We start from the raw sequence: 55,593 nt of genomic DNA, 5'->3' as shown, positions 1-55,593 counted from the left end.
TAAACTAAAGAGGTGCTACGCAAGCTCCGCGCCCTGCTGGCCGCCTGGTATGCCTACTTCATGGAATACCGGGCCGAGGTGCTCTTATGGGCCCTCTCGGCCATGCTACCGCTGATTTTGATGGGGGTCTGGACTCAGGCTGCTGCAGGGGGCAATTTCGCGCTTTCGGCCCCGGAGTTTGCCCGCTACTTTTTGTGCGTGTTCCTGGTGCGCCAGCTCACCATCATCTGGGTGATCTGGGAGTTCCAGGAGGACGTAGTGCAGGGGCGCCTTTCGTTCAAGCTTTTAAAGCCCATTGATCCGGTCTGGGATCACCTGATGCAGCACCTGGCCGAGCGCCTGACCCGCCTACCCTTTGGCCTGTTGATTGTGGCGATTTTTCTGCTGGTTTACCCGCAGGCCCGCTTTGTACCGGAGCTCGAGGGCGCCGTGCTGGGGTTGGTGGCTTCGGTGGCGGCCTTTCTGCTCCGCTTTCTGATGCAGTACACCTTTGCCATGCTGTGCTTCTGGACGGAGCGTGGGGCCGCGGTGGAAGAGCTGTGGTTTGTGGCCTACCTATTTCTTTCGGGCCTGATTGCGCCCCTCACGGTTTTTCCCGAAGCGGTGCGCAACTTTGCCCTGCTCACCCCCTTTCCTTATCTGGTCTACTTCCCGGCGGCCTTGTTTGCCGGGCTGCCCCTGCCCGGTAGCGTGGGCCAGGGCTTTTTGGTGTTGGGGATCTGGTTCGGAGTCTTCTGGTTGATCAACCGCTGGCTATGGCGCAAGGGGCTCAAGCAGTTCTCCGGCATGGGGGCCTAGCCTTTTGACCATAACGGCTTCATAACGCAGTTTGGGCTATCCTCGAGCTATCTCCGGGGTGGGCCTGCGTTTGCTGGGGGTGCCTGAGGTAGAACAGGCCGGGAAGCTGTTGCTGCGGCGGGGCAAGTACGGCCACAGGATGTGCGGGTGAGCCTGTGAACAGATGCCTATAACAAACATCTGGAAGCAAGAATCCTCTGCAAGCGCAGAGGATTGTTTTTGGGTGGGATAACGCCAATATAACGCGGGCTTCGCTAGCCTGGCATCTGGGTCATGGTTAGACTGGAGACTACGGATGCCCAGGTGGAGCTGACTGCCTTATTACGCCCGCGCCTCAAGAATGTCGTGCTCAAGCGGGCCGGGCTGGCCCTGGCCCTGTGGGGCGAGCCGGGTGTTGGCAAGAGCCACCTGGCCCAACAGCTTTTGCGGGAGACCCCTTGTCGCAGTTTTGGCTTTCATGCCCTGACACCGCTGGGTGCACTGGTACACGGCCTGCCCCACCTGGATAGGCTTCCTGCCTGGGCCGAACCCCTGCTGCTCCGGCTGCAAAAAGGTGAAGCGCCGGATGCGCAAAAAACGGCAGAAGCGCTGGGTGCCTTGCTGGTTGCCCTGGCTCCGGTGGTGTTGCACCTGGAAGACATCCACGAAGCCAGCCCGGAGGGCCTCGAGTGGATTCGGGCCCTGGCTGCCATTGTCTCGCGAACCCGGGGTGTGGCCTTGCTGGTTACCAGCCGTAGCACACCCCCCGAGCCCTTTGAAGCGCACCACCTGACGCCCCTCTCCCCCCAAGCTGCGCAGGCCATGCTCGAGGCCGAGATGGGAAGCCACCTGCCCAGGGAAGCCCTGGCCTGGATTTATGAACACGCCCAGGGCAACCCCCTCTTTAGCCTGGAGTATCTGCGCTATCTGGCCCGGCAGGGCTTTTTGTGGAGCGATGGGCGGCAGTGGCACTGGCGGCCTCCCCAGGCCGACACCCTGCCCCTAACCGTGGAGGCACTCCTGGAGCAGTGGCTGTACCAGGCTGCGCACGCTCCCACCCTGCGCCAGACCCTGGAAAGCAAGGCCCTCCTGGGGCTGGGAGCCGACCCCGCCGTGTGGGCCAGGGTAGCCGGGCTTTCGCCCGAAGAATTGCACGCCGCCCAGACGGCTTTAAGGCGGCAGGGCATATTTCGGGGTGAGGAATTGGCCCACCCGCTCTACCAGGAAGTTACCCTGCGCGGCCTCTTGCCCCCGCAACGCAGGGCCTATGCCCAAAGGGCGCTCGAGGCCCTGGCCCACCAACCACTGGCTGCTGCGCGCTACCTCGAGGAGGCCGGACTACAAACCGAAGAAATTCTGGCCCGCCTGCAAGGCGCTGCCGAGGCGGCTCAGCAGCAAGGCGATGAACTGCAGGCTGCGCGGCTGTGGGCCAAGGCGGCCCTCTATGCACCCGCTCCAGAGCGCACCGAGCTGGCGCTTGCGGCGGCCCAGGTTCTGGAAAGCGCCGACCGCCCGGAGGCCATGCGGCTGCTGCGGTGGGTGCTGGAAGAACAGCCCAGCCACCCGGAGGCCCTTTTCTTGTTGGCGGGCTGTTATGCCGACCAGGGCAATTCACGCGAGGTGGAGCGGCTGTTAGAACGCTTCCCGGACCGCGAGAAAACCTCGCTGGATTGGGTCAGGCGGCGGATTGCCCTGCAATTTGCCCTGGGGGACTACAAAGGTGTGCTACAGCAATGGGAAGCTCACTCGGAACTGCATACCGACCCCGACCCCAAGCTGGCCTACAACATTGGCTTTGCCCGCACCCTCCAGGGCGACCACACCGGGGCCGAAGCTATCGCCAGAGCAGCCTTGAATTCCCAAAGCACCCCGCTGAATCGGGCGCGGCTGCTCACGGTTTGCGGGCTGGCGCGCTTCTATCAAGACGACCTCGAGGCCGCCCTTTCGATTTTCAACCAGGCGGTAGAGGCCGCCCGCAGCGCCGGCAAACCGGCCTATACGGCCTCCACCTTGCACAACCGGGCCATGGTGCTGGAGGAACTCAGCCGTGAAGCCGAGATGCTGGCCGATACCGAAGAGGCCCTGCGCCTGTATGCCCAGGCGGGAATCAGCCGCCATTACGCCAGCACCCTCACTAAAAAAGCCCGCATTCTGCACGAGATGGGCCAGTACGAGCAGGCCGAGGAAGCCTTTCGCGAGAGCCGCAATATCCTGCTACAAAGCGATGCCTCGAGCTTCCTGATTACCTGTGAGGTCCAGCTCAGCAACCTCTACCTGGACTGGCAGCCCGCCTACGGCAACGCCCTGGCCCTCAAACACGCCGAACACGCCGTGCAGCTTGCCAGGCCCTTTGGCGGCAGCAAGCTGTTTATGGCACTGTGTCAGCTTTCCAAAGTAGAGACCCGCTTGGGACGGGCTGCGGGGGGGCTGGAAACAGCCGAGGAATGCCTGAGGATGGCCCAGGGGTTCGGAATTAAGCAACCACAGTACCAGGCCCTGACGGCCAAAGGACTGGCCCTGGCCGAACTGGGCCAGAGCGAAGCCGCCCTAAGCTGCCTGCAGGAGGCCTATCAACTGGCCTCGGGTTCGGATTGGCAGGTGTATGCCAAACGCATCGGCCTCGAGCTCGACCGCATCACCGCCAACCTCGAGAGCGCCCGTGCCCGTTTGGCCTGGTTCGAGGCCCGTGGCCTGCAGAACGGAGCCTACCTGGCCCGCCGCTACTTCCCCCAGCTCGAAGGGCAGCCCCCGGCCAGTCCAACCCCGACCCTGCTCCGCCTGGAGGTGCTGGGCCCCATGCAGTGGCGGCTGGAGGGCAGAAGCGAGGCAGTGCGGGGCCAGAAACGCAGGGAGCTGCTGGCGGCCTTGCTCGAGGCGCGGGTGGCTGGGCGGGGCGAGATGGGTAAGCTCGAGCTGTTGGACAGCCTCTACCCGGGCGAGGATGAAGAGAAGGCGGCTTCCTCACTTAAGGAGCTCATTCATACGGTGCGCTCAAGCCTGGGAGCCTGGGTTGTGGCGACCACCTCTTCGGGCTATGCCCTGGGCGCGGCGGTTGACTCCGACCTGGAGGAGTTTTTGCGCACCCAGGATACCGGCCTGTGGCGGGGGGTTTACCTGGGGGGGCTTCCCTCCTTGTACGAAACTGTGCGTGAGTCGGTCTATCTGGCTCTGCATAATAGCGCCCAGACTTTGCTCGAGGCGGAGCCCCGGGAGGCCGCCCGGCTGGGCAGAATCCTGCTGGAAGCCGACCCCTACGACCTCGAGGCTTTGCGCCTGACCCTACAGGCCCTGCGGCGGTGTGGGAACCACAAGAGCCTGGATCGGCTCTATCAGGAGGTTCGGGGATGGATGCTCGAGGTGGGCGAGACCCTGCCGGTGCGCTGGCAGAGCTTCCTCACGACCTGATATCCAGGTGCAGTGTGTGCTTTGCGGGCAGGCGGGGGCTGTGGCGTGCGCCCGGACGATGCCCCCCTGCGGCGGTGAGGGCCGTTGGCTTTTCGGCAAAACCCCGACTAATTCTGACCGAAATCTAACCAACCTTAAAGCACCCTGAGGGTCGAAAGGAGCAACCATGTTCGACTCCAGATTGCACAACCTGGCGCTGCTATGGCTGGTCGGCCTTGGCTGGGCTGCGGGTACTACCTACAGCATTGTGGTGAACGGCAAGACCTACCTGCCCCTCTCGGCGCGCAAGGAGCCGAGGGTTGGCTGCAGCCTCAGGGGAACCATGCCCACCCTGGGCATGGCCGCCGCCAACCAGCCCCCCGGTGGGGCCAAAGAAGGGAAGTGAGTATGTGGAAGAGGAACCTGCTGTCTTTTACCGTATTTGCCCGTACTGCAACCGCGCCGTGCCGCTTGGCGCGCCGGAGCGCTACTGCCTCAACGACGGGGAGCGGCTGCTCGAGGCCTGTCCCCGCTGCGGGGCCCGCTTCACCTCGCCATATGCGCGATTTTGTGGAACCTGCGGGCTTGAGCTCGCCAGCGTTTTAGTACAGAGGAGGAATTCATGAAAGCATATAAGTGGTTTGGCGTACTAGTTATCCTGATGGCTGCATTGGGAGCCTGTTCACCTGGGGGAAGCAAGCCCGATCCCAATCTGTTCAGCGAGGCCAACGCCTGGAAGGAAGGCCTTCCTGCCGATGCCCAGGTGGTAAGCCCGGAGGAGTTCCAGAAGGGCATTGCCTCAGGCGAACTGGTGCTCTCCAGTACGGCTTCTATTGCTGCGGCCAGGCAGGCTCGAGAAATCCAGTACCAAAACGACAAGCGCTTCCTGAGCGGCATCTCTAACCCGGACCCCAACACCGCCGCCCTGCTTGCCGAGGCCGCGGGTAGCCCTAGCTTCGAGGGTGACCGCCCGGTAAGCGGGCCGGGGGGAGAGTCGGTGGTGCTGTTTGGCCTCGGAACCCAGCTGCACAACGCTGCCGAAACCTACCAGCGCTCGCAGAGCGTGGACAACGCCCTGGACGACTACGCCTTGAGCTACGCGCTCCTGCCCGAAGACCTCAAACCCCGCGCCCCCACCCCCGATAGCCTAAAGGGGAAGCCGTTGGCCGAGATTAAAGCGGCCCTCCATCAGCTCAACGAGCTGCTCGGAAGCCAGCCGGCCAGCCTGCGTATGGCCCGGCTCGAGCCCATGGGAGGCATTCAACCCCAGGCCATCAACCCAGGCAACGGCACCGACAACAACGGCCCCTGCAATTCCACCAACCTGGTTAAGCGCTTCTGGTTTCCCCTGAAAAACTTTATCAGCCCGGTTAAGAACCAGGCCAGACGCGGCACCTGCTGGGCCTTTACCGCCATTGGGGCAGTGGAAAGCCGCGAGCGGGTGCAAAACAACAACCCAGCCGACCTTTCCGAGCAGTTTTTGGTCAACAAGGTCAAGCAGGACTGGGACTCCAGCGACTACACCGACGGCTACTGGTCGGAAAAGGCCCTCGAGACCGCGGTCAATAAAGGCCAGAGCTTCCCCAGCGAGGGGGGCTGGACCTACAACGGGGCCACCTCACGCCCCAGCGTCAAAGACGGCGACAGCGACTCGTATGCCAACAGCTGCAACGGCTACACCGGCACCTGCTCGGATACGGCCCACCAAAGCCGCCGGGTCTGCACCACCTTTATATTTACCTTTTGTGGCTACGCCAAGGCTACCTTTGGCGGGCCGGGGGTGGCTTCCTCACGCACCATCCAGGTCTGGAAAAATGGCGACACCTTCGACCTCAACCGCTTGCGCAACTACCTTTCGCAGGGCTACGTGCTGCTGGCCTCGTTCCCAGTCTACAAAGGCTTCATGGACGATGTGAAGAGCGACGGTGTGGTGAGCAACTACAGCAGGACCATGCTTGACAAGGGTAAAGAGGTCAGTGGTTCTTATGGCGGCCACGCCGTGCAGATTGTGGGCTTTTTGTCCAACGAGGAGATGAGCGAGTTCGGCCAAACCCCCAACATTGGCGGGGGTGGGTATTTTATCGTCAAGAACTCCTGGGGCTGTGGCGCAGGCGATGGTGGTTTTTACTACGTCCCTGCCGATTACGTAAGCAGCATCTTCAACTCCCTGAGCGTGCTGAACTTCGATGGTCGCCGCAGCGAGGCCTGGAAGCGAGAGCAAGCCGCCCCGGGTGGCTCCGAAGCACCTAAAATCACCATCAAGACCAACCCTGCTACAGTGCAGCTGCGCGTCGAGACCAACCTGGCCCAGTTCTTTAGCGTGACCCACCCTGTTGCCAAGAGCGTTAACCTAACCGTGACCTCAAACCTGGACGGCACCCTCTTTAATGGCAGCTGGAGCACCGACCGCAACAGCCTGTTCGGCCCTGAGCTCAAGCGCACCTTCACCACGGTGGGCAGCAGGACGCTGACACTCCTGGCCCGGTACGGCAGCAGCCAGGCCAGCAGCAGTTTTGTGGTTAACGTGACCAATACCCCGCCCACCCTGACCCTTCAATACGGCGGCACCCCCCGCCAGGGCGAGGCCTACCCCATCACGGCCCTCATTACCGACCCCAACGAAGCCGATACCAACCAGCTATGCAGCAAAACCAACTGGTCGGTAGACGCCCCCGACACGCTTTCGACCAGTACAGGCTGCTCGGTTTCGGTTACCTTTGGTGCTACCGGCACCCGCCAGGTTCGTGTCACTACCCAGGATAGCGAGGGAGCTACTGCCGCGCAAACCCTCAACCTGAATGTCCTGGAGCCGCCTGTCAACCCCTATCCCAAAATTACCGACTACGGGGTGTACTCGAGGGAGTACTCAGGTGGGCAGTTCCGCATCTGCACGAGTGTAAAGGTAGCGGGCGGCAGCACCATTGTCTTGAGCGATATAGGTTGTACCCTCCGCATTGGGCCTACCCCTACCCGCTACTACGGCGGGATTACCGTGGAAAACCCCAGCAACGAAGCCCTGACCTACGACTGGAAGCTCTACGTGAGTGGCCCAGGGTTTGACAAAGTGCTCCGCGCCGATAACGCTTCTACGAGCAACGTTTTCGACTTATACAACGTCTACAATGCTGGGCTGGGCACCGACAATTGCCGTGTAACCGTAAAGGTCAACGCCCCCGACCCCAGCCGCAGCAAGGGGCCCATCACGGTGTGGACGGGCCGGTGCACCTACTACTCGTTCAGGCTCAACTAGAACGTGATTCCGGTAAACACAACCAGAATACGGCGCACCGTGCGCCGTATTCTCCTGAAGTAGCATGCAGAAATGCGAAAGATTATTGGTGCGGTGTTTGTATCGTTGGACGGTGTGATGCAAGCCCCTGGAGGGCCAGAGGAGGATTGCAGCGGGGGGTTTGAACTCGGCGGCTGGATCTGGGCGTATTCCGACGACGTCACGCGTGAGGCCGTGCGGGGCTATCTGCTGGGTGCGCCCTATGCGCTGCTGCTGGGGCGCAAGACCTACGAGATTTTTGCCCCATACTGGCCCCAGATGCCCCCGGAGAACCCCATTGCAGCCCGGTTCAACCCTACGGCCAAGTATGTGCTCTCGAGCCGCGACCTGACCCCCACGTGGCACAACAGCCACCGCTTGCCCAACCTGGATGCCCTTCGAAAACTCAAGGCCACCGAAGGCCCCGACCTGCTGGTGCAGGGAAGCTCGACGCTCTACCCCCAGCTGCTGAAAGCGGGCCTTTTGGATCGGCTCATCGTCCAGACCTATCCGGTGGTGTTGGGCCAGGGCAAGCGGCTTTTTGGCGAGGGTACGCCGCCCGTTGGCCTGAAGCTGGTGGGTAGCGTGGTTTCGACTACGGGTGTGGTGATTGCTACCTATGAGCCCACAGGTCATAAACCCCAGACCTCCACCGTGCCCTGAGCAAAAGTCTCCTCCGGGGTACTTGTCGGCCAAAGACAAGGGCGCCATAAGCGGCGACACCGGGGCCAGTAAATGGTATTTTGAGCAGCAACCATGAACACCATCGCGGCAGACCTAGAAGGCACCCTAACCACCGGCGAGACCTGGCGGGGCATGGCCGCCTGGATGCAGGCGCACGGGCGGGCGGGGGAGTATCAGAGGTTTTTCTATCGCAACCTGCCGGGCGCTGTGGCCGCGCGGCTGGGCCTGGCAGATAAGCGGGCCTTTCAGGATCGCTTTATGGAAAGGGCCGCAGGGCTTTTGGCGGGGTTGGGGCAGGCCGAGCTAACCGCCGTGAGCGAGTGGGTGGTTACCAACGAGCTCTGGCCCAAGCGACGGCTCGAGGTGCTGGACGAATTGCTCAGGCTGCGGCAGGAAGGGCGGCGGCTGGTGCTGTGCTCGGCCACCTTCCAGCCCATTCTGGAAGCCTTTGCGCGGCGGCTGGGGGAGGGGGTGGAGGCCCTGGGCACACCCCTCGAGGTCGAAGGTGGTGTTTTTACCGGTCGGCTGCGGGGGCCAGTGCGCTCGGGGGCTCATAAAGCCGAACACCTTGGCAAGTTTTTGCAGGGAGAGGCGCTCTTCGCGGCTTATGGCGACAGCTTGCCCGACCTGCCGATGCTCGAGCTGGCCGAGCAGCCGGTGGTGGTGTACCCCGAACCCAGGCTGCGCCAACTGGCGATGGCGCGTAACTGGAGGATTATCGGATGAAACATTTTCCTCTGGGACGACCCGCCCGCATTGCCGTCATGGCCTCGGGGCGCGGCAGCAATCTGGAAGCCTTGCTCAAAGCCTTTCCCCACGACAACCCACTGGGCCACATCGTGCTGGTCATCTCCGACCGGCGTGAAGCTTTGGCCCTGCAAAAAGCGGTTGAGGCCCAGGTAGAAGCCGAATACGTGCCCTGGCCCAGGAACCGTACACAAGGTGCAGCCGGCACTACCGGGCGCTTTCAGTTCGAGCAGGTAGCGGGCCAACTCCTGCGCGACCACCACATAGACCTGATTCTGCTGGCGGGCTTTATGCGCCTATTGTCGCCGGAGTTTGTGCAAGCCTGGGAGGGGCGCATCCTCAACATTCACCCCTCGCTTTTGCCGCAGTTTCCCGGCCTCTTCGCCCAGCGCCAGGCCCTCGAGGCGGGGGTGAGCGAGACGGGCTGCACCGTGCACTTTGTGGATGCCGGTATGGACACCGGCCCCATCGTGTTGCAGCGCCGGGTTCCGGTACTGCCAGGCGATACCGTGGAAACCTTGTCGGCCCGCATTCTGGAACAAGAACACCTGGCCTACCCAGAGGCGGTGCGGATGGTGCTGAGGGGGGAGGTATGATGCCAACCCCAACTGAAGTGTTGTGCAGCACAAACCCGAAGCTGCCCCACCGCTGCCTCAGGTGGGGCCCTCAGCAAAAAGAGCGAGCTTCGGGTGGGTTCGCAGGCCCCTATTCGCTGTTCACTGCCCCCTGTTATTCTTAGCTCCGTGAAAGTATTGGTCGTTGGTTCGGGCGGGCGGGAACATGCGATGTGTTGGAAGGTGGCGCAGTCGCCGCTGGTGAGCGAGCTGTACGCTGCACCAGGCAACCCTGGTATGGCCGAGCTGGCCGAGTGCATTCCCTGGGATGGTGACGTGCAGGGGTTGGCCGAGTGGGCCGACCAGGAAGGCATCGAGCTAACCCTGGTGGGGCCGGAAGCGCCGTTGGTGGAGGGAATCGCCGATGCGTTTCTGGCCAGGGGCCTGAAAATTTTTGGGCCCACCCAGCAGGCTGCCATGATCGAGGGCTCCAAGGCCTTTGCTAAGGGGCTGATGGAGCGCTTTGGCATTCCCACGGCCCGGCACAGGAGTTTTAGTGACGTACTGGACGCCCTGGCCTACCTCGAGGGGGTGGGGGCGCCCATCGTGGTCAAAGACTCGGGTCTGGCCGCGGGCAAAGGGGTAACGGTGGCAACCAGCCTGCAACAGGCCAAGCAGGCCGTAGCCAACATTCTTTCGGGGCCAGAGCGCACCGAAATCGTAATCGAGGAGTTTTTGAGCGGCTCCGAGGTCACTGTGCTGGCCGTAACCGACGGCATCACCATCAAGCCCCTGCTGCCCTCCCAGGATCACAAGCGCTTGCTCGACGGCGATACCGGCCCCATGACCGGGGGCATGGGGGCTATCTGCCCCTACCCTTTGGCGCCGGGCCTGCTGACCGAGATTATCGAGCGGGTGCTCAAACCCCTGGTGGATGGGCTGCGGGCTGAAGGGATCGTCTACAAGGGGGTCATTTACGCTGGCCTGATGCTCACCGACGATGGGCCCAAGGTTCTGGAGTTTAACGCCCGTTTTGGCGACCCCGAGTGCCAGGCCATTCTGCCCCTGCTCAAGACCGACCTGGTGGAGCTGGCCCTGGCGGTGGTGGAGGGCCGCCTGCACGAGCTGACCCTGGACTGGCATCCGCTGGCTTCGGCCTGTGTGGTGATGGCTGCGCCGGGCTACCCCGACGACCCCCATAAAGGCCTGCCGCTGTCGCTGCCCCAGCGGCCCCCCGAGCAGGTGCTTTACTTTCAGGCTGGAACCCGCAGAGGCCCGCAAGGCCTGCTCACCAACGGGGGCCGGGTGCTGAGTGTGGTGGGGCTTGGTGAGGATCTGCGCCAAGCCATTGAGCGGGCCTATGTGGGGGTGGGTGCGGTCAGATTCGAGCACGCCATTTACCGGCGGGATATCGGGCGCAAGGTTATTTGATGGCTGCCCTCGAATGTTGCACTCTTCTTGTGAAGAGCGCTCTATCCAGCCCTATCGCCCGTGTATGGTGTCCAGCAGAGGCTGGTGAATCAGGCCGTTGGAGGCTACCAGGTAGCGGTTGCCCAGCCGGTAGGCCTCCCCCTCCATGCCCGTAACCGTACCCCCGGCCTCGCGGATGATGAGCCAGCCTGCGGCCACATCCCAGGGGTTGAGCTTCACCTCCCAGAAACCATCCAGACGCCCGGCGGCCACGTAGGCCAGGTCGAGGGCGGCAGCGCCGGGACGCCGCACCATAAGCCCTCTGGTCAGGGCCCGCTGGAAGTAGACCAGGTTTTCGGTGTCTTTGCTAACGTCATAGGGGAAGCCGGTGGCCAGCAGGCTTCCCACCAGGGTGGCTCGAGGGGAAACCCGGATGGGGCGGCCATTCATGAAGGCCCCGCCCCCCTTGGTAGCGGTGAATAGGTCGCCCCGGGCGGTATCGAGAATCACTCCCAGCACCACCTCGCCGTGGGCCTCGAGGCCGATACTCACCGCATAAAAGGGAAAACCGTGGGCGTAGTTTACGGTGCCATCCAGGGGGTCTACAATCCAGCGAAAAGCCCCTTCTCTGTCCTGGCCCTGCTCCTCTCCCAGCACCACGTGGTCGGGGTGGCGCGCGGCAATGAGTTCTCGGATGGCCGCTTCCGACTCGTGGTCGGCCTGAGTAACCAGGTCTGTGGGGGTGGACTTGCTGCTTAGGGTAAAACCCTTCTCCTGGTAGTACTGGTGAATGCCTTTGGCCAGATAGGCTGCATCGAGGGCGGTCTGCAGGTATACACGCAAGTCCATATTTCAGATTCTATCGCGGTTTTTAGTGATTCTGCTGGGCCTCTTGCTTTAGGCATCCGCAAAGTTCTGGGATTCGATGGGCTTCTGGCCTACCAGATAGCGGGGCCGCTGGGTCAGGTCAGGTAGCACCCGGGCCTCGAGCCAGCCCTGGGCGGTGGCTTCGGCCAGCAGCGTGTAGACGTTTTCGGGGGCCAGTTCCAGCCACAGCCAGCCCCCAGGTTTGAGGGTCTTCCAGGCCTGGGGTAGCAGTTCGCGGGCCACCTCCAGGCCATCCGGGCCGGCGTAGAGGGCGGTGGAATCTTCGTAGGCCAGCTCGGGCGGGGCTTCTTCGCGGTAGCTGTCGGGCAGGTAGGGGGGGTTGGAGACAATCAGATCCAGCCCCTGCAGGTTGGCGGTAAAGGGGGCTTCCAGGAAGGTGACCTCGAGCCCCAGTTGCAGCGCGTTTCTGCGGGCCAGCTCGAGGGCTTTGGGGTTGATATCGCTGGCCCAGACGGTGGCCTGGGGCCGCATGGCCTTGAGGGCCAGCGCGATGGCCCCGCTGCCGGTGCCAACATCCAGCACACGAGCCGGTTTGTCCAGCGGCAGGTGGGCCAGGGCGTGTTCGACCAGCCCTTCGGTCTCGGGCCGGGGAATCAGAACCCCGCGCTCTACCCTGAGCTTGAGCCCATAAAACTCGGCTTCGCCCAGCAGCAGCTGCAAGGGATAGCCCGAAAGCCGCAGGCGCAACATGGCCCAGGCGGCTTCTTCTACGTCCGGCGGCACGGATTCTGTAAGCCGTAAGGCCAGCTCATGGTCGCTTAGCTGGGCTGCGTGGGCCACCAGCCAGCGCGCCTCGACGGCGGGTTTCCCGGCAGCCAGCAGCTCCTGTTGCAAAGCCTGCAGAAGCTCTAAAAAGCGCTTAGGCCTGGGGGTCATTTTCGGGTGTGCTGGCCTCCCGCGGTAAGACCACCACATGGCGTTCTTCCCCTTCGCCCACCGAGGTGGTGGTTACTTTGGGGTGCTGTTTGAGCATCACGTGAATCAGGCGGCGTTCGCTGGGGCGCATGGGGGGCAGTTCGATGGGCTGACCGCTCACCTCCACCTGCAACACCGCGTCGGAGGCCATCCGCCGGATGCGCTCTTCGTTGCGGCGACGGTAACCTGCCGCATCCAGCACCACCCGGTAAGCCGGGCCGAAGTGCTTGGCCATGGCCACATTTACAATGAACTCGAGGCTTTGCAGGGTTTTGCCCTCGCGCCCAATCACCCGCCCCGAGTCGCCTCCCAGAATCTCGACCCGGAACAGCTCGCCATCCTGGGCTATTTCCACCGAATAGGCTGGGTCTAAGCGCAAGAGCAATCCCACCATAAAGTGCTCGAGCACGCTTTTGGGGTCTTGTGCCTGGTTGGGCTGGGTCACGAGTGGGGCGGCCTCTTCCTCCTTCAGTACGACCTCGGGGGCGCTTTCGTTTTCCCCAATCCCCAGGTCGGATAACAGATCATCGAGTCCACGCTTTTTGTCATCCATAGCTAATCGTCCGATTATAGCTTACCAAGCATAGACAAAAAACGCCCCCAGTTGGGGGCGAATAAATATATACTGACTAGCAGCCGTTACCAAAGGAAATTGCTAAGAAAAGTGTTGTAAATCCCTAGAAGTTCCATCAGGATTTCCATTTTTTTCACCTCCTCACACAGAATTATTTCAAACCAACCGCACGATTGACATCGTGCGGTTGGTTTTTCTATTGCTGGATGTAAAAAATCTAAACTACTAGCTGGCTACGAAAGGCTTTCCAATCCCAAGTTGCTTATTTATCAAGTACTGCTGGCCTACTCCCAGGATGGTGAACAAGGTGTAATATAAGTTCACGCCCGCAGGAAAACTAAAAAGGATAAAAGCAAAAACGAGATTGATTATTATCCCTTGCCGAATGGCATCCCTGTTTCCTGCCGCGGTCATAAGCGTAGACAAAAAAATGACCAGTATGTAAATGATAGGAAGAATGTAGAGCGGATCCGGCAAGGCCAGGTCTGGAACCCAAAGAAAACCCTGACCAAACTCATAGCCCGACATTAGTTTGAACATCAAGAATAGGATAGGCATCTGCAAAAGTAAGGGAAAGCAGCCGCCCAGGGGGTTGATCTTGTGCTCCTGGTAAAGCTTCATCATCTCTTCTTGCTGCTTTTCCTTGTTGTCTTTGTACTTCTCCTGAATTTTTTTCATCAGGGGCTGGATTTTTTGCATCTCGGCCATGCTCTTATACTGCTGGTGCATCAAGGGCCAAAACAATATCCGAATCAAGATTGTGACCAGCACAATTGCCAATACCCAGCTACCCCCGGCCAGTTTGTGGGCTTCTTCTAACAGCCACAGCAGGCCAAGCGAAATCTGGCCCCAGATGTTGGGCTGGAAAACCCCCGGCAGCTCATAGAAGTTCTCCACGTTCAGACGCACCAGCTCGTTGGCGCCGCCATATACCTTGAGATTAAAGTTGCCCGCCGGGACGCTAATCTCTGCGATGCCTGCGCCGTTGAGCTGGGTGAGGGTGATGGGGGTGGGGGTTTGGGGGCGGATAAACATGGCAAAACCCGCGCTCTTTTGGGTCTGCCAGCCCACGTACACTGCCGGGCCTTGCCCTGCGTTAAGGGGTTCTTTATTGCCCTGCCCCAGCCACTTGGTGATGGGGGTGTCGGTTCCGCCAATGCCGGCCCAGACCAGCTTGCGAGGGGTGGGGCTTTGCACATCTACGTCGATGGTCAGGAAGCGGGGGTGGACGGTGTAGGTAAGAGTGGTGCTACCGTCGCTAAAGCGGGCGATGAAGTCGGCATCGGGGTTGCCTGCTTCCCGACGGATAAACTCGCGGCTGCTTGGGGTGAAGCCCTCGAGGGTTCCGGGTAGGGTCTGGCTCGAGTGAACCAGGTTTGGAGCGCGGTCGTAGTTGCCCTTGAAGTCGGTGGCGCGCACAGTTTTGATGTACCAACCCACAATCTGACCCTGTTCATTGAAGGCGATGTCGGCCAGGTTGGTGACGGCCACTTTTTCGGGCTTGCCGTCTTTGTTGACATCTACCTCGCGCCACTCAGGGGTGAGGGCGAAGGCGGGGGCCAGGGCGATCAAAGCCAAACTTATCCAGAACCAGCGTTTCATCCAGTTGCTCCTTTTACTTCAGCGAGTCCAGGGGATTCCAGCGGACTCGAGGCCTTTCCTCAGGTACATAATCCAACCCACCCGGGTGCAGGGGGTGGCACTTAAGAATACGCTTGAGGCTCAGGTACAGGCCCCAAACAGGCCCGTGGCGCTCCAGCGCTTCCAGCGCATAGTGGCTGCAGGTTGGGTAGAAGCGGCAGGTGGGCGGCTTCAATGGCGATATAAAGCGCCGGTAAAAGCGCACGCTGCCCTTTAGAAACTGGTTCAACATCTCAGACCGACGCTCCGGGTTTCCACAATAGAGCAAACCAACCTGTGTCATTGTACCAGCCCGCTCTTTTTTAGGGCATGGGTTAGATCCTTTAGTAAATCCCAGTAGGACGCGCCCACCGCCTCGGGCTGGGCCACCACCACCATCTCGCACGGCGGAAGGTGCATTTTTCGCAAAATTTCCCGTAGGCGACGGCGAATCTTGTTACGCACGGTAGCTTTTTTGGACACCTTATTGGAGACCACTATGCCCACCCGCACCGGATTGAAGGCGTTGGGTCGTAGCGGGAACCAGCGCACCATCAGGTACTTTCCACGCCCCATGCGCCCCCCACGAAGGCGCTGGAAGGCTCTTTCACCTTTGAGGGAAGAGAATGGCATGGATGTGTGGCCAGGTCTTATGGCTAATTGTGTGTAGTTGTGTATAGGGAAAAAAACTCCCCAGCATCGGGGAGCCGGGAAAACGCCCTGGGTCTAGCGGCGCAATTGAGGCTCGCTGCTGACAGTCAGCTTTGCGCGGCCTTTAGCGCGGCGGCGGGCTAGTACTTTGCGGCCTTCGGCGGTCTTCATCCGGGCGCGAAAACCGTGGGTTTTGGCCCGTTTACGCTTGTTGGGTTGCCAAGTGCGTTTCATCGCTTCCTCCAAAAAACTGGCCGGGTTAGAGCCAGAAAAGTAATCCTGCCGGGCCGAGCCAGGCAACCCTAAAAGTGTAGCACATTGGCCCCAAAGCGGGAAGCGGGGGAAGACATCGGGGCACCTAGATGCTTCAAGCCTCTTCTGGCTGGGCTCGAGGCTCTGGGTTAAAAGCAACGCAGGGCCAGGACTAAAGGAGGGGGTGGGCTTCGCATAACAAAAAAACTTCATTTTGTGCAATGCCTGCAATATAACGTTTTTTTGCATACAAGGCCACAAAACGTTGACATAATATAGGGCCCATCGGTATACTCTAGCCCAACCAAACGCTTGTTTGTTAGTCGAGTAGGCAATGCGGGGTATGAGCCTTTAAAGGGATGTTTCATAGTTTCAGGAGGCCTGGTGCAGCTTAAGGTAGAACGTGTATCACTAAACTTTGGCGGGGTGAGGGCGCTTAGCGAGGTCTCCCTCGAGGTTGCCAACGGCGAGCTGGTCTCGGTGATTGGGCCCAACGGTGCGGGCAAGACCAGCCTGCTCAACTGCATCTCGGGTTTCTACCACCCCACTTCGGGCAAAATCATTTTTGAAGGCCACGACCTGACCCACGCCTCACCCCACCAGGTTACCAAGTATGGTATCGCGCGGGCTTTTCAGAACATCGAGCTATTCACCGGCATGTCGGTGCTGGAAAACCTCCTGATGGCCCGCCACACCTTTGGGCACTACAACCTACTGGATAACATCCTGATTTATGGCCGGGCCATGCGGGTCGGTGTGGAAAACCGACGCTTCTGCGAAGAGATCATAGATTTCATGGAGCTCGAGCCCTACCGCAAAGCCCTGGTGGGCGACCTGCCCTACGGGGTGCGCAAGCGGGTCGAGGTGGCCCGGGCCCTGGCCCTCTCGCCCAAGCTCTTGCTGCTGGACGAGCCCATGGCCGGCATGACCCTGGAAGAAAAAGAAGATATGGTGCGCTTTATCCTGGACATCCGGGCCGAGCGCGGTACCACCATCATCCTCATCGAACACGACCTGGGCGTGGTGATGGACATCTCCGAGCGGGTCTACGTGCTGGATTTTGGTCAGGTGATTGCCTCGGGGCTGCCCGAGGAAGTCAGCCAGAACCCGCGCGTGCAGGAGGCCTATGTGGGGGTGGATCATGTGGCATAAAGCGAGAGGCGTGGAAAGTGGAAAGAGAAAGGAGAAAAGGGACTTCAAAAGCCTTTACTTTTCTCTTTCCCCTTTTCCCTTTTCTCGCCTTTACCCATTGCGTGGAGGTTGCCCATGATGCCCTCCGGCTACGAGCTCAAAAAATACACCCTCCCGCAAGTCCTCCAGATGCGGGCCAAAGCGATGCCCAAGCAGGTGGCCATCCGCGAGAAGGACTTTGGCATCTGGAACGAGATCACCTTTGCCGACTACTACCGGCACGTAACCCGTTTTGCCGCGGGTCTTTTGGCGCTGGGCTTCGAGAAGGGGGAGCGGCTGGCGGTGATTGCCGACAACATCCCCGAGTGGCTCTATGCCGAACTTGCCACCCAGTCGCTGGGCGGGATCTCGGTGGGTGTGTACCAGTCTTCGCTGCCCCCCGAGATTGCCTATGTGCTCTCCTATACCGGGGCGGCCTTTGTGGTGGCCGAGAACCAGGAGCAAGTGGACAAGCTCCTGGAAATCCGCAGCGAAATTCCCAGCGTGCGCAAGGTCATCTACGAAGACCCCAAGGGGATGCGCGCCTACCAGGACGACCCCTGGATCATCGGCTTCGAAGAGGTGGAGCGGCTGGGCGAAGCATACCTGGAGAAGCACCCCCAGGCCGTGGAGGAACGCATTGCCCAGGGCCGGCCCGAGGACGTCTGCCACCTCTCCCTCACCTCCGGTACCACCGGCAGGCCCAAGGCCGCCATGCTAATGCACCGCAACCTGCTGCACATGGGGGTGGCTTTGCAGGAGATTGACCCCCTGAAGCCTACCGACGACTATTTGTCTTTCTTGCCCTTTGCCTGGATTGGCGAGCAGATGATGTCGGTGGGCATGGCGCTGGCCGGTGGGTTTGCCGTCAACATGCCCGAGTCGGTAGAGACCGCCATGAGCGACCTCAAGGAGATTGGGCCGCACGTGATGTTCAGCCCGCCCCGGGTCTGGGAGGGCACCCAGAGCCAGATCTGGGTTCGTATCTCCGAGACCTACGCCTTCAACCGCTGGGTCTACCAACAGATGCTCAAAATCGGCTACCGCGCCGCCGACTACCGCATGAGTGGTAAACCCATGCCCCTGGGGCTGCGCCTGGCCTACTGGCTGGCCGACCAGGTCATGTTCAAACCCCTGCGCGACCAGCTTGGTTTTTTGCGGCTGCGCCGGGCCTACACCGGCGGGGCTGCACTCGGCCCGGATGTCTTCCGCTTTTACCACGCCATTGGGGTTAACCTCAAGCAAATCTACGGCCAGACCGAGATCATCGGGATTGCCTTTGTGCACCGCGACGGCGACGTGCGGGCCGATACGGTGGGGGTGCCGATTCCGGGGGGCGAGGTCAAAATTAGCGAGCGCGGCGAAATTCTGTGCAGATCCGACGCGGTGGTGGCGGGTTACTGGCAGAACCCCGAGGCCACCGCCGAAACCTTTGCCGATGGCTGGCTGCACACCGGCGATGCCGGCTACCTCACGCCCGAGGGCCACCTGGTGGTGATTGACCGGGTATCGGACGTGATGCACACCAGCACCCAGCAGATGTTCAGCCCGCAGTTTATCGAGAACAAGCTCAAATTCAGCCCCTACATCAAAGAAGCGGTGGTCTTTGGCGACCAGAAGCCCTACCTTACCGCCTTTATTAACGTAGACCCCCAGACCGTGGGCAAATGGGCCGAGGACAACCGGATTGCCTACACCACCTATATAGACCTCTCGCAAAAGCCGCAGGTGGCCGAGCTCATTCGCAAGGAGGTGAGGGCGGTCAACGCAGGGCTACCCGAGCACTTGCGCATCCGACGCTTTGTGTTGCTTTATAAGCTGCTCGATGCCGACGATGACGAGCTGACCCGTACCGGTAAGGTGCGCCGGAAGTTCATCATGCAGCGCTATCAACCCCTTGTGGATGCGCTTTACGGCCATGCCGACACGGTGCAGGTGGACACTGAGTTCAAGTACCAGGACGGTACGGTGCAAAAAGTCTCGGTAGAGGTAAGGGTGCTCGAGGCCAATGGCAAGACCGAACTGGTGGGTGCATAGGAGGCGTAGTCTGTGATCGACTTTGTGCAAAACCTCATCTCCGGTGTGGCCGTAGGCTGCATATACGCCCTGGCTGCACTGGGATTTGTGCTGATTTACAAGTCCAGCCGGGTTATTAACTTTGCCAACGGCCAGTTTATTGCCATTGGGGCTTTTATGGCCTATGCCCTGGCGGTGTGGGTCAAGCTGCCCATATGGCTGGCGGCGTTGGTGTCCATGCTGCTAACGGCCGGACTGGGGTTTCTGGTAGAGCGGGTGTTTTTGCGCCGGATGGTGGGGCAGCCGATTATCTCGGTAATTATGGTCACCATTGGTCTGGCCAGTGTGCTGGACGGCCTGATGTACCTGACCCCCTTTGGTTCGGGCAATTTCACCTTCCCGGCATTTTTGCCGGCGGGAGGGCTCAACCTGGGGGCCATTAACATCTCGTACCCACAGCTTTTGGCGATTGGTTTTACCGTAGTGTTCTTGCTGCTTTTTGGCTGGTTTTTCCAGCGTTCGGTGCTGGGGGTCTCGATGCGGGCGGTGGCCGACGATCAGATGGCCTCCATGAGTGTGGGGGTCTCGGTGCAGCGGGTTTTTGCACTGGCCTGGGCGGTGGCAGGCCTTACGGCTGCTGCTGCTGGCATTGTGGTCGGAACGGTGTCGGGCCTGAACCAGGACGGCCTGATTGCTATCGGACTGGCGGTATTCCCGGCAGTGATCCTGGGGGGTTTGGACTCGGTTCCGGGAGCCGTGGTGGGGGGTATCGTCATAGGCATCCTGCAGTCCTTTTCTACCGCCTACCTGGATGGGTTCTTTAGCCAGATTGGACTGGTAGGGGGTGGCTCGCAGTATGTAATGCCCTTTGTGGTGCTGCTGGTCATGCTGTGGTTCAAGCCCCATGGGCTGTTTGGCACCGAGGAGATTGAGAGGGTGTGATGAGGAACGAACAGCGAGCAAAGAGAAAAGTAGAAGGAGGAAAGCAGGGGCCTCTGGGCTCTCCTTTGCTCTTTTCTCTTTCCACTTTCTACGCTTTTTGGGGGGGTTTCTATGCGTAACCCCTGGGCCCAGACCGGCAACTACCGCACCTCCTACGTGCAGGACACCACCATCTTTGCCAACTACCGCGAGATTGTCTCGCTGGTGCTGCTGCTTGTAGCCCTGTGTATCCTGCCGATGTTCTTAGAACGCTCGCAGGTGCTGGTGCTCAACTTCATTCTGATTTACATCATTGCGGTGCTGGGGCTCAACATCACCACCGGCTATGCGGGCCTGATTAGCGTGGGTCAGGCGGCTTTTATGGGGGTGGGGGCTTACACGGTGGCCTTGAGCGCACCCAGCCTACCGTTCTGGTTAACGGTTCCTTTGGGGGGCTTTGCAGCGGCCATCATCGGCTTCATCGTGGGAATTCCGAGCCTCCGGGTCAAGCACCTCTACCTGGCGCTGGCGACGCTGGCATTCCAGGAGATTTTCGTGTGGGTGGTGGGGCGCAGTCCGGCCCTGGCCCAAGGGGCGGCGATTCCGGTGGAGATGCGAAACTTTTTGGGCCTGGAAATTAGCTTCCGCAACCACAACTATTTCTGGTACTACGTGATTTTGTTCGTGCTGGTGCTCGTGGTCATAGCCTGGCGCAACCTGCTGCGGGGCAAGTATGGCCGGGCGCTCATCGCCGTGCGCGACAACGACCGCGCCGCCGACGCTATGGGTATGGATCCGGGCCGCACCAAGCTCATGGCCTTTGCCCTGGGGGCCTTCTACGGGGGGGTGGCCGGGGGTTTGCTGGCTTATATGCAGCGGGCGGTGGTGGTGGAGGAGTTCACCCTGGGCCGCTCGGTGGCCCTGCTGGCCATGGCCATTGTGGGCGGGCTGGGCACGGTGGTGGGCAGCATACTGGGCCCGGCCTTTATCGAGTTTTTGCGCTTGTACGTGGAACGGCTTTCGGAATGGATGAAATCCAACGCCTTCATTCAGAGCATCACCCCGGCGGGTGTGGATGTGGCCTCGGCCTTGCTGCCCCTTTCTTTTGGCCTGGTGATTGTGCTGTTCCTGGTTTTCGAACCGAGAGGGCTATACAACTGGTGGCGGCTTGTGCGAAGTTATTTCCGAACCTGGCCGTTCAAGTATTGAGGCCCGCAACCAAGGCAACACCGCGTTAGGCGCGTTGCAATCTAAGTGAAGATTAGCAGAGATAGAGGAGGCATCATGAAGCGAGCGATGGTTTTAGCAACAGTGGCACTCCTGGGACTGGCTATGGCCCAGGGGCGCACGGTCAACCTGCTGTGGTCGGGGGCCGTGACGGGGCCCACCTCGGACGTGGGGGGGCCGTATGGGGCGGGTATCGAGGATTACTGCCGCTATGCCAACGAGCAAAAACTGATCCCCAACGTCACCCTCAACTGCAGCGTGCGGGACGACCAGTACCAGAACCCCAACACTCAGCGCATCTTCGAGGAAGCCCTGGATCGGGCCAAGCCGGCTATTTACCTGGGCTACTCTACCGGGGCCATGCTGCAACTCAAGCCCCTCATCAACGAAGTGAAGATGCCCACCATTCCCGCCTCGGCCCACATCGGCCTGATTGAACCGCCCAACAACCAGTACATGTTCCTGCCGGTGAGCAGCTACTCCGAGCAGGTGGTGGCGCTGATGGAGTACATCAACCGAACCAGCAAAAATGCCAAGATTGCCCTGGTGGTGAACCCCAGCCCCTTCGGGCGTGCGGTGGTAGACCATGCCCGTCGAGCTGCCCAACGGTTGGGACAGACCATCGTGGATGTGCGGGAAGTGGGCGGGGGCAACCTGGACAACACCGCCCTGTTGCGCGCACTGGATGCTGCCGGGGTCGAGTTCATCATCCACCAAAACGTAGCCGGGCCGGTAGCCAACATCCTCAAGGACGCCAAGCGTCTGGGACTGGATAAAAAGATCAAGCAGATGGGGGCGGTTTACACCGGCGGTGCCGATTTGATTCGCCTGGCCGGGGATGCGGCTGAGGGCTACTTGTGGGCCAGCAGCTACTACACCCTGGACGAGAACGCACCGGGCATTAACCTGCAGAAGCAGCTGGCCGCAAAATATAACCGCGGCGCCGATATTCTCAACTCCACCAACTACACCGCCGGGATGCTGGCGGCGGCCATCGCGGTAGAGGCCATGAAGCGGGCTGCCCAGCGCTTCAATGGCCGCATTGATAACGAAACCGTCTACCAGGCCCTGATTGGTATGAACGGCCCCAACGCCTTCAGACCCGGCTTTGCGGTCTCTACCAAGGCAGGCATCGAGATCGACTTCACCCGCAGCGAGCAGACCGGAGCCGAGGGGTTGCGGGTGTTGGAAGCTAGAGGCGGCAAGTTTGTTCCGGTAACTGAACCCTTTACCTCTACGCTGTTCCGCCAGGTGAGAAACCCCTAAAGCTGGGCCAGAGGCCAGTAGCTGATAGCTGAAGAAAATTTAGCCATCGGCTACTGGCTACAAGCGATGAGCGAGGCTATATGCAACCTGAAGACCTGGGCCCCATTTTGCTGGAAGTTAACAACATCGAGGTAGTGTATAAGGACATCATTCAGGTGTTGCGGGGGGTGTCGCTGAAGGTGCCCGAAGGGCACATTACCGCCTTGCTGGGCCCCAATGGCGCCGGAAAGACCACCACCCTGCGGGCCATTTCGGGGTTGCTGGTGCCCGAGGACGGCAAGGTGGTGTCGGGTTCTATCCTGTACCGGGGCGAGAACATTGCCAACAAGCTGCCGGAGCAGATTGTGCTCAAGGGCATTGTGCAGGTGCCGGAGGGAAGGCGGGTTTTTAAGCACCTTACGGTGGAGGAAAACCTGCGGGTGGGTTCGGTTACCCGGCGCGACTGGGCTAAGGTCAAGGAAGACCTCGAGCGCATCTACCACTATTTCCCCAAACTGGCCCTGATCAAAAATCGCCTGGCGGGCTACTGCTCGGGCGGCGAACAGCAGATGCTGGCTATTGGGCGGGCCCTGCTGGCCAGCCCGCGCCTTTTGCTGCTGGACGAGCCCAGCCTGGGGCTGGCCCCCCTGCTGGTGCGTGAAATTTTCGATATTGTGGCCCAGATCAACGCCGAGGAAGGCGTGACGGTGCTGGTGGTGGAGCAGAACGCCCGGGTGGCCCTCTCGGTGGCCCACTATGGTTACATCATGGAGTCGGGGCGGATTGCCCTGGAGGGTACCAAGGAATACCTGGAAACCAACCCCGATGTGAAGGAGTTTTATCTGGGGGTGGCCAAATCGGGTGGACGCAAGAGCTTCAAGGATGTAAAAAGCTACCGCCGCAGAAAGCGGTTTATGTAAAGGTTGGCGGAGCTCTGGAAGAGCGAGTGCAGACTCGCTCTTTTTTTGCAACATAGAGCGCTCTTCAAAATGAAGAGTGCGATAAAGCAGGGTGTAAATGCCCGGCCTAAAGTACCATGGGGGTCATGAGCGAGACCACACTGCCCACCAAAGAACAGATTTTGGAAGCCCTCAAGGTTGTGCGCGACCCGGAGATTCCGGTTAACGTGGTGGATTTGGGCCTGGTCTACGACGCCGAGGTCAAGGAGGGGGGCGTGGTGGACATCACCATGACCCTGACCTCCATTGGCTGCCCCGCCCAGGATATCGTCAAAGCCGATGCTGAAATCGCCGTGATGCGTTTGGAAGGCGTTAATGCAGTAAACGTAGACTTTGTCTGGACGCCGCCCTGGACACCCGCCCGCATGACCGAAGATGGCAAGCGTCAGATGCGGATGTTTGGCTTCAATGTTTGATGCTCGGCCTCAGGCTCGGCTGGTGAATTCCCGTTTGATGTAAAGCACGGGATCGGTGGGGTTGCCGGTGGCTTCTATCAGCCGCTCGAGCTCTTGATCTTCGAGCTCGAACAGCGCTGCGTATTCGGAAGGGGCGACCACCGCCTCCTTGAAGTCGGTTACGCCCCGCTCGATAAACCAGAGGGTAATTTCTCTGAGCGCCGCATCGCCTGCGGCCCCAAAGCGAGGACCAAAAGCATCCAGGCTCAGGATGCGGTGTTTGCCCTCCCGTACGAAGATGGCAAAGCGGGCATTGGCCCGCTGGTCCTGCCAGTCGGTGATGTATGTAACCGTGGCCTCGGAGAAATCAACGCCCTTCAGCGCCTCCTTGAGGGCCAGAAGGGTTTTTTGGGGAGCGCCGCGAAGGCCGACTATTTCCATGCCTTCATTCTATAGCTGCTTTTGTGCGGATACTGGCTTTATCGCACTCTTCACAGACGTAGCCTCCAAGTTGTGAGCAGCTTAAGAGCGCTCTAGAGGTAGGCATCTCGGGTTGTCTGCCTGTTTGCTGGAGGCGCGGTAGCCCGGTTCAGCTCGAGGTCTAAGTTGCGCCAGGGTAGATTGGCAAAACCAGCGGAGTGAGTCGGCGCAATTCCCCCAGCGATCTTTCGGAACAGCAGCTTGTATTTCAACGATGGAGACACTTAGGGCAGCAGGAACGAGATGAGCTTGGTCTCGAGGAACTCCTCCATGCCCCAGTGCCCACCCTCGCGGCCCAGGCCAGAGTTTTTGTAGCCGCCGAAGGGCAGGTTGGAGCCCATCGCGCTGGGGACGGGGTCGTTTACGCCCACAATGCCGTACTCGAGCGCTTCGGCCACCCGGAAGGCGCGGGAAAGGTCTTTAGTCCAGATGTAGGCGGCCAGGCCATAGTCGGTGTTGTTGGCCCAGGCGATGGCCTGTTCTTCGTCCTCGAAGGGCATCAGGGGGGCTACCGGCCCAAAGGTTTCCTCTTCCAGGATGCGCATGCCCGGCTGGATGCCGGTGAGGACCGTAGGGGCGTACAAAAGCCCGCCCAGGGGCTTGCCGCCCGCGACCACTTGAGCGCCTCTGGCAAGAGCGTCCTGCACGTGCGAGACCACTTTATCCAGCCCTTGCTGTTCGACCAGTGGCCCCACGTTGGTGCTGGGATCCAGGGGGTCGCCCACCTTGAGCTGGCTCACCGCCTCGGCCAGTGCCCCGGCGTAGTCGGCCTCGAGCTTCTTGTGCACATAGATGCGGTTGGTGGTTACACAGGTCTGGCCGGCGTTGCGGTACTTGGAGAGCAGGGTGAACTGCACCGCTTTTTCGATGTCGGCGTCCTCGAAGATGATGAAGGGGGCATTGCCGCCGAGCTCGAGCGAGACCCGCTTGAGGGTATCGGCCCCCTGGCGGTAGAGAATCTTGCCCACAGGCGTAGAGCCGGTAAAGGTGATCTTGCGGATACGCATGTCCTCCATCAGGACCCTCGAGACCGGCACCGGGTCGGAGGCGGGCAGCACCTGCAAGGTTCCGGCAGGCCCCCCGGCTTCTTCCCAGAGCTTGGCCAGGTACAGCGCACAGAGGGGGGTTTGCTCGGCGGGTTTAACGATGATGGTGCAGCCTGCCGCCAGCGCGGGCGCGGCCTTGCGGGTGATCATGCTGGTGGGGAAGTTCCAGGGCGTGACGGCATACACCGGCCCTACCGGCTCGTACACGGCCATCTGGCGCTTGTTGGGGAAACGCGAGTGAATAAGCTCTCCGTTTACACGGGTGGCTTCCTCGGCGCACCACTCCACGAAGCTGGCCGCATACAAGACCTCCCCTTTGGCCTCAGTGATGGGTTTGCCCATCTCCAGTGCGGTCAGGCGCCCCAGCTCCTCCTGGTGGGCAATGAGCAGGTCGTTCCACTTGCGCAAAATTTTGCCCCGCTCGAAGCCGGTCAGCTTTTTCCATTCCTTGAAGGCTGCCACTGCTGCATCGGCGGCCATTCTGGCCTCGGCCTCGCCGCAGTCGGCCACCTCGGCCACCAGGCTGCCGCTGTAGGGGCTTTTGACCGGGAAGGTTTTGGGGGTTTTGTGCCACTTACCGCCCAGGTAGGCCAGGCTGGGAAATTCAAAATCTTTGACCATAGTTCCTCTAGCATACCCTGGCCCCGCCGGGCGCTTTGTGGGAGTTGTCTTGCAATTTCCAGCAACCGGGCCGGGCGCGGAGGCCAGGTCGTTGGCGGTGCTGGGTTCTGGGGTATAGCGGCCCCCGCCGCGCTCGAGCCGTAGCAGCGGGTCTGCCGCCCGCAGGGCATCCCAACCCGTCGGGTTGGCCTCCATTTTGCTCCACCGCTGGAAAGCCTTGACCGGGGCAGCTACACTTGAATCATCGGTTCTGCCGATAGGAGTCCTTGGTGCAAATATCGCTCAAACAGTTGGTGTATTTCATAGCGGTGGCCGAGTCGGGTTCGATTTCCAGGGCCCTTACCTCGCTCAACGTGAGCCAGTCGGTGGTTACGGAAGCCATCAAGAAGCTGGAAGACACCCTGGGGGCCGAGCTTTTTACCCGGCATGCCCGGGGCATGATTCTGACCCACGCCGGACACCAGTTTTTGCGCCACGCCCACGAGGTGCTGGCTGCGCTACGAAACGCCGAGCAGGCCATCCGCGAGCGCCCCGATGCCACCTCCGGGCAGCTCAACCTGGGCGTGACCAGCCTGGTAACGGCCTACTATCTGCCCTACCTGCTCGACCGCTTCGAGCGGGTATTTCCGGGCATCCAGGTGGCCGTGGTGGAAGACCGGCGGGGTTATATCGAGCACCTGCTGATTAATGGCGAGCTGGATGTAGCGGTGATGAATGTCTCGATGGTGGACAAGCAGGCCCTCGAGACCCGCACCCTGCTGCGGGCCCCCTGGCGGGTCTGGCTGCCCACCAACCACCCGCTGGTGCAGCACGAGGCGGTGTCGCTGGGGGACTTGCGGGACGAGCGCTTTTTGTACCTGAAGAACGACGAGCTCGAGGAGGTCACCCAGCAGATCTACCGCTTGAGCGGCTTCCCCCGGGTGGCGGTGCGTACCGATTCCATCGAGGCCATGCGCAGCCTGGTGGCGGTGGGAATTGGCGTGGCGGTGTTGCCCAACCTGATGTATAGGCCCTGGAGCCTCGAGGGCGATCGGCTGGAGTCGCGCCCCTTGCTCGAGGGTTTACCCCGTCTGGAGATCGGGGTGGCCTGGCGCCGGGGCAGCGCTCTTAGCGAGGCGGCCCGGCAGTTTTTGGTGGTGGTAGGGGAGCACAGCCGGGTGCAGACCTACGGGATGGGCTACAGCGACCTGCTAAGCACCGGGGAGTAGCCCCGATTCCCAATCTGTTTTTCCGATGCCTCCCATATCCTCAGGTTTCTTGTGCGCTGCTTCCCAGGGGCTTTATCGTTAGGGGCAGTTCGACAGCTGGCGTTGTCTTGTTGGTGGGGCTTAGCCTTTGGGGCTGTCGTAGCTGGTGGAGGAGGGAGCATGAGAACACGATGGTTCTTGGCAGTGGTAGGTTTAGCGGCAGTGGCGGGTCTAGCGGTGGCACAACTTCCGGCCAGCCGGGCCAAGCAGTCGTTGGGGCCCAGCGAGGGCCAGCTCAACATCCTGGCCTGGCCGGGCTATGTGGAGAATGGCTCTACTGACAAGAGCGCCGACTGGGTCTCGGGCTTCGAAAAAGAGACCGGCTGTAAGGTGACGGTTAAGGTGTTCAGTAGCTCGGACGAGGCCGTTCGGCTGATGAACCAGGGCGGCTACGACCTCGTGACCGCCTCGGGCGATGCCACCCAGCGCCTGATAGCCGGCAACGTGGTAGCTCCGGTCAACTGGAACCTGATTCCCAACACCCGTAATATTGACCGACGCCTGCTCAATGCGCCCTGGTATGTGGTGAACGGGGTGCGGTATGGGGTGCCCTACCAGTTTGGCGTAAACGTGCTGGCCTACAACACCAACGTCTTCAAGACCCCACCGGATAGCTGGAAAGTGGTGTTTGAGGAGATGATCCTGCCCGATGGCAAGAGCAACAAAGGCCGCATCCAGGCCTACTATGGGCCTATCTATGTGGCCGATGCCGCGCTCTATCTGATGCGCACCCGGCCCGAACTCGGCATCAAAGACCCCTACGAGCTCAACGAGCGGCAGTACCAGGAGGTGCTCAAGCTGCTGCGCCAGCAGCGGGCCCTCCTCCAGCGCTACTGGAACGATGCCAACGCCCAGGTGCAGGACTTCACCAACGAAGGGGTGGTGGCCTCGACCACCTGGATCTTCCAGGTGAACACCCTCAAGGCCAACAAGCGACCCATTGACTGGGTGGTGCCCAAGGAAGGGGCCACCGGCTGGGCCGATACCACCATGCTGGCGGCCAACTCCAAGAACTCCAACTGCGCCTACCGCTGGCTCAACTGGCAGCTTACCAACAAGGTGCAGGCCGACATTGCGGGCTGGTTTGGCTCCAACCCGGTGGTTCCGGCAGCCTGCAACACTCCCGGCTCCTTGCTGCCTGCCGATGGCTGCAAGAACCAGGGCTTTAACGACTTCGACAAGATTTTCTTCTGGCGCACCCCCACCGTCCAGTGCCGCACCCAGAACAACCAGTGCGTGCCCTATAGCCGCTGGGTGAGCGACTACATCGCAATTCAGGGGGGCAGGTAAGGAAGATCACCAACCACTCCTGGCATCCCGGCGCGGTAATACCGGATTCGGTTGGTTCGTTACGGGATGGTGACGAACCAACCCAGCCAGCGGGAGTTCTCTGCTTCGACAAGCTCAGTGATCGAAGGACTCAAAAAGATAGCCTCGCACCGCGTTAAGGAGCCAAGCGATTCGTGGGTAGGGTAAGGTTGGGCGCGGTAACGCTTGGCATAGTGACCAGCCCCCACCCATGTCAACAGACGATAACCTCGCTACGGATAACCTCGCTACGATGGTACAGATGTATAAAGAACCCAAAACTCAATCCGTTCAGGCTGCTGTGGAACTACGCGGGGTGTCGTGTTACTTCGGCCCGGTGAAGGCCGTGGACGGGGTGGATCTGGAAATCTTCCCCGGGGAGTTTTTCTCCATGCTGGGGCCGTCGGGCTCGGGCAAGACCACCTGCTTGCGCCTGATCGGCGGCTTTGAGCAGCCCACCTCGGGGCAGATTGTGCTGTTTGGACAGGAGGCCTCGAGGCTGCCGCCTTACGCCCGCGACGTCAACACCGTGTTTCAGGACTATGCGCTTTTTCCGCACATGAACGTGCGCGACAACGTGGCCTATGCCCTGATGGTGCGGGGGGTTCCCCGGCCTGAGCGCCACCGGCGGGCCGAGGAGATGCTGGAAATGGTCAAGCTCTCGGGGCTAGGGGATCGGCGGCCTGGGCAGCTTTCCGGCGGGCAGCGGCAGCGGGTGGCCCTGGCCCGCGCCCTCATCAACCGGCCCAAGCTCCTGCTGCTGGACGAGCCCCTGGGTGCGCTGGATTTGAAGCTGCGCGAGGAGATGCAGATCGAGCTGAAGGCCCTGCAACGCCAGCTCGGCATCACCTTCATCTACGTGACCCACGACCAGGGCGAAGCGCTTTCCATGTCGGATCGGGTGGCGGTGTTCAACCAGGGCAAAATCGAGCAGCTCGACAGCCCCAAAACCCTCTACGAATACCCCAGAACGGAGTTCGTAGCCCGCTTCGTGGGGAGCGCCAATGTGCTCGAGGGCCCCCTGCATGGTCTGGGCAAGGGCAAGTTCGCCCTGCGCCCCGAGCGCATTGCCATCCAGGCGGGAAGCCACGATGGGCCTGGCAGCCTGTGCGGTACCTTGCTGGACATCCATTACCTGGGCGCCCAGACCCGCTACGAAGTCCAGGTCGGTAGCGAGCGCCTTACGGCGATTACCTCCTCGGAACAGCAAGGTTTGCAGATAGGCAGCGCGGTTACCCTGCGCTGGGACAGCAGCGCATTACGACCCTTGCAGGAGGGAGCATGACCCTGCGCCGCCGCCTTTCCGACGCGCTCTATGTGCGCCCAATGCTGCTGCTGTCGCTCTTGTTGATTCCGCCGTTGCTGTGGCTGGGCATTATCTACCTGGGTTCGCTCTTCAACCTGATGCTCTATAGCTTCTACTCCCTCAACGACTTTACCGGCCAGGTGGAGTACCGCTTTTCCCTCTCGGCTTTTCAGCAGCTCTTTAGCTCCCCGGCCAACATAGACATCGTGCTGCGTACCACCCTGATGGCCCTGGCGGTTACGCTGGCCTGCGCGGCCATTGGCTTCCCGGTTGCCTACTACATCGCCTTTTATACCCAGGGCAGCGCCAGAACCTTCTGGTATCTGATGGTGCTGCTGCCGCTCTGGTCGAGCTACCTGATTAAGGTTTATGCCTGGCGCCTGATTCTGGCAGGCGAGGGGGTGGTGAGCTGGTTTTTCAACCAGTTGGGGCTGGGCTGGCTTTTGCAGGGCATCCTGAGCCTGCCGGTGATTGGGGGTTCCAGCCTTTCCAACAGCTATCTGGGCATGTTTTTGGTGTTCACCTATATCTGGCTTCCCTACATGATTCTGCCCATCATCGCGGCCCTCGAGCGCGTCCCCCGTTCGCTCATCCAGGCCTCGTCCGACCTGGGGGCTAAGCCCAGCCAGACCTTTCGCAAGGTGATCTGGCCGCTGGTCATTCCGGGGGTGGCGGCGGGTTCCATTTTTACCTTTTCGCTGACCCTGGGCGACTACATCATCCCGCAGGTGGTGGGGCAGCCGGGCTTTTTTATCGGACAGATGGTCTACGTGCAGCAGGGCACCGCGGGCAACCTGCCGCTGGCGGCAGCTTTCTCGGTGGTGCCGGTGGTCATCATTGCCATATACCTGCTGATTGTGCGGCGACTGGGGGCCTTCAATGCACTATGAGGGCCGCACATCCTACGGAAGGGGGGCCTATGCCGGGTAAGCCCTCGTGGGGCCTGCGCCTCGCCTTCTACCTGGGGATGCTTTTTTTGCACTTCCCCATCGTGATTATTGTGCTGTATGCCCTGACCACCGAAGACCGCACCTACCAGTTTCCGCCCCCCGGTCTGACCCTGCGCTGGTTTGGCGAGGCCTTTCAACGGCAGGACATGTGGGCCGCCCTCTGGCTGTCGTTGCAGGTGGCCGCGATGGCTACGGCCATTGCCCTGGTGCTGGGGACGATGGTGGCAGCCGCCATGTACCGCTTTCAGTTTTTGGGCAAGGACGTCATCACCGTGCTGCTGATTCTGCCCATCGCCCTGCCGGGCATCCTGACCGGCATCGCCCTGCTTACCACCTTCAAGCGGCTGGCCCTCGAGCCGGGCTTCTGGACCATCGTGATTGGGCACGCCACTTTCTGCATCGTGACGGTTTACAACAACGTGGTGGCCCGCTTCCGCCGCACGGGTTACTCCCAGCTCGAAGCCTCGATGGACCTGGGCGCGGACTGGTTTGCCACCTGGCGCTGGGTGGTGCTGCCCAGCATTGCTACGGCCTTGCTGGCGGGCGGGATGCTCTCGTTTGCCCTCTCGTTTGACGAGGTGATCGTGACCACCTTTACCGCCGCCGACCAGAAGACCCTGCCCATCTGGTTTCTGAACGAACTGTTCCGGCCCAGGGAACGCCCCGTTACCAACGTGGTGGCGGTCTTCGTGATGCTCATAACCTTTTTGCCCATCGTGCTGGCCCAGTGGCTTACCCGCGACACCGACGACCTGCACGGGGGAAGCAAAACAGGATAAAGCTGTAGGGCCAGCAAGGCCCAAAAGCGGAAGTGAGGAAGCAGATATGGTAAAAACACGCATAACACAGGACAAGATGCTAATAGGCGGCGAGTTTGTGGCCGGGGAGAGCACTCCACTGGACATTCTCAACCCGGCCACCGGCGAGGTGCTCTTGAAGCTGCCGGAGGCCTCGGTGGAGCAGGTCAAACAGGCGGTTGCGGCAGCGGAACAAGCCTTTGAGGACTGGTCGCAAACCACCCCCAAAGACCGTTCGCTGATGCTCTTAAAGCTGGCCGATACAATCGACGCGCACGCCGAGGAGCTGGCCCGGCTGGAATCGCTCAACTGCGGCAAACCCTACCTGGCCGTGCTGAACGACGAAATACCGGCCATTTCGGACTGCTTCCGCTTTTTTGCGGGGGCGGTGCGCTCGATGACCGGGGCTTTGGCGGGCGAGTACCTGGCCGGACATACCAGCATGATCCGCCGGGATCCGGTGGGGGTGGTGGCGAGCATTACGCCCTGGAACTACCCCCTGATGATGGCGGCCTGGAAGCTGGCCCCGGCCCTGGCAGCGGGCAACACCGTGGTGCTCAAGCCCAGCGAGCAGACCCCCCTGACCACCCTCAAGCTGGCGGAGTTTCTGGCCGAAATCTTCCCCCCTGGGGTGGTCAACGTAGTTACCGGGGTGGGCGAAACGGTGGGTTCCTCGCTCATCCACCAGCCTGGGGTGCGGATGATCTCGCTCACGGGCGACGTGGCTACCGGCAAGCGGGTGCTCGAGGCGGCCGCAGGAAGCCTCAAGCGCACCCACCTCGAGCTCGGGGGCAAGGCCCCGGTGATCGTGATGGACGACGCCGACCTCGAGGCCGCCGTGCAGGGCATCAAAATTTTCGGCTACTACAACGCCGGCCAGGACTGCACCGCGGCCTGCCGGGTGTACGCCGGCAAGAAAATCTACGACAAGTTCGTGGCCGAGCTATCGGACGCGGTTAAGTCCATCAGAGTGGGCGCCCAGACCGACGAAGGGGTGGAGATGGGCCCCCTGATTACCGAGCGGCAACGGGCGCGGGTGGCCAGCTTCGTGGAGCGGGCCAAGATGCAAAAGCACATCGAGATCACCGCAGGCGGACACCCCGTGGAGGGCCGGGGCTTCTTCTACGAGCCCACGGTGGTGGCGGGGGCCTTGCAGTCCGACGAGATTGTGCGGCGCGAGGTGTTTGGCCCGGTGGTCTCGGTGACCCGTTTCTCCGACCCCGAGGAGGCCATCGCCTGGGCCAACGACTCCGACTACGGCCTGGCCAGCTCGGTCTGGACGCAGGATGTGGGCAAGGCCATGCGGATTGCCAGCCGCCTGCAGTACGGCTGCACCTGGATCAACACCCACTTTATGCTGGTCAACGAGATGCCCCACGGAGGCTTAAAGCAGTCGGGCTATGGCAAGGACATGAGCATCTATGCCCTGGAAGACTACACCGTGGCCCGGCACATTATGGTCAAACACTGAAGCTTCCAACGGCTAAACCAAAGAACTATGGAGCTCACAAACCGCTACGCAGAGGCATTGCAGCTGGCTTACAAGCTTCACAAGAAGCAGTACCGCAAGGGCACTGAGATTCCCTACCTTTCTCACCTGCTGGCGGTGAGCGCCATTGTGATGGAGCATGGGGGCAGCGAGGACGAGGCCATTGCTGCACTGCTTCATGACGCAGTAGAGGACGCCGGAAAGGTGCTGCAGAGCGTGCGTGAGGTGCTGGGAGACCCAGACCTTACCCAGGCTGAGGCAGGCACACGGGTGCTCGAGTACATCCGGGAGCGCTTTGGCGATGCGGTGGCGCACATCGTACAGGAGTGCAGCGACGCCGAGACGGATCCCAAGCCGCCCTATCTGGAACGCAAGCGGGCCTACCTAAGCCGCCTCAGAGAGGCTCCGCCCCCTGCCCGACGGGTCTCGGCAGCCGATAAGCTGCACAACCTACGGGCCATCGTGGCCGACTACCGTATCCATGGTGAGGCGTTGTGGCAGCGCTTCGTCAGCGAGGCAGATAGCCTTGAGGAAAAACGCCGCCTGACCTTGTGGTACTACCGTGAGCTGGCCAGGGAGTTCTCGAGCGCGCGCGGCCCTGGGGTCATTGGCGCCGAGCTCGAGCGACTCCTGGCCAGCTTCGACGCTGAGCAATTCTAAAGCTGCTGGGTATCGCCCCAGTCGCGCAATTGTTGTTGATATACCGGGTCTTGGTAGCGCGACAGCAGGAAAGCCGGAGCGTAGCCGGGCAGGGCCGCGCCGGTTACATGGGCGGCCAGCAGCTCGCCAGCCGCGCAGGCGGCCATCACGCCAAAGCCCGATAGGGCCCCCAATATAGCCGTTGTGGAACACCATCCACCTGGAGATAGTCCCATGAACGCTGCTATTCTATGGGAGACTAACGCCGCGAGCACCAGTACCACTCTTGTGACGGAGGTTGGTTGTATTGCAGGAAGCCTACTCTCTCCGAGGTGGTTCCCGCCATTTTGTTTTGTTTAACGCTTCACACATATCTGGCTGGTGGAGACAGCCTTTCTAAAAAAAGCTCGTAACCATGTGGAGTTAGAGAACTTGTGAAGATAATGAGGCTTGCTGCATGGCATAGTGACAGTCTTCCCAAAAAGCTACCTAGATGCTACGCCTCGCGCTCCATACTTCAGGTTGGAGGTGGTTGGGCATGTTGAACGCAAATATGCAGAGGGTGCAGAATGTTCGCGATTTGCTGGTACTTCTGGCCGAAGACGATCATTTCAGACAAGATGTCCAGCAAAATCCTAAAATCATGCTTGCCTACTTAGCTGCCCTTGGTGACAACACTCTAAAAAATACTGAACAAATCATCCTTCCCTCAAAGGAGGAGGTGCGCAATGCATTGCAGAGTTACGACTTTGCGAGTGAGCACACAATCGATATTGTGAAGTTTGATGGATGGGGTAGCTGGAGTAGCTGGGCAGCTTGGGTGTTTGTTTTTCTGGCCCCGCATAAAACCAGTGAGCAAATGAAGCTAAACTAATTGTCGCCAGTGCAAAGGATGACAGACTTTGCTTGTATGAAAGTCAAGCGCTCAAAGTACGTGGCTTATTTCACCGGAGAAGGCTTGATTCCAGACTTGAGTGGCCTATTATCTGGAAAAATCGAAATGAAACTTGAGCGCAAAGTTATTGCAGCCTCGGCTATAGCCGAGGCTGAAACATTGCTCTCGATAGACGAATTCAATGAGCTTTTTTGTATATCTACCTACTCCTGGACTGAAGTATCCAGTTTGGACGAACCAAGTGAGGAAAGGTTTACCCGCTGGGCCAAGGCGGGACTACTACTTACCGATATACAGGATGGCTGGGCTCGTGCCTACTGTCAGAGGGAAGAGACCCTTGATCGAGATTTGTGGCATTGCCGTAGCGCTATTTTTCACTTTCTTGCCAAATGGAAAGGTGTTGCGCTATTTGCTGACGCGGGCGAAAAGGAAGATCCATATCTTTTTGCGGTGCGGCAATTGGCAGGGAACATTGATGCTTGGCAAAAGTTTGCACCCCCGCCGGATCCATTCTGGAGCCATCCTAATGTTTTGACCAGTCTCCCGCTTCCTCCACCATGCATGGATGGGGCTGGTGAGTTTTTGCAAACACTCACGTCACGTTGCTCAACTCGCCATTTTGACCACGAAGCTTGCTTACCCTTGGACAGGTTATCCTCTATTCTTTACTATGCTTTTGCTCCGCAAGGCATTGCACAATCAGTTTATACAGCCGTTCACAAAACTAGTCCGTCGGGTGGGGGGCTGCACCCCACAGAGGCATATTTACTAGTGCGCAAGGTTGATGGTTTACAACCAGGTCTATACCACTACAACTCGGCCAGACATCGTTTAGACAAGCTCAAGGACTTAACGGAAGCCGAGGCCTCCAAAAAGGCTCTTAAATATGCCGCGGGTCAGCCCTATGTGCGAAGCTGCGCAGCGGCAATTATTCTTTCCACGCGCTTCTACCGAAACCATTGGAAGTACAGGAGGAACGAGCGAACCTACCTAGTGCTGGCGATGGACATTGGCCACCTAGGACAAACGCTTTATTTGCTAAGCACTTACTTCAAGCTTGGTGGGTTCTTTACAGCAGCAGTGAATGCTTCCGATATCGAACATGACTTGGGCATTGACGGTGCTCAGCAAGGTGTCATGACGATGTTTGTGATCGGTATTCGACATTCAGAGGCGAGACCGGAGTTTGCTCCGTATGAAGGTGAGGTCTGAAATGGGTGCTCCCGTGGTCGAAGTTGTCTCGTTGGAGAAGCGCTATGGCGCTGTTCATGCTCTGCGCGGCATATCTTTCTGCCTGGCACCCGGTGAGCGCGTGGTGCTTTTGGGGCCCAACGGCTCGGGCAAGACCACGACCCTGGAGATTATGGGGGGCTTTCTGCGTCCTAGCTCGGGGCAGGCTCGAGTCTTTGGGGTGGAGTCTACGAGGCTATCGCCCTGGGAGCGGCAAATGATGGGCTTTGTCTTCCAGGAAAAGCCAGGCCTCTACCTCGAGCTCTCCGTGCGGGAGACCCTGGAGCTCTTCCAGGGCTACTATTCAAACCCCACCGCTCCTACGCTGCTACTGGAGCACTTGGGGCTTGCCGAAAAGCAAAACCGCAGGGTGCATCACCTGAGTGGCGGCGAGCGAAGACGCTTGGAACTGGCGCTGGCCTTGCTTGGACGACCCCGGCTGGTTTTTTTGGACGAGCCCACCGCCGGTCTCGACCCAGAAGCCCGCCAGCGCATCTGGGGGCTGCTGGAGGGCCTGGCCCAAGGCGGAATGGCCTTTTTGCTCACGACCCACTCGCTGGAGGAAGCCGAGCGACTGGGTCAGCGGGTGCTGCTCCTCAAAGACGGTAAGCTTTTGTTCGATGGGCCGTCCCAGGCCATGATTGCTCGCTCGGGACTGCCCCACCGCATCAGCTTTCGAAACGCCGAGGCCCCGCTCCCTCCCGACCTGGCCTCGAGGGTTGTTAACGAGGGCGAAAGGCTCACCCTACACAGCCTGCAACCAGAGGAAGATCTACTGGCATTGAAAAAGAGCGGTCTCAGTCTGGCGGAGCTGCAGGTGCGCAGCCCCAGCCTGGAGGAGGCTTACCTGGCCCTGCTCCGAGGAGGTGTTTCGCATGCTGACCACACTGGCTAGAGAAACCTCCTGGCAGATTCGCATTTACCTGCGGGATCGGGTGGCGGTTTTCTTCACCTTTGCCTTTCCCATGCTGCTACTATTCTTCTGGAGCCGGCAGGAAGAGAACCCCTTGGCCATCACGGCCTTGGTGGCTGGGCTGGCTCTGGCGATGGCGGGTTACGCTGGGCTGGCCATGGGGATGGCTGCGGCGCGGGAGGGGGGGGTGCTCAAGCGCATTCGCAGCACCCCCCTGCCCCTAATCACCCACATTTCGGCCCGGTTGCTGGCGGCAGGGGTTGTGGGCGTCCTCGCAGTGGGGCTGACGCTTGGGGTGGGTGGGGTGGCACTGGGTCTGCCCGTTTCATCCGGAAGAACATTTGGCCTGCTACCGGGATTGCTGGCTGGCTTCATCGCCTTGGGAAGTTGGGGGTTGGTGGTGGGAAGCCTTGCAAAGACCGCCGTGGCGGCGTCTTACCTCGTGAACGCCACCCTGCTTCCTATGTTCCTTCTTTCGGCTGCCGCCCAGCGCGGGGTGCTACCCGACTGGGCAACGGTCATACTCCCCTGGTTACCGCTGCAGAGCCTGTTTGTCGTGATCCGGCAAACGATTGCGGCTGACGGCCTGCCCCTGTTTCCCCTGCTCACCCTACTGGCCTGGGGTGGGTTGGGGCTAGCGCTGGCCGCCTGGCGGCTTTCCCGTCCTATGTAGAAGACCATGCAAGGGCGCACTATCATGAACGCATGGATTTGGAGTCCATCTGGGCTGCTGGGCGGCAAGAAGAAGGGCTGTCCTGGTGTCTGCAACAGCTTAGCCACTCGAACAACGGAATTTACGCACGCTATGCCCTCGAGTTTGCCCTCGAGCTCGCCGAAGAGACCGCGCTGGCCCGGCTCTTGGCTTCTGATTGTCAAAACCCGGATTTCCAAGCCCTTAAAAGCCAGCTTTACTGGCAGCGTGGCCGCCTGCGGGAGGCGCTGGAGCTCGCTCAGCAGGCCTACCAACAGCACCCCAGCTTTCTCACCGCCTATGCCCTGGGTACGGCGGTGGCCCTGCGCAGCGCCCAGGAAGCCGAGGGCTGGCTCAAAGAGGCGCTGCGTCTAGCTGAAGCGACCGGGCAGTTGCAGCGTTCGGTACAGGCCGCTGCTGCGCTGGCCCTGCTCCAGATCTCCCAGGGGGCTTACGCCCAAGCAGAGGCCTGGGCGCAGTGGGGCCTGCGCCTAGCCGAGCACCTGGGCCTGGCGCACCCTGCGGTGTTGAACACCTTGCGCCTGGCCCTGGGACACGCCCAGATCCTGGGTGGGCGGCTTTTGTCCATGCCCGCGCTGGATCTGCGCCAGCCCGATGCCCTGCTGGCCCAAGGGGATTTTTTGCTGGCCTTGGGAGACCCCGAAGCGGCACTAGAAGCCTACACCCGCCTGGATCAACAGCTGGCCCCAGTGCGGCCAAGAAGGCTACCCATCCTGGCCCGAAAAGTACGGGTTTTGCTAGAGTTAAAGCGCATCGAAGAGGCCTTGCAGATCGGACGGGAGGCCCAGGCCCTGAGCGAGGGAACCCTGGACATTTTTCGCGACTGGGGTGAGCTGGCGTATCTGCTTCCCCTGGCCCTGGTGGCACCCTCGGAGGCGGTGACCCCCCTCTACAACCTGCTCAACCGACTCAAAGAGCGCCCCAGCGCCCCCCGTTCGGCCATGGCCGCACTCTACCTGGCCCAGGCTTATCTGCGCCTGGGTCTGGAAAGCAAAGCGAAGTCGGTTTTGCAAGAGGCAGGGCCGGTGCTGGAAAACCTGAGTCCCTCGGGTCGTGCTTTCCTGGCCGGGCCTGCCCATGTGTTCGAAGAGGTTTTCTCCCTACTGCGCCCCCAAAGCCAACTGCGACTACATTTCCTGGGCAAGCCTACAGCCTGGCTTGGTTCGGATAAGATTGGTTTGAGCCCAAGACAGCAGGAAATCACGGTGGGTTTGGTTGTGAATCCAGACGGCCTCAGCGCCGAAGGACTGGCCTTGTGGGTCTGGGGCGAGTTGGGCAGGCCGGAACTGGCCCGCGCCGAGATACGGCGTCTGCGGCGGAAGCTGCCCCTCCAGGCCCGCCCGTATCGTCTGGCTACCGTGGTATGGGCCGATTTTCTGGTCGCGCGAGAGCGGCTTTTGCAAAAGGATTTAGCTGGGGCCCTATCCCTGTACCGCGCTCCCCTTCTGCCCGGCTCCGAAGCCCCAGGGGTGGTGGAGCTGAGGGAGGAGCTCTGGAACGTGCTCAAGCAGGCCTTGTGCGACCTGGGTACCCCAGAACAGATTTACGAGATGGCCCTGCAGGAAAACGACCCAGAGTTGTGGCATCTGGCCATAGAACGCCTACCCCGGGCCGACCCTCGCTGGGTTTTGTCGCAGGCAAGGTTAGCCCGTTTTTTGGCTGCCGAATAACGGTATTTTGATGGTATGCCAGTGCTCGAGCTCACTGCATAGCAACCCATCCAGGAGGTAACTGTGCTGTGTAGGACACAGTAATCAAGTTACGAACGGCTCAATGATAAAGGGCGCTTTATCGCGGCCTTCGCGATTTTTGACGCTACTCCCAGTGGCAAAAATAAGCTCGGAACAGCCTTTCTCCTAAGTTGGACTGTGCCATTTTTTCTTAATACCGCTCTAAATTACCCATGCTCCTCTAAACTGATCGGTTGCCGGGTTCAGAAGCCCTCGCCTTGCTCAACCGAATTTTGTCCATGTCTCTCGTACAAATCGGCACAGATTCAATACTAAGTACACTCACGATAGACTTTTACAGTGAGGAACTTTCGGTACATTGAGTTGAGCAGCAAAGAAGATGAGCTGCTGAGGGCCATCGAGTCATTGCGCTTGCCTCTCGCACTTCAAGCAAGCCCTTTTGCACGCCTCAGATCTACTGGGGGCCGTAGAGGTAAAAATCTGATGCGGAGATACTTAAAGCTGGCTGGTATCGCCCCAGTCGCGCAATTGTTGTTGATATACCGGGTCTTGGTAGCGCGACAGCAGGAAAGCCGGAGCGTAGCCGGGCAGGGCCGCGCCGGTTACATGGGCGGCCAGCAGCTCGCCAGCCGCGCAGGCGGCCATCACGCCAAAGCCCGATAGGGCCCCTATTATGTAGGCCCCCTTTACCGGCAGCGGGCCGATAAGGGGGCGGTTTTCCTGGGTTTTGAGGTAGTAGCCCCCGTCTACCCAGGGTTTGGGGGTTTTCTCGAAATACTGCCGCAGGCCCGGAATCATTACCGACATTCCGCGCAGGGCGATCTCGGGGTAGTGGGGCTCTGGGGGAAGGGGGAAGGTGGGTTCGACCGGCTGGGTGTGGTAGTTGTATAGCACGATTAAGGTGGTGCTGGCTCCGTGCCCGTCGGGCCGGCCATGCACCCCGGAGGGAAGCCGCCCTAAAAGCCAGCGGGTAGACTCCTCCTGGGCCAGTATCTCGCGCTCTTCGGGGCTAAAGGGAAGCTCTACCTCGTCCATCCAGATCAGCATGGGGGCCTCGCGGGGCACCACCCCCAGGGCCTCGCTAAAGCTCATCTTACGGTGCAGTTCGGCAAAAACGGGCAGTTCGACCCCCAGCAACCGGCCCACGGCGTGCTGAAAAGGCCCTGCAGCGTTGACGAAAACCGGGGTCTGGATGGCAAAAAGCGAGCCGTCTGTCTGCCGGACATGCACTTCCCGAACCGCGCCCCCAGCCGTTTCGACCCCCACCACCTGCCCCCGTACCAGCCGCGCCCCGTGTTCGCGGGCTTGTTCCAGCAGATACATGCCCAGCTGCTGGGCCGAGAGCCAGCCCGCCCGCCGCACGTGCAGTACGGCCTTGGTGCGGGGCGAAAGGTAGGGGAAGTGCCGGTGTATGGCCGCACCGGTAAGCAGGTCGGCTCCGTCCAGGGCCCCCTCGAGGCCCTCCGGCAGGCTGGGCCGGTAGGTGGTGGCCTGGCCGGTGTGCACCCGCAGGGCCCCCGCACCCTGGTGGGCCGCTTGCTCGGCGGACTGGGCCAGGAGGGAAATTTTGCTTTCCTCGGCGGTGGCAAACAGATAACCACGCCGGTTGAGGTTAATACGGTTGGCCGACGCCCGCGCTAGGCCCTCCAGCAGCTCGATGCTGCGGTTCATGAGGGCAATCATCTGCCCGTCGGGGCCGGGCCACCAGTTGCGGTAGGCCTCGCTGGATTTGTCGGAGGTGAGCGAGAGCGGGTCGCCCTGCTCCACCAGAACCACGTTTTTCAGACCCCGCTTGACCGCCAGGTGGTAGGCTGCTGCTACCCCGGCAATGCCTGCCCCACAGATCACCACCTCGGCTGTATGCTTTGACATAAAGTGTATACAGTATACACCTTATCGCGAAAAACAGGTGCAGGGCTGGAGTCGAGCTAAGAAAAAAGCCCTAATCGAAGGCCGTCTGCAAGACCTACTTGGAGCGGTCTGTAGGCTAACTGATTAGCGCCCTAACTGCTTCCTCGAACACCTCGGTGTGCCGCCGCACCTGGGCGGGGGTGGTCTCGGGCGAGATGAGGGCCATGTTGTGGAAGGGGGTGAGCAGGATGCCCCGGTTCAGCATGAAGAGGTGGATGAAGGGATCGAGGTCGGGGTCCTGGCCGGCCAGGGCCTCGCTGCCGTTTTGGGCCGGGTTGGGGCGGAAGAGGTACTCCACCCGGCAGCCTACGCGGGTGACGTGCCAGGGCAGGTGGTAGCGCTCCATGACCCCCCGCACCTCGGCCTCGAGCTGCTCCCCCAGGGCGATCATGTGCCGGTAGGCGGCCTCGGTCAGGACGTGCTCGAGGGTAGCCCGCATGGCCGCCAGCGAGAGGGCGTTGGCCGCCAGGGTGCCCCCGATGCCGCCGGTGTCGGCGTAGGGGGGCTGGATGACCCGCTGGGCCTGCTGGCCCACCTCCTCGCTAAAGCCGTAGGCGGCGCTGGGAATGCCGCTGCCCAGGGGCTTGCCCACCGTCAGGATGTCGGGCTCGAGGCCGTGCGCCCGGGTGTAGCCCCCCGGCCCCGCCGATAGGGTGTGGGTTTCGTCCAGAATCAAAAGCGTGCCGTAACGGCGAGTCAGTTCGCGCAGGGTCTGATGAAAGCCAGGGGCGGGCTGCACGATGCCCACGTTGGTCATCACCGGTTCGGCCAGCACCGCGGCCACATCGCCGGGGCGCAGGGCTTCTTCCAGGGCCTCCGGGTCGTTCCACTCCACCACCTTGGTGGTGAGGGTGGGGTCTACCTGGGGCCCAATGTTGCCCGGACGGCTGGCAGGTTTGCCGTCTACCAGCCAGGCGTAGGCTTCATCCACGGTGCCGTGGTAGCAGCCATGAAAAACCAGCACCTTGGGCCGCGCGGTAATGGCCCGGGCCAGCCGCAGCGCGAAGCGGTTGGCGTCGGTGGCCGAGAGGGCAAACTGCCAGTACTTTAGGCCAAAACGCCGCTGCAACTCCTCGGCCACCCAGAAGGCGTTTTCGGAGGGCAGCATGGTGGTGATGCCCTTTTGTAGCTGGGCCATAATGCCTGGTAGGGCCGCGGCGGGCGAGTGGCCGGTCATGGCCCCGGTGTCGCCCAGGCAGAGGTCGATGTACTCGAGGTCGTCCACATCGCGGAAGGTAGCCCCTCGGGCCTCGTCCACGAAGAGGGGGAAGCCCCCCGGCCAGCGGGTCATCCAGTGCATGGGAACCCCGGCCAGCAGGGAGTTTTGGGCGCGCCGGTAAAGCTCCAGTGAGCGCGGGTGGGCTTCGGCGAAGCGCTGCTGCTCTTGCTGCATCAGGGCCTTCACTTTGCTGCGGTCTATGGTGGGGGTGGGGGTCATGGTTTCACCTTCCTGGCGAATCTACAGCGCTTTTCGAAAGCATACGATACGCTCCACTTCCTGATAGCCCAGGCGGGCGTGGGCCTGGTGGCTCTGGGTGTTCGCTAGCTCGCTGTCGGAGGCCATCTCGGTGCAGCCTTTGGCCCGTGCCCAGTCTTCGGCGGCCTGCACCAGCCTGCGCCCAATGCCGGTCTGGCGGTACTGTGGAGCAACATACCAGCCTTCCAGATAGCCCACCGGGCTGGTGTCGCACCCCTCGGCATAGCCTCGCAGCGATACCTCCGCAAAGCCCACCAGTTTTCCCTCCTGCTCGGCCACAAAAGCCGCCAGGTGCTCGGCCTCAAGGATTTCGGCCACCTCGAGTTCAAAGCTGGCGGCGCTGTCGGGCCACAGGGCCGTGCGGAGGGGCAAGTAGGCAGGCAGGTCTTGGGGCGTTAGCGGGCGGACGGTCATGGTGCCCTTAGTGCTCTTCCAGCCAGCGCTGGGCTTGGGGGTTCTTGATCCATGCTTTGCCTATCTCGTCAAAACAGTAAAGGGCTTCGGACTCCTGCCCGGGCGAGTAAAAGCCAGGCCGATTCTTGGGGATGGGTTTCCAACCGCCCAGGTAGGCTTCAGCGTAGGGGTTGACTTTACGTGCCTCGCCTAAGGCCTTCTGCGCGGCCTCGAGGTTCCCCGACAGAAACTCCAGCAGCACCTTGCCCCAGGCCCAGAATGCGCTGTGTTCATCCTCGTAGCGCTTCCACAGCTTGCGCGCCTCGTCGAGCCGGTTAAGCGTTAGGTAGTGCCCCAGCAGGCTGTAGCGTACCCCCTGGTTGTCGTTGGGGTTTAGCTCCAGCATCCGCTCGTAGATTCCTACTGCCTCGGGCAATCGCTGCGCTTGTTCATACAGTTGGCCTAGCGTTTGCAGCGCCCGCATGTAGGGCCGGGACTCGAGGTAGCCCCAGAATTGACCCTTGATTGCCTCCATGTTTTGCTTGCCTATGTCGCGTTCACCGGCCTGCACGATGCGTTCGTGAAGGGCAATTTGTTCTTCCAGGCTGCCCCCAATAAACCGGCACAGCACCAGCATTGGATCGGGGTTGTTGGGGTTGATGCGTATGGCCTTAATGCAACGCTTGATCACTGCATCCTCTCGGCTTAGCTCCATGGCCCCGTAGAAGAGCTCTTGAGAGTAATGTGCGGCCTCTGGGGTGGCTTGTTCGGCCTCGAGGTCGAGCGCTGCATGGAGCACCCGGCGGGCTTCGGCCCGCAAAGCGTCCCAACGGTTGGTAGGAGAGGACTTTTTTCTAGGCATCGCTGGCTCCTGCTACTACGGTGGCTTGAATCCTCAGGCTATAGGGGTCGCGCAGATCGCCTTCCAATATAACCAAATCGGCCCACTGGCCCACCTCCAGGCTGCCCCGGTTGCCCTCGTCGCCCTGGGCCACTGCCCCGCCTACCGTGTAGGCCCACAGGGCGGGCTCGAGGCCCACCTGGTTGCCCGCCACCAGCGGTTCGCATATAGCCGCTTGCAAGCCCTTAATCGGCTCCACCTGCTCGACCACCGGCCCATCGGAGGAGAAGGCCACGCCGAGGCCTGCCTCGAACATGGCCCGCAGGTTGAAGCAGCGCGCTAGCCACTCGTCGGGCACGTAGCGCTGGTAGTTGGCCCGCAGCTCCCGCAGAAAGATGGGTTGGGGCACGGCGATTATCCCCAACTGGCGGGCTTTTTGCAGGTGTTCGGGGCCAGCCAGGCCAAAGTGCTCGATGCGGTGCTGGGGGCCGGGCGAGGCTTGGTAGAGCTTTTCGTACACGCGCAAAATCTGATCCAGGGCCCGGTCGCCGATGGCGTGGGTGCCGATGCGAAAGCCCGCGCGGTGGGCTTCTAGGGCCAGCTCGAGCAGCTCTTCTTCCTCGAAGCGCAAAATGCCATAGCTGGGGCCCTCGAGGTTCTTGTAGGGCCTGGAGATGGCCGCCGTGGCCCCCGAGAGGCCCCCATCGGCAAAAAACTTGACCGAATCGCAGCGTAACCAGCCGGAAAGATGTTTTTCTGGGAGCGGGAAGGTCTCGCTGCCCCCGTCGGGGCGGCGGATGTAGAGCAGATTGGCCCGGATGGGCAGCTCGCCGCGCGCGTCCAGGGCCTGGTAGGCCGCGTAGAGGGGCGGGTCTACCGCGGGGTCGGTGGCGCTGGTGATGCCCAGGCTCCGCAGGTACGCCAGACCTGCTTTGACCCACAGCTCGTACTGGGCCTGGCTGGGCTCGCCCATGGCCCTGAACACCAGCCCGTAGGCGGTCTCGTAGAGGATGCCCTGCTCAAAGTTGATTTCGCCCCCAGGTACCTGGGTCTGGGGGGTGATACCGGCAAGCTGCAGGGCCTGGGAGTTGACCGCGTGGATGTGGGCGCAGGTGCGGGTCAGCAGCACCGGGTTGCGCGGGGCCAGTTGGTCGAGCGCGGCCTTGTCGGGCATGGCCTTTTCGGCCAGCAGGGCCTCGTTCCAGCCGCGCCCCCACAGCCACTCGCCGGGTTTGAGGGTCTGGGCGCGCTCTGCTACCCGCCGGTACAGCTCGGCCAGGCTTTTCACCCCGCGCAGGTCGAGCAGGGTGGTGCGAAGCTGCCCCACCTTCCAGATGTGGATGTGGGCGTCGTTGAAGCCCGGCAGCAGGGTGCGCCCCTCCAGGTGGATGCGCCGGGTATCGGGGCCGGCCAGGTTCTCCAGATCGGACAACCGGCCCACAGCGGCGATTCGGCCATCCTGGACGAAAAGGGCCTCGAGGGGCCTGAGGGTGTAGGCCGAACCTTCAAGGGTGGGGGAGAGGATGCTTCCGCCGAAGTAGAGGCTCGAGGGCATGGGGATATTGTAGGGCGGGAAGGGGGCTCGAGGTTTGCTGGCGGCCAGCATCTGCAACAGCGCGGAAGCGCCGTTCGCTGTATGCCGTTGTTAAGCTATAACATCACCACGGCCAATTCGGTGCCACGCATTGCAGAACTCCTCCGTGTCATACGAGGCTGGCTCCAGCCAGTAAGATACTCGGCCATCCTTCTCTGCACGATGTCAAGCCTCCTAACCTCTTCAATAGGTAATACTAACACTCGTGGCTCCCTGGCAATGGCAATGTTGGTAACGATGACCCGGAACTCACCCATCAGCTTGTCCAGCGACGTGCCAAGCGGAACGGGATCGCGCTTGCTTAACGCTTTGACCTGCACGGTGACGAACCGAGAGCCGTCATGGCTGTAGGCGATAATGTCAATGCCTCGAGCATTTCGAGTGGTTGGCATTGCGTTCCAACCACGCAACGACATGTGAAAGCAAGTGAAGTAAAGGCCTGCGTTCCCAACCATTTATAAATCCAGTGCCATACCCCTCCCATGGGCCTAACGTTCAAGGTAAGCGGTGTGCAGTTTGTGGCGCCTCTCTCTTGGCCGCAGTGGTAGGCAAGATGGTTGATTGGATTGTGGCAATATCTGGTATTGATTTTGCATGCCAACGCACTATGCGGATGCCTGCTGATGTAAGGGCTTTGTCTTTTTTGGCATCTGCTGTGCGACGATCTTCTTTTTGGTGTGTTGCATCATCAAGTTCGATGACGGCAACAATGCTCGAATCTTTGTTGCACACAACGAAGTCAACGCTCATCCTGTTGATGCGATTGAACCAGGCTCGATAGTTGTTGCCTTTTTTGACTCCAAGCAAGCGAGAAAGCTGAACCTGGGCGAGGACGATGTGCTCAGGCAATGCCTGAACAAGGCGAAAGTAAAGAATCTGCTCAGGTTGTGAGAGCAGCTTCTTGGCGTAGAAGGGCCATATCTCATCTGCATCACCGCCTTGAGATTTGGCCTTTAGAACGACCAGAACTACGATCACTGCGGCGATAACAATCAAAAGAAAAATCATTTCGTTCATCATTTACTTTCCTTTGCGGCTTAAGCGCAGGCTAGCCTGCGCTCACAAGAAGCCCAATCTATTCAATAATAATCTGTCCATCCTCTTTTACCCAAAAATAGGCAAAATGTGCAGCATTTTTTGAACCAGGTGATCTTCTGAGCAAGTTTACGGTAACGGGGATAATCTGGCATGGCAACCGCGAGCGAAACATGCTTGTCTTCCTCCCGATACAGGATAATATCGAAAATCGCCTGTTTGAACCAATGTCTTGCTTGGACTGATGGTTTTGTTTTGTCAGTGCCTTTTGGATAGCCTTTTACTGTGACCCACAAGCGCTTGCCATCTTTTTCTGCTACGATGTCCTTTCCTTGTTGGTGGCTGGCGGTATCTGCAACAGAGCAAATGTAAAAATCTTGAGATTCCAAGTATCGTACAACTTTCGACTGAATATTGCCTTCCCAAAACCAATTCTCGGATTTTGAAGAGGGGCCCTGAGAGGCCTGCAGGTTGGGTGATGCAGATGATGCAGAATCAAAAGGTTTTCCTGCCCAAAAATTGTGAATTTTGCCATTGACCTTTCGCCGAATAACAAGGCCTTCTTTTTCCAGCTCTCGACAACGCATGTTTGCTTGTTGGCGATGTTTTAGGCCTAAAACCCTTGTTAATTCATTGTCATCAATCCCTTCGGAATGATTCTGTAAATACGAAATGATGTTTTGCTTTACAGACATAGATTATGCCCCCACCCAGAACCGCTGGCCTCAGCCCTCCGTTTTTGCACCAGGCGCCATATTGGGGTTGCGCCACACGATAAACACCCCGTAGTTGCCGCAACTGGGGTCCTCGAGGTAGTTGGGGATAATGCCCCAGACGTTGTAGCCGCGCTTGAGCTGCACCGAGAGCACCGGGTCGAACATCTCGCCCCGCACCACCTTTGCCACGTACTGCTCGATGTGCAGGCTGCGCTGGTGGGTGGCGTAGCCCTTGGGCATGGCCCCGGCCACGTGGCCCTTCAGGCCCAGGCGGCGCACCAGGTTTTGCCGGGCGGTGTAGAGCAGGGTCGAGAGGCCCAGCCCGCGAAAGGCGGGGTGTACCCCGATATCGGCCCCGTAGAGCCAGTCGCCGCGGGGGTCGTGGGTGGTGAGCCAGTTGCCGCCCACCGCCTCCATGTAGGTGTGCTGGAAGTGGTTAAGGTCTACCTGGGTGCGGAGGTCGGTGGAGCAGGCGGCCACGGTATGGCTCTCGCGCTCAATCACCGCGTGCTGCCCTTCGGGGAATACCCGCATGTGGGCCCGGTAGTGCTCGGCGGTGATGAGTTCGTCTTTGGCCAGCGAAGGGAACGAAGCCTGCTGGATGGCCTCGAGGGCCTCGGCCATCCAGGGCTCCGACTGCACCACGGCAAAACGGTGGTCTGGGCTGAGGAGGAGTTCTTTCATAGCAAGGCCCATCGTTTATGGCCGATAGCCAAACACCAAAGCTTTTGCTATCGACTCTTGACGCGCGTCCAGGCCTCATCCAGGATGCGGTTGTTGTTGCCCTGGTCGAGGATGAACTCGAGCCCCTTCATCTGCTCCTGGCTGGGCCAGATGGCGGGGTTCTTGAGCATCTGGGGCTTCAAGAGCTTTTTGGCCGCGGCGTTGGGGGTGGCCGACTGCTGGTACTCGGCCAGGCGGGCCCCGATTTGGGCGTCCAGAATAAAGTTGATGAACTTGTGCGCGGCCTCGGGGTTGGGGGCTTTGGCCGGAATGGCCATATTGTCGATAAACAGGGTGCTGCCCTCGCGCGGGATGGTAAAGCCATAGCGGGGGTTGCCCTCGGCGGTGCGCAGGGCGTCCTGGTTGTAGACCACCGCCGCCACAATCTGGTTGGACAGAAGCATCTTGGTGGCCGAGACACCGCCCTGGAAGCCCTTGAAGTTGCGGCTTTGCTTGGCCCTGAGCATGACCTCAATCACCCGCTTAACCTGGGCCGGGTCGGTGGTGTTAACCGACAGGCCCAAATAGCGCAGGCCGATGCCCAGCATCTCGCGCGGGGAGTCCATCAGGGTAAAAGGCCCCTTCTGCTGTCCAGGGTCGAAGAGCACGTTCCAGGAGGCGGGCGGGGTTTTGAAGATGTCGGTGCGGTACATCAGGCCCACCGTGCCCCACAGATACCCCACAGTGTAGCGGTTGCCGGGGTCGAAGGGGGGGTTGGCAAACTTGGGGTCGAGGTTTTTCAGGTTGGGCAGTTTGCTTTTGTCCAGAGGCTGCAAAAGCTTCAGGTTAATCAGCACCGGCACAATAAAATCTGAGGGAACCACCAGGTCGAACTGGCTCACGCCCCCGGCCTGGAGTTTGGCCTGCATCTCCTCGTTGGACTCGTAGTAGGTGATGCGGACCTTGATGCCGGTGGCTTTTTCAAAGTCCTTGACGATGCTGGGGTCGATGTAGTCGGTCCAGGTGTAAAGCTGGAGGGTGTTGCCCTGGGCCATCGCCAGGGATAGCGCCGCTGCGATTGCGAGAAGGATTCGCATAATTCGCTCCTTTTTGCTGCTCAAGATACGCTTTTTTGCCGGGTTACTGCAAGATGGCCCGCAGGCTTTCCAGCCCGATGTTGGCCCCACACACTACCACCACTACCCGTTGCCCCCGGTACTGCTCGGCCCGCTGCAACAAAGCCGCCAGCGCCACCCCGGCGGCCCCTTCCAGAAGCTGGTGCTGGGTCTCGATAAAAAACCGCATGGCGGCCTTGATCTCTTCCTCGCTTACCGTAACCCAGTCGTCCACCAGGTTTCGGCACAGCTCAAAGGTGATGGCGCCGGGCTCGAGGCCGCCTGCGCTGCCGTCCGAGAGGGTGGGCCGTGCTGCAATGCTTACGATTCTTCCGGCCCGCACCGAGGCCAGCATGGTCGCGTCGTTTTGTGGCTGACAGCCGATAATTCGGGTTTGTGGGTAGGCCTGCTTAAGGTACGCAGCGATGCCGGAAATCAACCCCCCACCCCCCACCGTTACCAAGACCGCCTGAGGCGGCTCGGGCATCTGCTGGGCGATCTCCAGCCCGAGGGTGCCCTGCCCCGCGATGACGTCGGGGTCGTTGTAGGGCGAGATGTAGACCAGGCCGTGCTCCGCTGCGTAGGCCCTGGCGTAGACTTCGGTATCGTCGCCGCTGTGCCCGAACACCCGTACCTCCGCGCCGTAGCGCCGGATGGCCTCGAGCTTGCTGGGGCTGGCCCCCTCCGGCACGAACACCAGGCCCTTCGCGCCCAGCCTGACCAGGCCAAAGGCCACCCCCGCCCCGTGGTTGCCGCTGCTGGCCGCTACCACGCCCTTTCGTAGCTGTTCCGGGGATAGCGAGAGCAGCTTGTTCAGGGCCCCCCGCACCTTAAAAGAGCCGGTGTGCTGGAGGTTTTCCAGCTTCAAATAGACCTCGGCCCCGCTAATCTGGGAGAGGGCCAGCGAAAGCTCCAGCGGGGTCTCGCGCACATGGGGCCGCAGGCGGGTGTGGGCCTGCCGGATGGCCTTGGGCCAGTTCATGGGCAGAAGCTTCAGGTTCCTACCGCCAGGGTCTGGTAGGTCTCGCGGATGGCCCCCGCCACCACCCCCAAGGCCTCGCGCAGCATATCCTCGGGGATGTCGAGGGCGGGCAGGAAGCGGATGCAGTTGGTGTAGAGGCCGGCCCGAATCAGGATCACCCCCCGCCGGGAGGCCAGCTTAATGGTCTCCATGGCGAACTCCTGCCAGGGCGCTTTGCTCTTGGGGTCTTTGACGAACTCGAGCACCATCATGGCCCCCACCCCGCGCACGTCGCCCAGTACCGGGATTTCTTTTTGCAAGGGCTCGAAGGTCTCGCGGATGATGCGCTCGATATTCCTGGCCTGCTCGAGGAAGCCCGGCGACTCCAGAATGCGGATGGCCTCGAGGGCCGCCACACAGGCCAGCGGGTTGCCCCCGTAGGTGCTACCCACCCCGCCCACGTGGGGGCTGTCCAGAATCTCGGCCCGGCCCGTTACAGCGCTGATGGGCATCCCGGCCCCCAGGCTTTTGGCGCTGATGACGAGGTCGGGCACCACCCCGCTGTGCTCGATGGCCCAGAGCTTGCCGGTACGGCCCGAGCCGCTCTGGATTTCGTCGGCAATCATCACCGCCCCGGTCTGGTCGCAGATCTCGCGAATTTTGCGCAAAAACTTGTGCGGCACCGGGATAAAGCCCCCCTCGCCAATCACCGGCTCAATCACGATGGCCGCCAGGGCCGAGGGGTCAATGTGCGCGGTGAGGGCGTTTTCCAGGTTCCAGCAGGCCCAGTCTACGTACTCTTCCGGGGTCATGCCCTGGGGCGTGCGGTAGAGGTTGGGCACCGGCAGCCGGTAGACCTCGGGGGCAAAGGGGCCAAAGCCTTTTTTGAACAGGCCCCATTTGCTGGTCATGGCCATGGTCAGGTTGGTGCGCCCGTGGTAGGCCCCCTCGAAGACGATAATCCCGGGGCGTCCGGTGTAGCGGCGGGCGAACTTGACCGCGTTTTCCACCGCCTCGGCCCCCCCGTTCGCCAGCAGGGTCTTTTTGGGGAAATCGCCGGGGGTGATGCGGTTCAGGGCCTCGCAGACCGCCACATAGGGCTCGTAGTTGGCCACGATGCTGCACATGTGAATAAGCGCCTCGGCCTGGGCTTTGAGGGCCTCCACCACCTGTGGGGGGGTGTGTCCCACGGCCAGCACCCCGATGCCACCGGCCAGGTCAATAAGGGTATTGCCGTCTACGTCCTCCACCAGCGAGCCGTGGGCTTTTTTGACCGCGATGGGGTTGGCCTGGGCCAGCGCACCGGAGACGGCGGCGGCCCTTCTGGCCTGAAGTTCCTGGCTCTTGGGGCCAGGGATGGGGGTTTTGAGCTGGATATAGGGCATGGATTCCTCTGGTAAATGCCAGCCGACCACTGCGGGTCGCTGGGTCGAAGCAGGGCTTGTTGAAGTTGTCGAAGCAAAGCCTACCGAAGTAGACGAGGGCTCGCCGAGCCTGCGGGGGGCGGAATGCACGCCTTCTGCACATCCATTTGCCTCTAGCTTAGCAGACCCTTCAGGGCGCTCAAAACCTGCTCTTCCCAGCGGGTATAGGCCGAGTAGAGGCCCTTGTGCTGGGCGGGGTCAGCGCCTTGCCCCCCAATGATGTAAACCAGGGCGTTCCCCGCCTCTGGATCGAACAGCAGCCCGCTCAGGAGGCCATAGGCATCGCCCAGATGTCCATACCAGGGCCGGGGCTGATGCCCTAATGGGCTGTCCAGGCCGGGGGTGTGGGTAAAGCGCCAGACCCCCAGGCCAAAGCTCAGGGCCTGGCCCTCCAGGGTGTCGCCGTTGTGGCCGTTCCAGGTCCACTGGGGCTCGAGCATCCCTTGCAGCGTAGAGGCTTGCAAGATGGGCGGGGTCTTGCCCATGAACAGCAAAGCCACCTGGGCCAGCTCGAGGGCCGAGGCCCGCAAACCCCCTTGCGGCGAGAAGAAGGTGGCGTTGCTGCCGAGCTGGTAGCTGCTCAAATCCACGCCGATAAACTGCCCCTCCGGGGCGTCGGGGTCTGGCGTCAGGGGCCATGGGGGTACTGCTCCGTGGTAATCGTCCACCTGGGCCACCCAGGGGCCGCGGGGATTCCATACATCGCCGGTTTGCTTGCGGTACAGTACGGCTAAATTGCCCATCTGCTCAGGTGTAAACCGACTCACATTGAACCCGCCCCCCATCCCCAGCGGGTGCAGGACTTCTTGCTCCATAAACAGGTCAAAACGCTGGCCCGATACACCCTCAATCAGGGTGCCCAGCACGCCGGTGTTGAGGTTGGAATACCGGGCATAGCTGCCGGGGGTGTGGTGGGGGTCGAAGTGGGCCCCCTCCTCAAAAAAACGCCCTTCTGGATCAAAAAAATCCTGCAGCGTATAGGGGCTGGGAATGGAATAGCACGAACCATCGCAGAGCGAGGAGGTGTGCGAAAGCAGGCTGTGCACCGGGATGGGCACCTGGGGAAAGGCCGGGTTGCGCAGGCCAAAGCCCAGGTACTCGCTCACATCGGCCTCGAGGTCGAGCTTTCCCTGCTCCACCAGCTTCATCGCCCCCAGCGCCACCACCAGCTTGGAAATCGAGGCCACCCGGAAGCGGGTCTGGTTGTTGACAGGTAGATTCTGGCTGGGGTCGGGGTCAATGTAGCGATACCCAAACGACTGGGCGTAGACGATTTCTCCGCCCCGTACCACCGCCACCTGCAGGCTGGGAATAGCGTGTGGGGGTTCGTCGAGTAGTGATTGCAGTACGGTGGCTGGCCTCATGGGAGCGTAAAAAAGTGAGGACGCGGCTTCTTGCACCCTAAACCGCGTCCATACACCACAACCTAGATTTAGCGGCTCTTCACGGCGGTCCAGACCTCGTCGTACAGCCGGGTATCGCGGCCTAAGTCGAGCACGAACTCGAGCTTCTGCATGGTGGCGGCATCGGGGTAGATGGCCGGGTTCTTGCGGTCGGCGGCGTTGATGAAGGGCAGGGCGGCCTTGTTGGGGGTGGCGTAGCGGTTGTAGTTGGAAAGCTGGGCCCCAATTTTGGCGTCCAGGATGAAGTTGATGAACTGGTGGGCGGCCTGGGGGTTGGGGGCTTTGGCTGGAATGGCCATGTTGTCCAGGAACAAGGCAGCCCCTTCCCTGGGCACCACAAAGCCCACGTTCTTGTTCTCGTCGGCGGCTTTGAGGGCGTCGCCGTTGTAGACCACGGCGTAGGTGGCGGTGCCCGCTACCAGCCGGTTTTTGGCCCCTACCCCGCCTTCAAAGCCCAGGAAGCGGGGGTTCTTTTTGGCCTCGAGCAAAACCTTGCCGGCAGCCTGAACCTGCTTGGGGTCTTTGGAGTTGATGCTGTAGCCCAGGTAGCGCAAGGCGGCCCCCATCATCTCGCGGATGGAGTCCATCAGCACGAAGGGCTTGTCGGCCCCCGGCCCCAAAATCACGCTCCAGCTGGTGGGGGTGGGCACGCGGTCTTTGCGGTACATGATGCCCGACATGCCCCACTGGTAGGCCGCGCTGTAGCGGTTGCCGGGGTCGAAGGGGGGATTGGCAAACTTGGGGTCGAGGTTTTTCAGGTTGGGGATTTTGCTCTTGTCCAGCGGCTGGATCAGCTTGAGCTGGATCAGGGTGGGGACGATATAGTCGCCCGGCACGATCACGTCGTACTGCGAGACCCCCCCAGCCTGGAGCTTGGCCAGCATGTCCTCGTTGGACTCGTAGAGGTCGATACGCACCCGCAGGTTGAACTTTTGCTCAAAGGCCTTGATGATGGCCGGATCCATGTACTCCGACCAGATGAAAAGCCGCATCTCGCGGGGTTGGGCCAGGGCCAAAGGCAGCGCCAGCAGGCTGAGCAGGGCTAAAAGGCGTTTCATATTCCTCCTTGTGGGGTCAGTTTACTGCAGGATTTTACCGCCGGGTCAGGCGTTCGGAGAGCAGCACCAGCAGCACCGTAATCAGAAAAATCAGGGTGGAGAGGGCGTGAATTTCTGGCGTGACACCCCGCCGCACCGAGGCGTAGATGAGCAAAGGCAGGGTTTGCGAGGTGGGGCCGGCGGTGAAGAAGCTGATCACGAAGTCGTCGAGCGAGAGGGTGAAGGCCAGCATGGCCCCGGCCACGATGCCCGGGGTGAGCAAGGGCAACAAAACGCGGCGCACGTAGTAGCCGTAGCTGGCGTATAGGTCGCGGGCGGCCTCGTCGAGCTCGTGCCCCAGGATTTTGAGGCGGCTGCGTACCGTGAGGGCCACAAAGGCAATCTGGAAGGTCACGTGGCCCAGAATCATGGTGAAGAGGCCCGGCTCGAAGAGGCTCGAGACCGCCCTAAAAGCCCCAAAGGCCACCACCAAAGCCACCGCAAAGATGATGTCGGGCGTGACCACCGGCAAATAGAGCAGGTTCTCCAGAAAGCCCTGGCTCTGCCGGGGCCAGGGGTAGCGTTCCAAGGCGATGGCAAAAAGCGTTCCCAGCACGGTAGCGATCAGGGTGGAGACCAGCGCCAGCACGAAGGTGTTGCGGGCGGCTTCCAGGATGTCCGGGTTGGAGAGCATCCGCAGGTACCAGTCCCAGGTGAACCCCGACCACTGCATGCCATAGCGGGTTTTGTTGAATGACAGGATGGCCACCGCCAGCATGGGCAGGTACAAAAAGGCCAGGGTGGCCAGGGCCACGGTGCCAACCAGGGGATTCAGGCGCATGTGGGCCTCCAGTTCCCCCGCAGACCCTGCGCAGCGCAGCCGTGTGGCGCACGACCACCGGCTTCCCTGCGATGAGCTATGGGCCATAGGTGTTGCGCCGGGGTCATACCAGATCCACGTCCTTTCCCCGGCGGCGGTAGATCGCCAGACCGATCAGGGTCAGAATCATCAGGCCCAGGCTGACCGCGGCCCCGTAGGGCCAGTCGCGGCTGGCGTAGAACTGCTGCTGGATCAGGTTGCCCACCAGCAGGTACTTGGCCCCGCCCAGCAGGTCGGGGATGACGAACATGCCCATGGCGGGGATAAAGGTCAGGATGATGCCCACCGTGAGGCCCGGCAGGGTCTGGGGCCAGATGGCCTGGAAGAAGGTGCGGATGCGGCTGGCGTACAGATCCTGGGCGGCTTCCACCAGGCTCCAGTCCAGCCGCTCCACGCTGGAGAACAAGGGCATCACCACAAAGGGCAGGAAAGCCGTAATCATGCCGATGTAGACCGCCAGCGGACTAGGGTAGAGGCCCGTGTCGGAGGGTAGCAACCCCAGGGCCTGGGCCAATCTGGCAAAGGGAAAGTCGGGGGCCAGGAGCATCTGCCAGGCATAGGTGCGGATGACCAGATTGGTCCAGAAGGGGATGATGACCAAAGCCAGCCAGAGGTAGCGGGTGCGGGGCGGGCGGCTGGCGATGAAGAAGGCCAGGGGGTAGGCCAGCACGATGCAGATGAGGGTGGTGACGAAGGCTACCCACAGGCTTCGAAGCAGGATCAGGATGGTGTCGGGGCTCCAGCCGAAGATGCCGTAGCCCAGCAGGCGGGCGTAGTTCTCCAGATTGAAGTTCCAGACCACCTCGCCGTACTGCCCCCGCTCGGCAAAGGAAAGGGCCACCAGCGAGAGCCCCGGAATCACCAGCAGCACCAGAATCCAGAGCACTGCAGGTAGCAAGAACCACAAGCCCCGGCGGTAGAGCTGGGCAGGGGTGGTGAGTTCGCCGAACCAGACTATAAGCCTATTCATCCAGCACCACCAGCGCGTCTGCGGGTAGCTCGGCCCAGAGCTCCTGCCCGGCCCCCAGGGTAGGGTGGGGGGCGGTGCGGACGCGGATATCACAAGGCTCGAGCGAAGACGAGGCCATTGCACTGCTCGATGAATTTTCCCGCAATTCATCGGATGCTCGCGCCCTCCGGGCCTCGAGCGAAGACGAGGCCA

Annotated in this window: 54 protein-coding genes and 1 pseudogene; 28 read left to right on the top strand and 27 right to left on the bottom strand. The window is 61.0% G+C overall.

What is annotated here, in order from left to right:
- Positions 1-12 precede the first annotated feature (12 nt).
- From Q355_RS0106585 to purD, 9 genes are all read left to right on the top strand, one after another.
- A complete protein-coding gene (locus Q355_RS0106585; RefSeq protein WP_027877066.1) occupies positions 13-798 on the top strand; it encodes an ABC transporter permease in 786 nt (261 codons plus the stop codon).
- A gap of 273 nt (positions 799-1,071) precedes the next feature.
- A complete protein-coding gene (locus tag Q355_RS0106575; protein ID WP_027877065.1) occupies positions 1,072-4,182 on the top strand; it encodes a tetratricopeptide repeat protein in 3,111 nt (1,036 codons plus the stop codon).
- A gap of 166 nt (positions 4,183-4,348) precedes the next feature.
- Positions 4,349-4,567 (top strand): hypothetical protein, encoded by a 219-nt coding sequence (locus Q355_RS16880; RefSeq protein WP_027877064.1) that lies wholly within the window; start codon positions 4,349-4,351, stop codon positions 4,565-4,567.
- Positions 4,545-4,787, top strand: a complete 243-nt coding sequence (locus Q355_RS17300; RefSeq protein WP_425411855.1) for a double zinc ribbon domain-containing protein — start codon at positions 4,545-4,547, stop codon at positions 4,785-4,787. The genes Q355_RS16880 and Q355_RS17300 overlap by 23 nt, the downstream gene beginning before the upstream one ends.
- The gene (locus Q355_RS16405) at positions 4,784-7,411 is read left to right on the top strand and encodes a C1 family peptidase (protein ID WP_084496072.1); all 2,628 of its coding nucleotides are present in this window, start codon (positions 4,784-4,786) and stop codon (positions 7,409-7,411) included. The genes Q355_RS17300 and Q355_RS16405 overlap by 4 nt, the downstream gene beginning before the upstream one ends.
- A 72-nt stretch (positions 7,412-7,483) precedes the next feature.
- Entirely contained in the window at positions 7,484-8,092 is a 609-nt protein-coding gene (locus Q355_RS15515; RefSeq protein ID WP_036258876.1) for a dihydrofolate reductase family protein, read from the top strand.
- A 93-nt stretch (positions 8,093-8,185) separates the two neighbouring features.
- Positions 8,186-8,839, top strand: a complete 654-nt coding sequence (locus Q355_RS0106555; protein ID WP_027877063.1) for an HAD family hydrolase — start codon at positions 8,186-8,188, stop codon at positions 8,837-8,839.
- On the top strand, positions 8,836-9,456 hold the full coding sequence (purN, locus tag Q355_RS0106550; protein WP_027877062.1) for a phosphoribosylglycinamide formyltransferase: 621 nt from the start codon (positions 8,836-8,838) through the stop codon (positions 9,454-9,456). Before Q355_RS0106555 ends, purN begins: the two co-directional genes overlap by 4 nt.
- 147 nt (positions 9,457-9,603) lie before the next feature.
- Positions 9,604-10,845, top strand: a complete 1,242-nt coding sequence (gene purD, locus Q355_RS0106545) for a phosphoribosylamine--glycine ligase (RefSeq protein WP_027877061.1) — start codon at positions 9,604-9,606, stop codon at positions 10,843-10,845.
- A gap of 51 nt (positions 10,846-10,896) precedes the next feature.
- On the opposite strand, the gene Q355_RS0106540 is transcribed toward purD, so the two are convergent.
- The 7 genes from Q355_RS0106540 to rpmH all read right to left on the bottom strand — a co-directional run bounded on the left by Q355_RS0106540 (position 10,897) and on the right by rpmH (position 15,706).
- Positions 10,897-11,673, bottom strand: coding sequence for an inositol monophosphatase family protein (locus tag Q355_RS0106540; protein WP_027877060.1), 777 nt, complete (start codon positions 11,671-11,673; stop codon positions 10,897-10,899).
- Between the two features lie 48 nt (positions 11,674-11,721).
- The gene (prmC, locus tag Q355_RS0106535) at positions 11,722-12,588 is read right to left on the bottom strand and encodes a peptide chain release factor N(5)-glutamine methyltransferase (protein WP_027877059.1); all 867 of its coding nucleotides are present in this window, start codon (positions 12,586-12,588) and stop codon (positions 11,722-11,724) included.
- On the bottom strand, positions 12,572-13,180 hold the full coding sequence (locus Q355_RS0106530) for a Jag family protein (RefSeq protein WP_027877058.1): 609 nt from the start codon (positions 13,178-13,180) through the stop codon (positions 12,572-12,574). The genes prmC and Q355_RS0106530 overlap by 17 nt, the downstream gene beginning before the upstream one ends.
- Before the next feature lie 246 nt (positions 13,181-13,426).
- Complete coding sequence (locus Q355_RS0106525) at positions 13,427-14,803, bottom strand: YidC/Oxa1 family membrane protein insertase (protein WP_027877057.1); 1,377 nt, start codon at positions 14,801-14,803, stop codon at positions 13,427-13,429.
- A gap of 13 nt (positions 14,804-14,816) precedes the next feature.
- Positions 14,817-15,074 carry a membrane protein insertion efficiency factor YidD gene (gene yidD, locus Q355_RS0106520; protein ID WP_027877056.1) on the bottom strand — a complete coding sequence of 86 codons (258 nt, stop codon included), beginning with the start codon at positions 15,072-15,074 and terminating at the stop codon, positions 14,817-14,819.
- A gap of 47 nt (positions 15,075-15,121) precedes the next feature.
- Positions 15,122-15,397: a ribonuclease P protein component gene (gene rnpA, locus Q355_RS0106515; protein WP_245597515.1), complete on the bottom strand. Its 276-nt coding sequence runs from the start codon at positions 15,395-15,397 to the stop codon at positions 15,122-15,124.
- A gap of 150 nt (positions 15,398-15,547) precedes the next feature.
- Positions 15,548-15,706, bottom strand: coding sequence for a 50S ribosomal protein L34 (gene rpmH, locus Q355_RS0106510; protein ID WP_027877054.1), 159 nt, complete (start codon positions 15,704-15,706; stop codon positions 15,548-15,550).
- 399 nt (positions 15,707-16,105) lie between these two features.
- Between rpmH and Q355_RS0106505 the strand changes: the two genes are divergently transcribed.
- From Q355_RS0106505 to Q355_RS0106475, 7 genes are all read left to right on the top strand, one after another.
- Entirely contained in the window at positions 16,106-16,876 is a 771-nt protein-coding gene (locus tag Q355_RS0106505) for an ABC transporter ATP-binding protein (protein ID WP_027877053.1), read from the top strand.
- A gap of 114 nt (positions 16,877-16,990) precedes the next feature.
- A complete protein-coding gene (locus Q355_RS0106500) occupies positions 16,991-18,931 on the top strand; it encodes a long-chain fatty acid--CoA ligase (RefSeq protein WP_027877052.1) in 1,941 nt (646 codons plus the stop codon).
- Between the two features lie 12 nt (positions 18,932-18,943).
- A complete protein-coding gene (locus Q355_RS0106495) occupies positions 18,944-19,852 on the top strand; it encodes a branched-chain amino acid ABC transporter permease (RefSeq protein ID WP_027877051.1) in 909 nt (302 codons plus the stop codon).
- Positions 19,853-19,963: 111 nt separating this feature from the next.
- Positions 19,964-21,040: a branched-chain amino acid ABC transporter permease gene (locus Q355_RS0106490; protein ID WP_027877050.1), complete on the top strand. Its 1,077-nt coding sequence runs from the start codon at positions 19,964-19,966 to the stop codon at positions 21,038-21,040.
- 75 nt (positions 21,041-21,115) lie between these two features.
- Entirely contained in the window at positions 21,116-22,324 is a 1,209-nt protein-coding gene (locus Q355_RS0106485; RefSeq protein WP_027877049.1) for an ABC transporter substrate-binding protein, read from the top strand.
- An 80-nt stretch (positions 22,325-22,404) separates the two neighbouring features.
- Complete coding sequence (locus Q355_RS0106480) at positions 22,405-23,223, top strand: ABC transporter ATP-binding protein (protein WP_027877048.1); 819 nt, start codon at positions 22,405-22,407, stop codon at positions 23,221-23,223.
- A gap of 125 nt (positions 23,224-23,348) precedes the next feature.
- On the top strand, positions 23,349-23,678 hold the full coding sequence (locus Q355_RS0106475) for a metal-sulfur cluster assembly factor (protein WP_027877047.1): 330 nt from the start codon (positions 23,349-23,351) through the stop codon (positions 23,676-23,678).
- A gap of 9 nt (positions 23,679-23,687) precedes the next feature.
- Here the strand turns inward: Q355_RS0106475 and Q355_RS0106470 are convergent, their stop codons facing one another.
- Positions 23,688-24,098 carry a DUF3197 domain-containing protein gene (locus Q355_RS0106470; RefSeq protein WP_027877046.1) on the bottom strand — a complete coding sequence of 137 codons (411 nt, stop codon included), beginning with the start codon at positions 24,096-24,098 and terminating at the stop codon, positions 23,688-23,690.
- Between the two features lie 263 nt (positions 24,099-24,361).
- The gene (locus Q355_RS0106465; protein ID WP_027877045.1) at positions 24,362-25,804 is read right to left on the bottom strand and encodes an NAD-dependent succinate-semialdehyde dehydrogenase; all 1,443 of its coding nucleotides are present in this window, start codon (positions 25,802-25,804) and stop codon (positions 24,362-24,364) included.
- 269 nt (positions 25,805-26,073) lie between these two features.
- On the opposite strand from Q355_RS0106465, the gene Q355_RS0106460 reads away from it, so the two are divergent.
- The 7 genes from Q355_RS0106460 to Q355_RS0106430 all read left to right on the top strand — a co-directional run bounded on the left by Q355_RS0106460 (position 26,074) and on the right by Q355_RS0106430 (position 33,561).
- Positions 26,074-27,012 carry a LysR family transcriptional regulator gene (locus tag Q355_RS0106460; protein ID WP_027877044.1) on the top strand — a complete coding sequence of 313 codons (939 nt, stop codon included), beginning with the start codon at positions 26,074-26,076 and terminating at the stop codon, positions 27,010-27,012.
- Positions 27,013-27,171: 159 nt separating this feature from the next.
- Positions 27,172-28,341, top strand: a complete 1,170-nt coding sequence (locus Q355_RS0106455; RefSeq protein ID WP_027877043.1) for an ABC transporter substrate-binding protein — start codon at positions 27,172-27,174, stop codon at positions 28,339-28,341.
- A 280-nt stretch (positions 28,342-28,621) separates the two neighbouring features.
- Positions 28,622-29,644, top strand: a complete 1,023-nt coding sequence (locus Q355_RS0106450; protein WP_051529343.1) for an ABC transporter ATP-binding protein — start codon at positions 28,622-28,624, stop codon at positions 29,642-29,644.
- Entirely contained in the window at positions 29,641-30,555 is a 915-nt protein-coding gene (locus tag Q355_RS0106445; protein WP_027877041.1) for an ABC transporter permease, read from the top strand. Before Q355_RS0106450 ends, Q355_RS0106445 begins: the two co-directional genes overlap by 4 nt.
- Before the next feature lie 29 nt (positions 30,556-30,584).
- Complete coding sequence (locus Q355_RS0106440) at positions 30,585-31,394, top strand: ABC transporter permease (RefSeq protein WP_027877040.1); 810 nt, start codon at positions 30,585-30,587, stop codon at positions 31,392-31,394.
- A 46-nt stretch (positions 31,395-31,440) separates the two neighbouring features.
- Complete coding sequence (locus tag Q355_RS0106435) at positions 31,441-32,883, top strand: gamma-aminobutyraldehyde dehydrogenase (protein ID WP_027877039.1); 1,443 nt, start codon at positions 31,441-31,443, stop codon at positions 32,881-32,883.
- A 27-nt stretch (positions 32,884-32,910) separates the two neighbouring features.
- The gene (locus Q355_RS0106430; protein ID WP_027877038.1) at positions 32,911-33,561 is read left to right on the top strand and encodes an HD domain-containing protein; all 651 of its coding nucleotides are present in this window, start codon (positions 32,911-32,913) and stop codon (positions 33,559-33,561) included.
- On the opposite strand, the gene Q355_RS16690 is transcribed toward Q355_RS0106430, so the two are convergent.
- Positions 33,558-33,734: a hypothetical protein gene (locus Q355_RS16690; protein WP_245597514.1), complete on the bottom strand. Its 177-nt coding sequence runs from the start codon at positions 33,732-33,734 to the stop codon at positions 33,558-33,560. The two genes, Q355_RS0106430 and Q355_RS16690, sit on opposite strands and share 4 nt — an antisense overlap.
- A 344-nt stretch (positions 33,735-34,078) precedes the next feature.
- Between Q355_RS16690 and Q355_RS0106420 the strand changes: the two genes are divergently transcribed.
- Genes Q355_RS0106420 through Q355_RS16175 form a run of 5 tightly spaced genes read left to right on the top strand, consistent with a single transcriptional unit; the run spans position 34,079 to position 38,960 of the window.
- The gene (locus Q355_RS0106420) at positions 34,079-34,414 is read left to right on the top strand and encodes a hypothetical protein (protein WP_156941885.1); all 336 of its coding nucleotides are present in this window, start codon (positions 34,079-34,081) and stop codon (positions 34,412-34,414) included.
- Between the two features lie 36 nt (positions 34,415-34,450).
- Positions 34,451-35,647, top strand: coding sequence for a putative peptide maturation dehydrogenase (locus Q355_RS16180; protein ID WP_169735536.1), 1,197 nt, complete (start codon positions 34,451-34,453; stop codon positions 35,645-35,647).
- 1 nt (position 35,648) lies between these two features.
- Complete coding sequence (locus tag Q355_RS0106410; RefSeq protein WP_051529339.1) at positions 35,649-36,560, top strand: ABC transporter ATP-binding protein; 912 nt, start codon at positions 35,649-35,651, stop codon at positions 36,558-36,560.
- Entirely contained in the window at positions 36,541-37,251 is a 711-nt protein-coding gene (locus tag Q355_RS0106405) for an ABC transporter permease (protein WP_027877035.1), read from the top strand. Before Q355_RS0106410 ends, Q355_RS0106405 begins: the two co-directional genes overlap by 20 nt.
- A 32-nt stretch (positions 37,252-37,283) precedes the next feature.
- A complete protein-coding gene (locus tag Q355_RS16175; protein WP_027877034.1) occupies positions 37,284-38,960 on the top strand; it encodes a tetratricopeptide repeat protein in 1,677 nt (558 codons plus the stop codon).
- Between the two features lie 516 nt (positions 38,961-39,476).
- Here the strand turns inward: Q355_RS16175 and Q355_RS0106395 are convergent.
- From Q355_RS0106395 to Q355_RS17105, 17 genes and pseudogenes are all read right to left on the bottom strand, one after another.
- Positions 39,477-40,853 carry an NAD(P)/FAD-dependent oxidoreductase gene (locus Q355_RS0106395; RefSeq protein ID WP_027877033.1) on the bottom strand — a complete coding sequence of 459 codons (1,377 nt, stop codon included), beginning with the start codon at positions 40,851-40,853 and terminating at the stop codon, positions 39,477-39,479.
- Between the two features lie 115 nt (positions 40,854-40,968).
- Complete coding sequence (locus tag Q355_RS0106390; protein WP_027877032.1) at positions 40,969-42,330, bottom strand: aspartate aminotransferase family protein; 1,362 nt, start codon at positions 42,328-42,330, stop codon at positions 40,969-40,971.
- 21 nt (positions 42,331-42,351) lie between these two features.
- On the bottom strand, positions 42,352-42,783 hold the full coding sequence (gene aac(6'), locus Q355_RS0106385) for an aminoglycoside 6'-N-acetyltransferase (protein ID WP_027877031.1): 432 nt from the start codon (positions 42,781-42,783) through the stop codon (positions 42,352-42,354).
- Positions 42,784-42,790: 7 nt separating this feature from the next.
- A complete protein-coding gene (locus Q355_RS0106380; RefSeq protein WP_027877030.1) occupies positions 42,791-43,624 on the bottom strand; it encodes a tetratricopeptide repeat protein in 834 nt (277 codons plus the stop codon).
- Positions 43,617-45,158 (bottom strand): amidohydrolase, encoded by a 1,542-nt coding sequence (locus tag Q355_RS0106375; protein ID WP_027877029.1) that lies wholly within the window; start codon positions 45,156-45,158, stop codon positions 43,617-43,619. The genes Q355_RS0106380 and Q355_RS0106375 overlap by 8 nt, the downstream gene beginning before the upstream one ends.
- Before the next feature lie 95 nt (positions 45,159-45,253).
- Positions 45,254-45,613, bottom strand: coding sequence for a hypothetical protein (locus Q355_RS15500; RefSeq protein WP_211247159.1), 360 nt, complete (start codon positions 45,611-45,613; stop codon positions 45,254-45,256).
- Positions 45,614-45,692: 79 nt separating this feature from the next.
- Positions 45,693-46,214, bottom strand: coding sequence for a DUF2726 domain-containing protein (locus Q355_RS0106365; protein WP_051529342.1), 522 nt, complete (start codon positions 46,212-46,214; stop codon positions 45,693-45,695).
- A gap of 62 nt (positions 46,215-46,276) precedes the next feature.
- On the bottom strand, positions 46,277-46,927 hold the full coding sequence (locus Q355_RS16685; protein WP_156941883.1) for a MarR family transcriptional regulator: 651 nt from the start codon (positions 46,925-46,927) through the stop codon (positions 46,277-46,279).
- A 30-nt stretch (positions 46,928-46,957) separates the two neighbouring features.
- Positions 46,958-47,632, bottom strand: coding sequence for a GNAT family N-acetyltransferase (locus tag Q355_RS0106360; RefSeq protein WP_084496070.1), 675 nt, complete (start codon positions 47,630-47,632; stop codon positions 46,958-46,960).
- 47 nt (positions 47,633-47,679) lie between these two features.
- Positions 47,680-48,708, bottom strand: coding sequence for an ABC transporter substrate-binding protein (locus tag Q355_RS0106355; protein WP_036258888.1), 1,029 nt, complete (start codon positions 48,706-48,708; stop codon positions 47,680-47,682).
- Between the two features lie 43 nt (positions 48,709-48,751).
- Positions 48,752-49,708: a threonine/serine dehydratase gene (locus tag Q355_RS0106350; protein WP_027877025.1), complete on the bottom strand. Its 957-nt coding sequence runs from the start codon at positions 49,706-49,708 to the stop codon at positions 48,752-48,754.
- A gap of 11 nt (positions 49,709-49,719) precedes the next feature.
- Positions 49,720-51,072, bottom strand: a complete 1,353-nt coding sequence (locus Q355_RS0106345; protein ID WP_027877024.1) for an aspartate aminotransferase family protein — start codon at positions 51,070-51,072, stop codon at positions 49,720-49,722.
- Positions 51,073-51,224: 152 nt separating this feature from the next.
- Complete coding sequence (locus Q355_RS0106340; RefSeq protein WP_027877023.1) at positions 51,225-52,475, bottom strand: serine hydrolase domain-containing protein; 1,251 nt, start codon at positions 52,473-52,475, stop codon at positions 51,225-51,227.
- Between the two features lie 68 nt (positions 52,476-52,543).
- Positions 52,544-53,572 carry a polyamine ABC transporter substrate-binding protein gene (locus Q355_RS0106335; RefSeq protein ID WP_027877022.1) on the bottom strand — a complete coding sequence of 343 codons (1,029 nt, stop codon included), beginning with the start codon at positions 53,570-53,572 and terminating at the stop codon, positions 52,544-52,546.
- A gap of 34 nt (positions 53,573-53,606) precedes the next feature.
- A complete protein-coding gene (locus tag Q355_RS0106330; RefSeq protein ID WP_027877021.1) occupies positions 53,607-54,392 on the bottom strand; it encodes an ABC transporter permease in 786 nt (261 codons plus the stop codon).
- Between the two features lie 103 nt (positions 54,393-54,495).
- The gene (locus Q355_RS0106325) at positions 54,496-55,401 is read right to left on the bottom strand and encodes an ABC transporter permease (RefSeq protein WP_027877020.1); all 906 of its coding nucleotides are present in this window, start codon (positions 55,399-55,401) and stop codon (positions 54,496-54,498) included.
- Positions 55,394-55,593, bottom strand: a pseudogene (locus Q355_RS17105) (Fe3+/spermidine/putrescine ABC transporter ATP-binding protein); the annotation flags it as partial. The pseudogene Q355_RS17105 and the gene Q355_RS0106325, both read right to left, overlap by 8 nt.

The organism is Meiothermus cerbereus DSM 11376 (assembly GCF_000620065.1).
Classification (GTDB): domain Bacteria; phylum Deinococcota; class Deinococci; order Deinococcales; family Thermaceae; genus Meiothermus; species Meiothermus cerbereus.
Note: the sequence above shows the minus strand (reverse complement) of the source record. Positions and strands in the feature narration are given on the sequence as shown.

What these genes read in the sequence shown, in the direction of transcription:
- Q355_RS0106480 (WP_027877048.1), top strand. Translation starts at nt 22,405, where the DNA reads ATGCAACCTGAAGACCTGGGCCCCATTTTGCTGGAAGTTAACAACATC.
- Q355_RS0106360 (WP_084496070.1), bottom strand. Translation starts at nt 47,632, where the DNA reads ATGAAAGAACTCCTCCTCAGCCCAGACCACCGTTTTGCCGTGGTGCAG.
- Q355_RS0106395 (WP_027877033.1), bottom strand. Translation starts at nt 40,853, where the DNA reads ATGTCAAAGCATACAGCCGAGGTGGTGATCTGTGGGGCAGGCATTGCC.
- Q355_RS0106330 (WP_027877021.1), bottom strand. Translation starts at nt 54,392, where the DNA reads ATGCGCCTGAATCCCCTGGTTGGCACCGTGGCCCTGGCCACCCTGGCC.
- Q355_RS0106430 (WP_027877038.1), top strand. Translation starts at nt 32,911, where the DNA reads ATGGAGCTCACAAACCGCTACGCAGAGGCATTGCAGCTGGCTTACAAG.
- Q355_RS0106555 (WP_027877063.1), top strand. Translation starts at nt 8,186, where the DNA reads ATGAACACCATCGCGGCAGACCTAGAAGGCACCCTAACCACCGGCGAG.
- Q355_RS0106440 (WP_027877040.1), top strand. Translation starts at nt 30,585, where the DNA reads ATGCCGGGTAAGCCCTCGTGGGGCCTGCGCCTCGCCTTCTACCTGGGG.
- Q355_RS0106575 (WP_027877065.1), top strand. Translation starts at nt 1,072, where the DNA reads ATGGTTAGACTGGAGACTACGGATGCCCAGGTGGAGCTGACTGCCTTA.
- Q355_RS0106490 (WP_027877050.1), top strand. Translation starts at nt 19,964, where the DNA reads ATGCGTAACCCCTGGGCCCAGACCGGCAACTACCGCACCTCCTACGTG.
- Q355_RS0106390 (WP_027877032.1), bottom strand. Translation starts at nt 42,330, where the DNA reads ATGACCCCCACCCCCACCATAGACCGCAGCAAAGTGAAGGCCCTGATG.
- Q355_RS0106355 (WP_036258888.1), bottom strand. Translation starts at nt 48,708, where the DNA reads ATGCGAATCCTTCTCGCAATCGCAGCGGCGCTATCCCTGGCGATGGCC.
- Q355_RS0106525 (WP_027877057.1), bottom strand. Translation starts at nt 14,803, where the DNA reads ATGAAACGCTGGTTCTGGATAAGTTTGGCTTTGATCGCCCTGGCCCCC.
- Q355_RS0106465 (WP_027877045.1), bottom strand. Translation starts at nt 25,804, where the DNA reads ATGGTCAAAGATTTTGAATTTCCCAGCCTGGCCTACCTGGGCGGTAAG.
- rpmH (WP_027877054.1), bottom strand. Translation starts at nt 15,706, where the DNA reads ATGAAACGCACTTGGCAACCCAACAAGCGTAAACGGGCCAAAACCCAC.
- purN (WP_027877062.1), top strand. Translation starts at nt 8,836, where the DNA reads ATGAAACATTTTCCTCTGGGACGACCCGCCCGCATTGCCGTCATGGCC.
- Q355_RS0106485 (WP_027877049.1), top strand. Translation starts at nt 21,116, where the DNA reads ATGAAGCGAGCGATGGTTTTAGCAACAGTGGCACTCCTGGGACTGGCT.
- Q355_RS15515 (WP_036258876.1), top strand. Translation starts at nt 7,484, where the DNA reads ATGCGAAAGATTATTGGTGCGGTGTTTGTATCGTTGGACGGTGTGATG.
- Q355_RS0106380 (WP_027877030.1), bottom strand. Translation starts at nt 43,624, where the DNA reads ATGCCTAGAAAAAAGTCCTCTCCTACCAACCGTTGGGACGCTTTGCGG.
- Q355_RS0106530 (WP_027877058.1), bottom strand. Translation starts at nt 13,180, where the DNA reads ATGGATGACAAAAAGCGTGGACTCGATGATCTGTTATCCGACCTGGGG.
- Q355_RS0106540 (WP_027877060.1), bottom strand. Translation starts at nt 11,673, where the DNA reads ATGGACTTGCGTGTATACCTGCAGACCGCCCTCGATGCAGCCTATCTG.
- Q355_RS16880 (WP_027877064.1), top strand. Translation starts at nt 4,349, where the DNA reads ATGTTCGACTCCAGATTGCACAACCTGGCGCTGCTATGGCTGGTCGGC.
- Q355_RS16175 (WP_027877034.1), top strand. Translation starts at nt 37,284, where the DNA reads ATGGATTTGGAGTCCATCTGGGCTGCTGGGCGGCAAGAAGAAGGGCTG.
- Q355_RS0106475 (WP_027877047.1), top strand. Translation starts at nt 23,349, where the DNA reads ATGAGCGAGACCACACTGCCCACCAAAGAACAGATTTTGGAAGCCCTC.
- Q355_RS16180 (WP_169735536.1), top strand. Translation starts at nt 34,451, where the DNA reads ATGAAAGTCAAGCGCTCAAAGTACGTGGCTTATTTCACCGGAGAAGGC.
- Q355_RS0106345 (WP_027877024.1), bottom strand. Translation starts at nt 51,072, where the DNA reads ATGCCCTATATCCAGCTCAAAACCCCCATCCCTGGCCCCAAGAGCCAG.
- Q355_RS0106350 (WP_027877025.1), bottom strand. Translation starts at nt 49,708, where the DNA reads ATGAACTGGCCCAAGGCCATCCGGCAGGCCCACACCCGCCTGCGGCCC.
- Q355_RS15500 (WP_211247159.1), bottom strand. Translation starts at nt 45,613, where the DNA reads ATGTCGTTGCGTGGTTGGAACGCAATGCCAACCACTCGAAATGCTCGA.
- prmC (WP_027877059.1), bottom strand. Translation starts at nt 12,588, where the DNA reads ATGACCCCCAGGCCTAAGCGCTTTTTAGAGCTTCTGCAGGCTTTGCAA.
- Q355_RS16405 (WP_084496072.1), top strand. Translation starts at nt 4,784, where the DNA reads ATGAAAGCATATAAGTGGTTTGGCGTACTAGTTATCCTGATGGCTGCA.
- Q355_RS0106500 (WP_027877052.1), top strand. Translation starts at nt 16,991, where the DNA reads ATGATGCCCTCCGGCTACGAGCTCAAAAAATACACCCTCCCGCAAGTC.
- Q355_RS0106365 (WP_051529342.1), bottom strand. Translation starts at nt 46,214, where the DNA reads ATGAACGAAATGATTTTTCTTTTGATTGTTATCGCCGCAGTGATCGTA.
- Q355_RS0106325 (WP_027877020.1), bottom strand. Translation starts at nt 55,401, where the DNA reads ATGAATAGGCTTATAGTCTGGTTCGGCGAACTCACCACCCCTGCCCAG.
- Q355_RS0106435 (WP_027877039.1), top strand. Translation starts at nt 31,441, where the DNA reads ATGGTAAAAACACGCATAACACAGGACAAGATGCTAATAGGCGGCGAG.
- Q355_RS16685 (WP_156941883.1), bottom strand. Translation starts at nt 46,927, where the DNA reads ATGTCTGTAAAGCAAAACATCATTTCGTATTTACAGAATCATTCCGAA.
- Q355_RS0106455 (WP_027877043.1), top strand. Translation starts at nt 27,172, where the DNA reads ATGAGAACACGATGGTTCTTGGCAGTGGTAGGTTTAGCGGCAGTGGCG.
- Q355_RS0106410 (WP_051529339.1), top strand. Translation starts at nt 35,649, where the DNA reads ATGGGTGCTCCCGTGGTCGAAGTTGTCTCGTTGGAGAAGCGCTATGGC.
- Q355_RS0106420 (WP_156941885.1), top strand. Translation starts at nt 34,079, where the DNA reads ATGTTGAACGCAAATATGCAGAGGGTGCAGAATGTTCGCGATTTGCTG.
- yidD (WP_027877056.1), bottom strand. Translation starts at nt 15,074, where the DNA reads ATGTTGAACCAGTTTCTAAAGGGCAGCGTGCGCTTTTACCGGCGCTTT.
- Q355_RS0106470 (WP_027877046.1), bottom strand. Translation starts at nt 24,098, where the DNA reads ATGGAAATAGTCGGCCTTCGCGGCGCTCCCCAAAAAACCCTTCTGGCC.
- Q355_RS0106335 (WP_027877022.1), bottom strand. Translation starts at nt 53,572, where the DNA reads ATGAAACGCCTTTTAGCCCTGCTCAGCCTGCTGGCGCTGCCTTTGGCC.
- Q355_RS0106450 (WP_051529343.1), top strand. Translation starts at nt 28,622, where the DNA reads ATGTATAAAGAACCCAAAACTCAATCCGTTCAGGCTGCTGTGGAACTA.
- Q355_RS0106340 (WP_027877023.1), bottom strand. Translation starts at nt 52,475, where the DNA reads ATGAGGCCAGCCACCGTACTGCAATCACTACTCGACGAACCCCCACAC.
- Q355_RS0106375 (WP_027877029.1), bottom strand. Translation starts at nt 45,158, where the DNA reads ATGCCCTCGAGCCTCTACTTCGGCGGAAGCATCCTCTCCCCCACCCTT.
- Q355_RS0106445 (WP_027877041.1), top strand. Translation starts at nt 29,641, where the DNA reads ATGACCCTGCGCCGCCGCCTTTCCGACGCGCTCTATGTGCGCCCAATG.
- rnpA (WP_245597515.1), bottom strand. Translation starts at nt 15,397, where the DNA reads ATGGGGCGTGGAAAGTACCTGATGGTGCGCTGGTTCCCGCTACGACCC.
- Q355_RS0106405 (WP_027877035.1), top strand. Translation starts at nt 36,541, where the DNA reads ATGCTGACCACACTGGCTAGAGAAACCTCCTGGCAGATTCGCATTTAC.